We start from the raw sequence: 57090 nt of genomic DNA, 5'->3' as shown, positions 1-57090 counted from the left end.
CGCTGGGCTTGACGGTGAGCCGGTCGATCACCACCTCGATGGTGTGCTTCTCCTGCTTCTTGAGCTTCGGCGGCTCGGTCAGCGGGTGCACCACGCCGTCGATCCGGGCCCGGGCGTACCCCTTGCCCTGGAGCTCGGCGAACAGGTCGACGTACTCGCCCTTGCGGCCCCGCACGACCGGGGCGAGCACCATGAACTTGGTGCCCTCGGCCATCGCCAGGACCCGGTCGACGATCTGCTGCGGGCTCTGCCTGGAGATCCGCTCCCCGCAGACCGGGCAGTGCGGCTCGCCGACCCGGGCGTAGAGCAGCCGCAGGTAGTCGTAGACCTCGGTGATGGTGCCGACGGTCGAGCGCGGGTTGCGCGAGGTGGACTTCTGGTCGATGGACACTGCGGGGCTGAGGCCCTCGATGAAGTCGACGTCCGGCTTGTCCATCTGGCCGAGGAACTGCCGGGCGTACGAGGAGAGCGACTCCACGTACCGGCGCTGCCCCTCGGCGAAGATCGTGTCGAAGGCCAGGCTCGACTTGCCGGAGCCGGAGAGCCCGGTGAAGACGATCAGGGCGTCCCGGGGCAGGTCGAGACTGACGTCACGCAGGTTGTGCTCGCGCGCGCCACGGATGATCAGTCGGTCGGCCACGGTCCGTGTACTCCCGGGAGAAGAAGGCGAGGAGGATCTGTCCGCTCCGGGGCGGTCCGGGCGGTTCCGGGACGGCCCTGAGCGGTTGTGCGAGCGCAGAAGAAGCGCCTCGGCAACTCTAGCCCCGGGGTACGACAACTTTCCGCGCCCACACATTCCCCCAGCTCACACCGGTCGCGCTGGACGCCTCTCGGGCCGCCGGTGGGCCGCCAGCGACCGGGTGCCCGCCGGTGGGCCCCCGCTGAGGCGACCGGTGGCGCGCCCCGCCCACCCGCGCCGGTGGGCGACACCACGACAACTGTGCGTCACGGCAACCCGCCGCCGCTCGCATGATCGACTTTTTGTCGGTGACAGGGCGGTGTTCAGGCCACGGGAGGCCCCGATGTCACGGATCCGAAGTCGATCATGCGAGCGGGCAACGACCGATCCTCGACGCGCCAGGGCGTAGCCCTCGACGCGGCCAGGGCGTTTCGGGGCAGGAACGGCCGTCCGCCGGCGCCAGCCGCGCCAGCCGCCCCGGCGCTAGTTCAGGGACGGCCCGTCCGGCGGCGCCCGCCACGCCAGCCGCCCCGGCGCTCGGCGGCCAGCCGGGTCTCCCGGCGCCGGCTCTCGACGGCGATCTCCCGCTGCAGCTTGCGCCAGCTGTCGTACCGGCGGCCGGTCAGCTCCCCGGCGGCGAGGGCGTCGCGGACCGCGCAGCCCGGCTCGGCGTCGTGCGCGCAGTCGGCGTACCGGCAGCCGGTGGCCAGCTCGGCGATGTCGGCGAAGGCCCGGTCCAGCCCGACCGCGCCGTCGAGCAGGCCGACCGCCCGCACCCCCGGGGTGTCCAGCACCGCTCCCCCGCCGGGGACCGGGACCAGCGCCCGCCAGGTGGTGGTGTGCCGGCCCTTGCCGTCGACCCGGCGGATCGCCTGGGTGGGCATCACCACCGCCCCGGCCAGGGCGTTGACGATGCTCGACTTGCCGGCCCCGGACGGCCCGAGCAGGGCCAGGGTGCGGCCCGGGACGACGTGGGCGCGCAGCGGGTCGAGGCCGGTGCCCCGCTCGGCGCTGACCGCCAGCACCGGCACCCCGGGCGCGACCCCGGCGAGCTGCCGGGCGATCGCCGCCGGGTCGGCGGCGAGGTCGGCCTTGGTGAGCACCACCAGCGGGGTGGCGCCCGACTCGTGGGCCAGGGCGAGCAGCCGCTCGATGCGGGCGACATCCGGCTCCGGGTGCACCGGCTCGACGACGGCGGCGGCGTCCAGGTTGGCGGCGAGCACCTGACCGCTGGCGTCCTTGCCGGCGGTGCGGCGCACCAGCGCGGTGCGCCGGGGCAGCACGGCCTCGACGGTGACCGGCCCGTCCGGCCAGGTGTGCAGGAGCACCCAGTCCCCCGCGCAGGGCAGCCGGGTCAGGTCGCGGGCGGCGGCGGCCAGCACCGCCGCGCCCAGGGTGGCGCGGACCGGGCCGTCCGCGCCGAGCACGGTGCACACGCCGCGGTCGACCCGGGCCACCCGGCCCGGCCGCTGGTGGGTGCGGTTACGTACGTGGGCCGCCCGCTCGGCGTCCCAGCCGAGGGCGGTCAGATCGATGGTCATCGGAACCTCTCCGGTGTCGGGGTGAACCATGGCGCGACTGGCGTGCTAGGACCGGCATGGGCACCACCTCCTCCGACGTCCCGGGTGCCGCGTACGACGCCGACGGTAGGGGGCGGGCCGACGCGCCGAAAGCGAATTCCACGGCGACGCCGGGGGCCACCGACCGCTAGGGTCGGAGCGTGACCGCGGATCCGCTGCTGCTGACCGGTGACCTCGACGACGCCACGGCCCGCCTGCTGCACACCGCGGCCGACCTCGGCAGTGCGGACGTCGCCGCGCCGTCCCTGCTGCCCGGCTGGACCCGGGGGCACGTGCTGACCCACCTGGCCCGCAACGCCGACGGCTTCGTCAACCTGCTCACCGCCGCCCGCACCGGCGAGCACATCCCGATGTACGCCAGCGGCGCGGCCCGCGCCGCCGACATCTCCGCCGGCGCGTTCCGGCCGCCCGCCGCCCACCTGGACGACCTGCGCCGCTCGGCGGAGCGGTTCGCCGAGGCGGTCGCCGCCATGCCGGTGCAGGCGTGGGCGGCCACGGTGCAGGCCCGGCGCGGCCCGTGGCCGGCCGCCATGCTGGTCTGGGGGCGGCTGCGCGAGATCGAGGTGCACCACGTGGACCTCGCCGCCGGTTACCGGCCGGCCGACTGGCCGGAGGCGTTCGCCCAGCGGCTGCTGCACGAGGTCACGACCGGCCTGTCCGGCCGGCCCGACGCGCCGGCGATGGTGTTGCGCTTCGACGGCAGCCAGCACGAGCTGGTCGTCGGCGGCTCGGGGGCGGCGCCCACGATCACCGGCCCCGCCGCCGAGCTCGCCGCCTGGCTGACCGGCCGCGGCGTCGGCGGGACGCTCGCCGTCACCCCCGACGGTCCCCTGCCGAACCCACCGGAATGGATGTAGAACCATGACCTACAGCGGAGACGTCAGCCCCGGCGGCCCTCCGGCCGTCCGCGAACTCGACGGGCTCACCATCACGAAGGTGTCGGTGGGGCCGATGGACAACAACGCCTACCTGCTGCGGTGCACCGGCACCGGCGAGCAGTTGCTGATCGACGCCGCCAACGAGGCCCCCCGGCTGCTGGAGCTGGTCGGCGACGCCGGCCTGGCCACCGTGGTCACCACCCACCAGCACATGGACCACTGGGTGGCCCTGGAGGAGGTGGTCGCCAAGACCGGCGCCCGGCCGCTGGTGCACGCCGCCGACGCCGCCGGCCTGCCGATCGAGGCGGACACCCTCGCCGACGGCGACACCGTGACCGTGGGCGAACGCGAGCTGGAGGTGATCCACCTGCGGGGGCACACCCCGGGCTCGATCGCCCTGCTCTACCGCGACCCGGCCGGCACCCCGCACCTGTTCACCGGGGACTCGCTTTTCCCTGGGGGTCCTGGGAGGACAACAAGCCCGGAGGAGTTTTCGCAGCTCATGGGCGATTTGGAGGCACGGCTGTTCGACGTGCTACCGGACGAGACGTGGTTCTATCCGGGACACGGGAAGGACTCGACCATCGGCACGGAACGCCCGTCGCTGGGCCAGTGGCGGGCGCGCGGCTGGTAGCGAACGCGTTTCACGACGCCCGGGGTTGGCTTTCGCCAGTCCCGGGCGTCGCCCTTTCCGGCCCCGCTTTGATCGAGCCGGTTGGCACACGGCTGGCGTTGCTGTCGGACGATGACGCGAAGCGGCTACGCCGCAAGTACGAACGCGCCCGTGCTGTGCTGCTCGGCCCCGCCGTCTCCCGCGGCTGCCCCCTGACCACGGAGGAGACCAGCACCGTTCGAAGTTGTTCGGGTTCGTTCGAACAGCTTCCATCGTCGATGTTCGACGACGACAATTGTCGATGACGACCATTCCGGTCGTCATCGATGGAGGTGTGCGGATGATTCGGAAGAAGTCACGCTGGTTCGGGGGTGTGCTGATGGCGATGGTGCTCACGGTCACCGGCCTGGTGGCGTCCCCGGCCGCCGCCCAGGCGGCGTCAGGCTGGTATGCCGAGTCGCTCGACGATTACAGCAACGGCTACGGGTTTGCGACGTGGAGCAACACCGGGCAGTACTCGTCGTTCCAGGTCTGCGATGCCGGGGCTGGTGACGCCCGCCGCGCCGTCGGCTACATCTGGTGGCAGGACGGAGGGACCATCGAACGGCATGCCGCTGGCGGCAGCGGCACCTGCTCCACACCGGTCAATGTCTACGTTCCAGCGGGCAAGTGGGTCTCGATGGAGGTGTGCGAACGAAAGGGGGCGGACGGCATCGACGAGAAGTGTGGCGCCCTGGTCCACGGCATCGCGGGTTCATAAGCCCGCCCGGCCGGCCGGAGGTGTTCACCTTCGGCCGGCCTGCCTGGCAACCGTCTGGTGCTTCCACCTCGCGAAGTTGTCGGCGACAGCCTTCCCGCCCTGCTCAGCGGTGCGCTTGTCCTCGCTGCCCCCGTCGATGATGTGACGGAACCAGAACGGCCCCCCACACCTGGTGCTCCTGCGTGACGCCGCTGCCAGCCCGGGCCGGGGGTCGTTCCTTGTCGTCGCGGATGGTGCCGCGAATCCAGTCGTACGTTCGACCTCCCGCGGCCCGGTCAGCTTCACCACCAACAGCCCCGGGTCCGGCGGCCACTTCATGTCGACCGTCACTTCCAGCGCGGGTCGCATCTCCCGATGCCGGCGACGTGCCTCGGCTTCGGCGGGCCCGCGGCTGGTGACTTCCGGTTCCGGCGCGCCGCCCCGTGCCGGCACGCCGGAACCCCACCCCCGGCCGGCCCGGCCCGGGCGGCGGCTCAGGCCGCCGGGGCCGCTGCGGTGGCGGCGCGCAGCCCGCGCCGGGTCACGAGCAGCACCACGGCCGCCAGGAGCAGCCCGACCGCCATGGTGACCAGCATCGGCGAGGCGCTGCCGGGCAGCAGCCCGGCCAGCGACCGGGAGACCGTGCCGACGGCCACGTAGAGGCCGGCCCAGAGCGCGGCGCCGGCCGCCGCGCAGGCCAGGAACCGCCGGTACGACATCCGCAGCCCGCCCGCGGCCAGCGGCAACAGCGCGTTGAGCACCGGCAGGAAGGGTGCGACCAGCACCATCCGGCCGCCGCCGCGGCGCAGGACCGCCTCGGCCACCGCCCACCGGTCCTCGCCGATCCAGCCGCCGACGCGGCTGTGCCGCAGCCGGTCGCCGTACCGCCGGCCGGCGAGGAAGCTCAGCGACCAGCCGGCCAGGCAGCCGGCCACCACGGCGGCGACGGTGGCCGCCCCGGTCGCCGGCCGCCCGACGCCGACCGCGGCGAGGACCGCGACGTCGCCGGGGACCAGCACCCCCAGCAGCGGTACGGCGTCGAGGAGCATCACCACCCCGAGCGCCCCCAGCAGACCGATGGTGGGAAGCTCCCCGACCTGTGCCGTCCAGTCCACCATGCCCGTACGCTACGACCCCCGGTCCGGTGGGGCATCGGGTCCGATCCCCCACCGACCCCTGATCCCCTTCTCGGGGTACGCCCCGAGAAGGCGGCGTCAGCGGGGGCGGAGCACCTCGACGCGGCGCACCGGGGTGTCGACGGCGGGTTCGGTGGTGGGCACCCGGTAGCTGGCCACCAGGTCCAGCCGGTCGCGGGGCAGGTGGCCGCGGCCGGGGTCGCCGACCAGCACCTGGCTGCCCCGGGCGGCGGCGCGGCGCAGGAACGGCAGCACCCGCCCGGCCAGTTCCCCGTCGTAGAAGACGTCCCCGGCGAGCAGCAGGTCCGCGTCGCCGGCATCGGAGTCGAGCAGGTCCTCGCCGGTGGCGGCGACGCTGACCCGGTTGGCCCGGGCGTTGAGCGTGACGGCGGCGACGGCGTACGGGTCGATGTCGTTGGCCACGACCCGGGACGCGCCGGCCAGCGCGGCGGCGATCGCCACCACGCCCGAGCCGGCGGCCAGGTCCAGCACGCGGCGGCCGGCCGCGAGTTCCGGGTGGTCGAGCAGGTGCCGGGCGAGGGCCTGCCCGCCGGCCCAGACCGACGCCCAGTACGGCGGCGGCAGGGCGTGCCCGGAAGCGGCCTCCATCCGGGCCCACCAGACGATGGCGTCCTCGGCGAGGTGCAGCCGAATTTCGGGGACGAAAGGGGCCGCGACCAGCCGGAGCCGGTCCAGTCCGTCCCCGGGCGCACCGACCTCGCGTTCCAGCTCGGACAGCGCGGCGGCTGCGGGTCCCCTCACCGGGCAAGCATGCCGGAGCGCCCCGCGCTCCGGGCGGGTTTCCCCCCGGCGTGGCCGGTGGAAGTTTTTTGCCGGCACGCCCTGCGGCACTTCGACCAGCAGATCGGGGTTTCGCCGGTTACTGTCGGGGAGGTACAGGGCGATCATCGGCCGGCGGTCGGTGGTCTCCCGCTTTGAACAGGGAGAGATGCATGGCTACCGGCACGGTCAAGTGGTTCAACTCGGAAAAGGGCTTCGGCTTCATCGAGCAGGACGGCGGAGGTCCGGACGTGTTCGTCCACTACTCGGCCATCGCGACGAGCGGCTACCGGGAACTCAACGAGGGCCAGAAGGTCGAGTTCGAGGTGACCCAGGGGCAGAAGGGCCCGCAGGCGGACAACGTCCGTCCGATCTAGCTCCGTGCCGGTGGCGGCGGCCGGGTGGACCCGGCCGCCGCCACAGCGCGCGCCGGCCCGGGATCGCCCGCCCCGGTGCCGCCGGTGTCTCCGGGCCCGTCCACCGCCGGTGGCCTCAGGCCGCCAACCGCCGGGCGATCTCGTCGGCCACCTGTCGCGCCAGGCTGGGCGGCAGGGCGGCGGCGATCTTCTCCGGGGTCAGTGACGCGAGCACGCCGGCCACGATCGCCGGCTCGTCGGTGAGGTCCCGGTTGGACAGGGCGACGATCTGCGAGAGCACCGTGTCGAGGCGGTACATGGTGTAGTCCAGTTTGGCCACGACGCTGTTGGACTCCGGGTCGGGGCCGGGTCCGTCCGGGTCGACCCGGCGGCCCATGCTGGACCCGCCGTTGAACACGGCGTTGAAGAGGCTGTTGATCTGGCTTTCGGCCTGGGCGCTCATGTTGTCCTCCTTCAGGAGACCGATGGTGGTCAGGTAACGGCGGAACAGCGGGGTCTGGTCCCGCCCCGCCTTGGTCGAGTCGCGGAAGAAGCTGAAGTGGGTGTGCCACAGGTGGCTCGCGTCGCCGGTGCTGCGCCGCCCGAGCCGGTCCCACCGTCGGACCGTGGTCCCCTCCGGGGAGTAGATGATCTCGCGGATGTCCCGGGTGTCGTCCGTTCCGGCGACGCACCGCGCGACGCACCAGACGGAGAAGGAACGCAGGTCGTGGACGGCTCCGCCCGAGGTGACGGAGAAACCGCCGACGTCCAGCGCGGACGCGTCGAGGGTGAGCCCCGTGGCGTCCCGGGGCGACTCGACCACCGAGTAGTCGCCGGCGACGACGCGGTCGGAGCCGCAGTGGTAGCCGCCGACGTGGTCGGCGTCGCCGACGATGCCGACCTCGGCCGGTTCCAGGTCCTGTGGTCGTGCGGCGTCGGGATCGAGATCGAGGTGGGCCAGCAGGAGACTTCGGACGGCCAGCAGGTTCGTCGGGGCCCGGGTCATGGTGCCCCCTTCCGGTAGCGGGGTGGCCGAGCCGCGGTGACCCGTGGTCCTGGGTCCGGGTGAGCCCGGCCGGGTGGTGCACGGCGTCGGGCAGGTGGCTCGAAGGTAGCCGGACATCCGGGCGTTTTACCAGGTCAATGGCCTGTTTTCCCGAATGGGGGACGATCCGCCCGGCCGGGCGGAGACGTCGCGTCACCCCGGTACCGGTCGGGCGCCGGAGGGAGTCGGGGCGGTCAGCCGGCCGGGCGCCGGGCGGTGTCGGGGCGGGCGGCGCGCACGGCGTCGCGGTGCTCCCGCATCGCGGTGACCATCGTCGCCATGAAGCGGTGCACGGTCTCCAACTCGTCGTCGCTGAAGTCGGCCATCGCCTGGTCGGTCCGCCGGCCCAGCGGCTGGAAGAACGACATGGCCAGTGCGGCGCCCCGGTCGGCGTAGCGCAGGAACACCTTGCGCCGGTCGGCGGTGTCCCGGTCCCGCCGGATGTGGCCGGCCCGCTCCAGGCGGTCGACCAGCGCGGTGACCGAGCCGGAGGAGAGTTGTAGCTGCTCACCCAGCCGCCCCGGGGTGATCGGCGTGCCGAGCAGCTCGGCGTCCATGACGGCGATCAGGGCGTGCAGGTCGGTGGGGTTGAGCCCGTGCAGCCCGGCGAAGGCGTGCCCGATGTGCTGGGCGTCGACGGAGTACCGGCGCAGGTCGTTGGCGATCTCGGCGACGAGCTGGTCGCGGCGGCTCTCGCGTCGCCGATACATGCCGTGCGCTGTCACGCCGTCGTTTCCCCCCCGCCGTCCCGGTTCCGCTTGCAGCATAGATGAGCGACGGATAATCTCGCCTGTCAAGATACTCGACAGGCACGCTATTCGTGACCGGCGCGTCGGCCCGTCGAGGCGCACTGCCGTACCGGGACCTCGTCCCGGCAACCCTGAGGAAGCCCGATGTCTGTGTTCACCCGCGTCGCCCGGGGCCGGCTCGCCGCCTGGCTCACCGTGGCCGTGGCGATCGTCCTCGGCGCGGCCGTCTTCGGGTTCCCGAAGCCGGACAACCCCGCCCCCGTCTCGGCCACCGGCCTGTCCGTGCAATGGCAGTCGACCCAGGTCGAACGGCTCCAGGACGAGCTGCCCGCCAGCGGGGTCCAGCCGGCGGTCGTCGTCGTCAGCCGCGCCGACGGTGGGCCGCTCACCGAGCCGGACCGCGCCGCGGTCACCGGCGCCTCGGGCGAGCTGGGCCGGTTCGCCGCCGGCGGGCGGGTCAGCCCGCCGCAGACCTCTCCGGACGGCACCGTGGCGCTCGTCGCCGTCCCGCTGTCCACCGCCGACGGCCAGGCCACCGTCGCGACGACGGTGGCCGACCTCCGCGCGGCCCTCGACGGCCTGCCCGACGGGCTCACCGCCGAGGTGACCGGCGCGCCGGCGTTCACCGCGGACCTGACGAAGGTCTTCGACGGCGCGGACATCACGTTGCTCGCCGTCACCGCCGGCGTCGTCGCCCTGCTCCTGCTGATCACCTACCGCAGCCCGTTCCTGTGGATCGTGCCGCTCGTCGTCGTCGCGGCCACCGAGCAGCTCACCCTGCGCGCCGTGGCCACCATCGTCCCGGCCGTCGGCATCAACCTCCAGGAGGGCCAGGTCACCGGCATCGCCAGCGTCCTGGTCTTCGGCGCCGCCACGGACTACGCCCTGCTGCTCATCGCCCGCTACCGGGAGGAGCTGCGCCGCGAGGAGGACCGTTTCGCCGCCATGCGCGCCGCCCTGCGCCGCACCGCCGAACCCATCCTGGCCAGCGGCGGCACCGTGGTCCTCGGCGTGCTCACCCTGCTGCTGTCGGAGCAGGAGACCAACCGGGCCCTGGCGGTGGCCTGCGCCACCGGCGTGGTGTTCGCCATGCTGTCGGCGCTGTTCGTCCTCCCCGCCGTGCTGGTGATCTTCGGCCGGGGGCTGTTCTGGCCGTTCGTGCCCCGGGTCGGCGGCCCCGTCCGCGAGGGCCGGCTCTGGGGCCGGCTCGGCGCCGCCGTCGTCCGCCGGCCCGTGCCGGTCGCGGCCCTCGCGACGCTGCTGCTCGCCGGGCTCGCCCTCGGTGGGCTCGGCATCCGCACCGGGCTGTCGGAGACCGAGCAGTTCCGGGTCAAACCCGAGGCGGTGGCCGGCGCGGAGACCCTCGCGAAGGCGTTCCCCGCCGGCACGACCCAACCGGTCGCCGTGCTCACCACCCCCGCCGCCGTGGCGGCCGTCACCGACGCCGCCGCGGGCGTCCCCGGCGTGGCCTCGGCCCGGCCGGGAAGCGCGGGCGCGACCGTCGCCCAGGTCGACGTGGTGCTGGCGGCAGAGCCGGGCACCGCCGCCGCGGACCGGGCGGTCGAGGCGCTGCGGGACGCCGTCGCGGCGGTCCCCGGCTCCGCGCCGCCGCCCGTCGAGGGCGCCGACCCGTTCACCGGTGCCGTGGTCGGCGGCACGGTCGCCGCCACCTACGACTCCGACCAGGCCGACGCCAAGGACCTGTGGCTGATCCTGCCGATCATCCTGCTGCTCGTCGGCGCGGTGCTCGTGCTGCTGCTGCGCGGTCTGGTCGCGCCGCTGCTGCTGGTGCTCACCGTGATCGCGTCGTTCTTCGCCAGCCTCGGCGCGGCGTGGCTGCTGTTCGACCACGTTCTCGGCCTCCCGGCGCTGGACAGCGGCGTCCTGCTGCTCGCCTTCGTGTTCCTGGTGGCCCTCGGCGTGGACTACAACATCTTCCTGGTCACCCGGGCCCGCGAGGACGCCCGGCGCACCGGCACCCGGGACGGCATGCTGTCGGCGCTGCGCGTCACCGGCGGCGTGATCACCAGCGCCGGCGTCCTGCTCGCCGCGGTCTTCGCCGTCCTCGGCGTCCTGCCGCTGATCACGCTGACCCAGATCGGGATCATTGTGTGCATCGGGGTGCTGCTCGACACCCTGCTGGTACGCACGGTGCTCGTGCCGGCGCTCGCGTTCGTGCTCGGCGACCGCTTCTGGTGGCCGGGTCGGATCGACCAGACGCCCGAGGACGCCCCGGCGGACCGGGACCGCGGGCCGGCCGAGCCAGCCGAGCCGGCCGAGAAGGCCGTCACCCGCGGCTGACCGCCCCACCCGCGCCGACGCGGGGGATCGCGGCGGGCCGCCGTGCCCCCGCTCCCGTCCCCCGGCCCCTGCCCGCGTCCCTACCCCGGGCCGACGCGGCGGCCCGGCCGAGCCCCGTCGTCGGCCGTCGGCGGGGTGAGCCCGTCGTCGGCCGCCGGTGGCGGCCCCGCCTCGGGCGTCGCCGCGCCCGGTCCGCCGCCGCCGCCCGCCGCCCGGTCCCGGGTCGCCCAGGCGACCATGAACAGCGCCGTCCAGGCCGAACCGAGCAGCACCGAGGTGACGGTGCCGCTGCTCAACCCGAGGTAGAGCCGGGCACCGCCGATCGCCGACACCCCGGCCGCGGCCACCGTCCAGGCGGCCACCGCCACCGGCCAACGCGCGCCCCGGGACAGCAGCCAGGCCAGCGTGCACAGGCTCGCCGCAACGACGGCGTTCTGCGTCGGAAACAGCGCGCTCTCCTGCTCCCCCGACGCCGCCCGTCCCGGCGCGGTCAGGTCGGTGACCACGGCGAGGACCACCAGCGGCAGGAACGCCCCGACCGAGCCCACCACGCTGAGCAGGTCGGCCCGCCACGGCCGCTGCCGCCAGGCCAGCACGGCGGCCAGCACGGCGACCAGCGCGATCAGCGTCGAGCCACGCAGCACCGAGACGAGGGTGAACGCGACGTCGACCGTGCCGGGGGTGCGCCGCTCGGTGAACCAGCCGGCGATCGCGTCGTCGACCGCGGCCAGCCCGCTCCACCGCATCGCCGCCCCGAGCAACCAGGCGACGGCGAGCCCGGCGGCGAAGAGCAGCGCGAGCCCCGCCGCGAGGTTGATCAACAACGTCCAGGCCGGGCCGACCCGCATGGCCAGCAGGAAGAACAGCACGCCGTACCGGGCGGCGAGCCAGCGCACCGGCGGCAGCGCGGCCACCCGGGCCAGCAGCGCCCGCGCCGGGTCGGGGTGACGGCCCAGCCAGCGGCCGACCAGCACCACGGCCAGCACCCCGCCGAGCAGCACCAGCACCGCCCCGGTGGCCCGCCCGAGCAGCCGGGACACCGTCTCGTACGACTCCCCGGCCACGTTGCCCAGCAGCACCGACCCGCCCACCCAGGTCACCACCCCGGCGAGGTTCCACGGCGCGAACCGGCGGTAGGACATGCCGGCGGCCCCGGCCAGCCGGGGCGCCAGGGTCCGGGCGAAGGCGACCCAGCGGGCGGCCAGGACCCCCCGCCCGCCGAGCCGCTCCAGCAGCTCGTCCGCCCGCCGCCAGCGGCCCGGCCCCACCCGGGCGCCCAGGCCCGAGGCCCGCAGCCGGGGCCCGTACCGGCGACCCGCGCGGAACGCCACCGCGTCGCCGGCCACCGCTGCGACAATCATCACCAACAGCGCCGGCCCCAACCGAAGGGCACCGGTGTACGTAAGGAAGCCGACCAGCAGCAGGGTCGCCTCCCCGGGCACCAGCAGCCCGACGATCACCGCGGTCTCGCCGGCTACGATGGCCGCGGCGACCAGGTAGACCAGCAGGGGCGGCAGGTCCCGCACCGAGTTCAGCAGATCGTGCACGACAGCCCCCGGATCACGGCGGCCAGCATGCCAGCCGGGGCAAGCAGGGCGACAGCGGTTCCGGCACAGATCCGGGTAGCGCCGGGGTGACCCCGACGCCGCCCCTGATCCGCACAGGCAGGAGGATGGAACCCATGCAGCTTCGCACCGACCTCCGCAACGTCGCCATCATCGCTCACGTCGACCACGGCAAGACCACCCTGGTCGACGCCATGTTGCGGCAGGCCGGAGCCTACGGCGCCCGCGGTGAGACGACCGAGCGGGTGATGGACTCGGGGGACCTGGAACGGGAAAAGGGCATCACCATCCTGGCCAAGAACACCGGCGTGCGGTACCTGCCGGCGGACGGCTCCGACCCGGTCACCATCAACATCATCGACACTCCCGGGCACGCCGACTTCGGCGGCGAGGTGGAGCGGGGCCTCACCATGGTCGACGGCGTGGTGCTGCTCGTCGACGCCAGCGAGGGCCCGCTGCCGCAGACCCGCTTCGTGCTGCGCAAGGCGCTGCGCGCCCGGATGCCGATCATCCTGGTGATCAACAAGGTGGACCGCCCCGACGCCCGGATCAAGGAGGTCGTGGACGACACCTACGAGCTCTTCCTCGACCTGGACGCCGACGAGGAGCAGATCGACTTCCCGATCGTCTACGCCTGCGCCCGCGACGGCATCGCCTCGCTCACCCAGCCCGCCGACGGCTCGGTCCCCCAGGACAGCCAGAGCCTGGAGCCGCTGTTCCGCACCCTGCTCGACACCATCCCGCCGCCCGCATACGACGAGGACGCGCCGCTCCAGGCGCACGTGACCAACCTCGACGCCTCGCCGTTCCTCGGCCGGCTGGCGCTGTGCCGGGTCCGACAGGGCACCATCGCCAAGGGCCAGACCGTCGCCTGGTGTCGCACCGACGGCACCAACCAGCGGGTCCGCATCTCCGAGATGCTGATGACCGAGGGCCTGGAGCGCAAGCCGGCCGAGTCGGCCGGACCGGGCGACATCATCGCGGTCGCCGGCATCCCGGAGATCATGATCGGCGAGACCCTGGCCGACGCCGAGAACCCGGTCGCGCTGCCGCTGATCACCGTCGACGAGCCGGCCATCTCGATGACCATCGGCACCAACACCTCACCGCTGGTCGGCCGGGTGAAGGGTGCCAAGGTCACCGCCCGGATGGTCAAGGACCGCCTCGACAAGGAGCTGGTCGGCAACGTCTCCCTGCGGGTGCTGCCCACCGAACGGCCCGACGCCTGGGAGGTGCAGGGCCGCGGCGAGCTGGCCCTGGCCATCCTGGTCGAGCAGATGCGCCGCGAGTCCTACGAGCTGACCGTCGGCAAGCCGCAGGTGGTCACCAGGGAGATCGACGGGAAGACCTGCGAGCCGGTGGAGCGGCTGACCATCGACGCCCCCGACGAGTACCTGGGCGCCATCACCCAGCTCCTGGCCACCCGCAAGGGTCGGATGGAACAGCTGGTCAACCACGGCACCGGCTGGATCCGGATGGAGTGGCTGGTGCCCGCGCGCGGGCTGATCGGCTTCCGCACCGAGTTCCTCACCGACACCCGGGGCACCGGCATCCTGCACCACGTCTTCGAGTCGTACGAGCCGTGGTTCGGCGAGCTGCGCACCCGCAACAACGGCTCGCTGGTCGCCGACCGGGCCGGCGCGGTCACCTCGTTTGCCATGATCAACCTTCAGGAGCGCGGCCAGCTCTTCGTCGAGCCGACCACCGAGGTGTACGAGGGCATGATCGTCGGCGAGAACTCCCGCTCCGACGACATGGACGTCAACATCACCAAGGAGAAGAAGCTCACCAACATGCGGGCCTCGACCTCCGACGAGACCGAGAAGCTGATCCCGCCGCGCAGGCTGTCCCTGGAGCAGGCCCTGGAGTTCTGCCGCGAGGACGAGTGCGTCGAGGTGACCCCGGCGGCCGTGCGCATCCGCAAGGTCGTCCTCGACCAGACGCAGCGCGCCCGCACGGTGGCCCGCCGCAAGCACGCCGGCTGACGGCCGAGCACCACGCGCCGCGCGGGCCGGGAGGGACCACCTCCCGGCCCGCGCCGCACCCGGCCCGCCGGGGACGTCCGGATCCGCTACGGTCACCGGCATGATCTGGGACGACCTCGACGCCCAACTGGACCCGCTGCCGGGCACCATCTCGGCGTACCTGGGCCGGCTCGACGCCGCCCCCACCTGGACCCGCCACCCCGACGCCACCCACTACGCGGCCAGCACCATGAAGGTCGCCGTGCTGCTGGCCCTGCACCGGGCGGCCGAGGCCGGCACCCTCGACCTGGCCACCCACGTCGACGTACGCAACGAGTTCGACTCCGCCCAGCCCGGCACGCCCCGGTTCTCCTGCGCCCGGCACTACGACAACGACGAGGCCGTCTGGCAGCGGGAAGGCCACGGCGCACCCCTGCGCTGGCTCGCCGAGCGGATGATCGTGCGCTCCAGCAACCTGGCCACCAACCTCTGCCTCGCCCACGTCGGGCTGCCCGCCGTGGCCGACGCCTGGGCCCTCGCCGGCGCCCGGCACAGCGTCACCGGGCGCGGCATCGAGGACTTCGCCGCCCGGGAGGCCGGGATCACCAACCTGGTCACCGCCGCCGACCTGGCGGCCCTGCTCGGCGGGCTGGCCGCCGGGGCGACCCGGCCCGGCCCGCTCGCCTCCCCCGCCGGCTGCGCCGCCATGCTCGACGTCCTGTTCGCCCAGGAGCTCCGCGAGGACCTCGCCGCCGGGCTACCCGAAGGGGTCCGCATCGCCCACAAGAACGGCTGGGTACGCGGCGTCCGGCACGGCGCCGGGGTGGTCTACCCGCCCGACGCCCCGCCGTACGTGCTGGTGGTCTGCACCACCACCGACCTCGCCGACGGCGGCGCCACCGGCGACGAGCCCACCGACGACGCCTGCCGGCTGCTCGCCGACATCTCCGCCCGGGCCTGGGCCGCCCGCCACGACCTGCGCCCCGCCGGCTAGCCCCGCCGCCCCCCGGGTGAGCCCGCTGGCGGGCCCACCCGGGGTCGACCCGGCGCACGCCGCCGGTGCCGGCCTCAGTCCAACAGGTTGTCCCGCAGCGCCGCCAGGTGCGCGTCGGTCAGCCCCAGCCCGTCGCGCAGGTACCGGTCGAACGAGCCGTGCACCCGCCGGACCTCGTCGTACGCGGCGTCCAGGTACGCGCCGCGCACCTCCATCAGCGGCCGGATCGCCGCCTCCGCCAGCTCCGGCTGCCGGGCCCGCATGGCCTGGAGGACAACCTCCCGGAGGCTCTCCGTCTGCGAGTTGGTCCGCAGGTAGTCGGCCCGAATCGCCGCCTCGTCCACCCCGACCGCCGTGAGCAGGACCACCGACAGCCAGCCCGTGCGGTCCTTGCCGGCCGAACAGTGGAACAGCAGCGGCAGGCTCCCCACGTCGGCGGCCAGCCGGGCCGCCGCGCCGAAGCCCGCCCGGGCCGCCTCCCCGGTGACGAACCACCGGTAGATCCCCGCCATCGCCGCCGGGCTGCCCTGCATGGCCAGCTTCGCCTCCGCGCCCAGGTCGTGCCCGAGCAGCACCTCCGACACCGCCGTGAACACCGGGTGGGCCGCGTCGTACACCGGCAGGCGCACCACCCGGGGCTCACCGACCAACCGGTTCGGCGGGGCCGCCACGATCTCCGAGTCGCCGCGCAGGTCCACCACGCAGGCCGGGGCGATCCGCGCCAGCGTCGACAGGTCCTCGTCGGTCAACCGGCCCAGCGCCGGGGTGCGGATCAACCGGCCCGTTCGCACCCGCCGCCCGCCCGCGCCCAGCATGCCGCCGAGGTCCCGCGCGTTCGGCGCGCCCACCAGCTCCCAGTCCTGCCCCGTCATCCGGCCTCCCCAGTCGTCGTGCAATGCCGTATAGGGTGCCGCACATGACGATCGCCGCGGTACACACCCACCGGCTTTCCGCACCCCTGCACACCCCGTTCGTGACGGCGCTGCGCCGTACCACCACCGTGGACACCCTGATCGTGGAGCTGGTCGACGACGACGGGCGGTCCGGGTTCGGCGAGGCGCCGCAGGTGTGGCAGGTGACCGGGGCGTCGCTGGCCGGCGCCGAGGCGTGCGTCCGGGAGATGCTCGCGCCCGGCCTGCTCGGGCGGGACGCCGACGACCTGGTGGCCCGCTGCACCGAGGTGCAGCGCCTGGTGGTCGGCAACGAGGCCGCCAAGGCGGCGGTGGACAGCGCGCTGCACGACCTGGCCGCGCGCCGGCTCGGCGTACCCCTGGTGCGGTTGCTCGGCGGCACGGCCCTGCGGGTGCCGACGGACGTCACCCTGGCCGCGGGCGACGCCACCGACCTGGCCACGGCCGCGCGGCAGCGGCGGGCCGAGGGGTTCACCGTGCTGAAGCTGAAGGTGGGCACCGACGCGGCGGGCGACCTGGAACGGGTCCGCGCGGTCCGCGCCGCCGTCGGCCCGCAGGTGCGGATCCGGCTGGACGCCAACCAGGGCTGGACGCCCCGCGAGGCCGTCCGGGTGATCCGCGGCATCGAGGACGCGGGGCTGGACGTGGAGCTGGTGGAGCAGCCGGTGGCCCGCGGGGACCTCGACGGGCTGGCCTGGGTCAGCGACCGGGTCGGCGTGCCGATCCTGGCCGACGAGTCGGTGTTCGGGGTCCGCGACCTGGTCGAGGTGATCCGGCGCCGGGCCGCCGACATGGTCAACGTCAAGCTGGCCAAGTGCGGGGGCCTGCACGCGGCGCGCACGCTGCTCGACCTGGCCACCGCGCACGGCGTCGGCACCGTGGTCGGCTCGATGATGGAGAGCCAGGTCGGGCTGGGGGCCGCGGCCAGCCTGGTGGCCGCGTACCGGACCACCGCCGTCTCCGACCTCGACGCCGCCTGGTGGCTGGCCCGGTCGCCGGTGCGCGGCGGCATCCGGTACGACGGGGCGACGGTGCTGCTGCCGGACGCACCCGGTCTCGGCATCACCTCCGTGTCTGTAGCAAACATGCAGCCACATGGTTGATGCTTGGCGCTTTTTTTCATAGGGTCACGGCAGGGGTCGCCGCGAGCTGGGGGTGGACGTGGAACTGCAACCGGGCCGCGAGGCCGTCGTCCGGGTCGCGGTCGCGACCCTGTGGTCCTGCCCCGAGGCGGTACGCCCCGTCGACCGCCCCGCCCTCGACCCGCACGCCGACGTCGCCGCCTGGATCTCCGGCATGGACCCCGACCAGCAGGTGGGTGACTGCGTCCTGAGCCAACTGCTGTTCGGGGAACGGGTGCTGGTCACCACGCTGCGCCCGGACGGCTGGGCGCACGTGGTGGCCGTCGAGCAGGCCGCCGCGACCTTGGACCCGCGCGGCTACCCGGGCTGGCTGCCGACCGCCCAGCTCGCTCCCCTGGCGGCCGACGACCCGCGGGGGGAGGCCGCCCCCTGGGTCGTCGACGCGACCGTCACCGCCCTGCGGGCCGCCCCGGCCGGCGAGCCGGTCGTCGCCGGCGTCGTCCTCGGCACCCGGCTGGCCCCGGCGGGCCCGCCGGCCGACGGCTGGCGCCCCGTGCACGCCCCCGGGCACGACCGGCCGCTCTGGCTGCCCGACAACCACCTCGTGCCCCTGCCCACCGAGCCCCCGCCCGCCCGGGACGTGCTGGCCGTCGCCACCCGGCTGCGCGACGTGATCTACGTCTGGGGCGGGGTGTCGGCGTACGGGATCGACTGCTCCGGCCTGGTGCACCTGGCCTGGCGGCGGTTCGGCGTGCTGCTGCCCCGCGACGCCGCCGACCAGGCCCTGGCGACCACCCCGCTGCCGCTGGGTGCCGAGCGGCCCGGCGACCTGTACTTCTTCGCCCGGCCCGGCCGGCGGATCCACCACATCGGCTTCGTCAGCGCCGAGCCGGACGCCGACGCGGACCGGCGCCTGCTGCACGCCTGCTACCAGCACCGACGGGTGCTGGAGGAGGTGATGCCGGCCGACCGGACCGCCACCCTGGTCGGCGTGCACCGGGTCTGACCCGTCGGCGTGCACCTGGCCTGACCCGCAATCGCCCGGCCCGGCGCCACGACTCCACCGGAGCCTCACCCGACCGGCCCGGTTCAGCCGCGAAGCGCGCTCCCGGTACCGGGAGCGCGCTTCGGTTGCCGTTCGAGCGGTTGAGCCTCGTCGGGGTTGGGCCGTCAGCCTCGGGCGCCGGCCAGCTCGCGCCGCCGGTCCCGGGCCGACTTGATCAGGCTGGCCACGGTCGCCACCAGCAGGGTGCCGAGGATTACCACCAGGGAGAGCCAGATCGGGATGTGCGGGGCCCAGCCCACCGGCTCCCCACCGTTGACGAACGGCAGGTTGTTGTCCGCCAGGGCCTCCAGCACCAGCTTCACGCCGATGAATCCGAGCACCACGGACAACCCGACAGTCAGGTAGACCAGCCGGTCCAGCAGCCCGCCCAGCAGGAAGTAGAGCTGGCGCAGCCCCATCAGCGCGAACACGTTCGCGGTGAAGACCAGGTACGGCTCCTGGGTGATACCGAAGATCGCCGGGATCGAGTCCAGCGCGAAGATCAGGTCGGTGGTGCCGATCGCGATCATGACGACCAGCATCGGGGTGAACAGTCGGCGAGCGCCCTCGTGCGTGGTCATCTTCGCGCCGTCGTAGTCCCGGGAGATCGGCAGCGCCCGCCGGCTCCACCGGATCAGCAGGTTCTCGGAGAAGTCGTCCTCGCTCGGCTCACCCTGGCGGAAGAAGTTGATCGCCGTGTAGATGAGGAACGCGCCGAACAGGTAGAAGACCCAGGAGAACTGCGAGATCAGCGCCGCGCCGGCGGCGATGAACCCGCCGCGCATGACCAGTGCCAGCACGATGCCGACGAGCAGCACCTTCTGCTGGTACTGCCGGGGCACCCCGAAGCGGGCCATGATGATCACGAAGACGAAGAGGTTGTCCACCGAGAGGCTGTACTCGGTGAGCCAACCGGTGTAGAACTCACCGGCCACGCCGGGGCCGGCGGTGAGCCAGAGCCCCACGCCGAAGATCAGGGCCAGCCCGACGTAGAAGCCGACCCAGAGGCTCGACTCGCGGATGCTCGGCTCGTGTGGCCGACGACCGATGATCAACAGGTCGACGACCAGGACCGCTGTCAGTGCGACGAGGGTCCCCGCCCACACCAATCCGGACACGTTCAATCCAATCCTCCGGCAGACACGCGGCGTCGGGCACACCGTACGCCCCGTGCGGGCGGGCGGGGTGCGGCAACGCGGACACTGGTGACTGTCGGAGGTCTCTTCCGCCACCGGCCCACGAGTGGACCGGTGACCGACGGAGCCGGGTCGCGCCACCGGGGCCGGTGGTCGACCGTGCTGACGAATCCGTCGCGGGGGAATACTCCCCTCCTTCGTCGCCATTCTTCACCATCGAGGCCTCCGACCGCACCTTCGGGTCCGCACATCGACGATCCCACCACGCCCGTCGTGACGGAAGTCTCTACCGACAGACCTTCCTAGGAGACCACCCCACCCACGCCCGACCCGCTGCCGCCCCGCCTCCGGCGACCAAGATCCTCCTGCAAATTCACGGAACGAGTGGCCATGCGGCGGTCCGAGGCCACTCGTTCCGTGAATTTGCACGTCTTGGCGGGCGGGGCGGGCGGGGGTGCGTCCGGTTGGCGGGACGGTCAGCCCGCGTCGTCCGGGCCGGCCGGGGACGTGGCAGGCTCGGGGGCATGGTGCTTGAGGTCGCGCTCATCGACGTGACGCCCGGACATGAGGACGCGTTCGCCGCCGCATACGCGCGGGGTCACGAGATCCTCGCCACGACGCCGGGCTGCCGCTCGGTGCGGATGACCCGCGGCGTCGAGTCGCCGTCGCGGTTCGTGCTGCTGGTCGAGTGGGACTCCGTCGAGGCGCACGAGGCGAACTTCCGGGGCACCGAGCGGTTCACCCGGTGGCGGGAGCTGATCGGCCCGCACTTCGCCGGTCCGCCGCTGGTCGAGCACTTCGTCGACGTCCCGGCCTGAGCGGCACCGGCAGCACCGGGTACGCCCGCCCGCAGCGGTCGGTCGCAGCGCCCGCCCACACCGGTCGATCGTCGATGTCGTACCCCTCGCCTATTGTGCGCCTGACGCGTCGGCCACCGGTCCCGGCGGGCTCGGGGCCGCCGGGCCCGGTGGGCGCGCGGCGATAGTCGCTGGTCGACCAGGTGATCGACTCCGCGAGCGGTTTCAACCGGCACCAGTGAGCCGCGCGCCCACCACCGGTGGGCGCCCGCGCCGGGCCCAGCCCTGTGGCGGCCGGGGTCGGGGCGGGTTCAGTCCTGCGGCGGACGGGGCCGGGGCAGCACCGGCACCGCCTCCGGCCGCACCCCGGAGGCCAGCGGGTGGCCGCCCGGACCGGTCGACGACGGCAGCGCCGGGTCGTCGGCCAGCCGGGTCAGCAGCGCCGTCGTCTCGGCCGCCGAGAGGGCGGCGTCGAGCAGCCGGTCGACCACCGCGTCGTACCAGGCGAGGTCGGCGGCGGTGACCAGCCGGACGTCGGTGGTCAACGCCTCGATCATCACCGTGCGGGGGTCTGCCGGGTCGGGGAAGGAGTACCGGGAGAACGGGGTCAGCGGGTGGGCGCCGCCGGTCGTGACGCCGGGCGGCATCACCCTGATCGTCACGTTCGGCTTGCGGGACAGGACGACCAGGTGGCGGAGCTGCTCGCGCCAGACTCCGGCCGGCACCCCGACCGGGTCGCAGGCGGTGAGTTCCAACAGGGCCGTGTAGCGCGGCGGCTCGGCGCGGTGCAGCACCTCCTGCCGGACCAGTCGGGCCCGCACGTCGGCCTCCACGTCGACGTCGGGGTGCAGCCGCCGGGCGCCCCCGAGACACAGTTGGGCGTACGCCGGGGTCTGCAACAGGCCCGGCACGACGGCTGGCTGGTACTCCACCACGGTCGCCGCCCCGGCCTCCAGCTCGGCGTACGCGCGCTGGCGCTCGCCCATCCCGCCGAGCGTCTTCCACCAGCCGCGACCGGTGGCCGCGTCCCGGGCGATGACGATCAGTGCGTCGCGTTCCTCGGCGGCGACCCGGTAGACGTCCAGCAGGTCGAGCACGTCGGCGAGATCCGGTCGGCTCTGGCCCAGCTCGATGCGGGACAGTTTGGAGGTCGACGCCCAGCCCAGCCGCTCGCACACCTGCTCAAGGGTGAGTTCCTCCCGCCTGCGTAGCTGGCGCAACTCGGCACCGAGTCGCGCACGTCGAATCACCGGACTCGTTGGCAACGGCATCCCCGCCTCCCAGGACGGAGAGTACGCAGATCGATCACACTCTGCAATACCTTGCTCGCCGTCCGCAACGGGCACGGGTGTCTCGCCCGTGGCCGCCGCCCGCATCCGCCGATGTCAGGGGCGGTAGGTGCCGAACGACGAGACGTTGCCCGCCGGGCCGGGCGGCGCAGTCCCGGGCGTGGTCGGTGTCGAACGGCGCGCGGGCGCAGGGGGCTCCGGTCACTTCACGCCAGCCGCGTCCATCCCCCGTAGCTCCTTCTTGAGGTCGGCGACCTCGTCGCGGATGCGGGCGGCCAGCTCGAACTGCAACTCCCGGGCGGCGGCCAGCATCTGGTCGTTGAGTTCCTGGATGAGCTGGGCCAGGTCGGCCCGGGCCATCCCCTCGCGGGACGGGCCCGCCGCGCCGATCCGGCTGCGGCTGCGGGTCTCCTTGACCGGCGCCTTGCCCCGGGAGAGCTGCCGCGCCGCCCCGCCGACCCGGGAGGTCTCGGTGTCCTCCGCCTCCCGGTAGATGTCGTCGAGGATGTCGTGGATCTTCTTGCGCAGCGGCTCGGGGCTGATGCCGTGTGCCTCGTTGTGGGCGATCTGCTTGTCCCGGCGCCGGTTGGTCTCCTCGATCGCCTCCGCCATCGACGGAGTGATCTTGTCTGCGTACATGTGCACCTGGCCGGAGACGTTCCGGGCGGCCCGGCCGATGGTCTGGATCAACGACCGGCCGCTGCGCAGGAAGCCCTCCTTGTCGGCGTCGAGGATCGCCACGAGGGACACCTCGGGCAGGTCGAGGCCCTCTCGGAGCAGGTTGATGCCGACCAGCACGTCGTAGTCGCCCTTGCGCAGCTCGCGCAGCAGCTCCACCCGGCGCAGGGTGTCCACCTCGGAGTGCAGGTAGCGCACCCGGATGCCGTTCTCCAACAGGTAGTCGGAAAGGTCCTCGGCCATCTTCTTGGTCAGCGTGGTGACCAGCACCCGCTCGTCGCGCTCGGTGCGCAGCTTGATCTCGTGCATGAGGTCGTCGATCTGGCCCCTGGTGGGCTTCACCACCACCTCGGGGTCGATCAGGCCGGTCGGGCGGATCACCTGCTCGACGAACTCGCCCTGGGCGCGCTCCAGCTCCCACGGCCCGGGGGTGGCGGAGAGGAAGACCAGCTGGCCGACCCGCTCCAGGAACTCGTCGAAGCGTAGCGGCCGGTTGTCGGCGGCGCTGGGCAGCCGGAAGCCGTGGTCGATGAGCATCCGCTTGCGGGAGGCGTCGCCCTCGTACATGCCGCCGATCTGGGGGATCGTCACGTGCGACTCGTCGATGACCGTGAGGAAGTCGTCCGGGAAGTAGTCGAGCAGGCAGTGCGGCGGGCTGCCGGGCAGCCGCCCGTCGATGTGCATGGAGTAGTTCTCGATGCCGGAGCAGAAGCCGACCTGACGCATCATCTCCAGGTCGTAGGTGGTGCGCATCCGCAGCCGCTGCGCCTCCAGCAGCCTGCCCTGCCGCTCCAGCTCGGCGAGCCGCTCGGCCAGCTCGGTCTCGATGTCGCGGGTGGCCCGCTCCATCCGCTCCGGGCCGGCGGCGTAGTGCGTGGCCGGGAAGATCATCAAGCTGTCGACCTCACGCACCACGTCACCGGTGAGCGGGTTGAGGTAGTAGAGCTTCTCCACCTCGTCGCCGAACAGCTCGACCCGGACGGCCAACTCCTCGTACGCCGGGATGATCTCCAGCGTGTCGCCGCGCACCCGGAACGTGCCCCGCTGGAAGGACATGTCGTTGCGGGTGTACTGGATGTCGACGAGGCGACGCAGCAGTTGGTCGCGGTCGAGCTCCTGCCCGACGGCGACCCGGACGGCCCGGTCGAGGTACTCCTCCGGGGTGCCCAGGCCGTAGATCGCCGAGACCGTGGCCACCACGACCACGTCGCGGCGGGTGAGCAGCGACATGGTCGCCGAGTGCCGCAGCCGCTCGACCTCCTCGTTGATCGAGGAGTCCTTCTCGATGTAGGTGTCGGTCTGCGGAATGTACGCCTCAGGCTGGTAGTAGTCGTAGTAGGAGACGAAGTACTCCACCGCGTTGTGCGGCAGCAGCTCGCCGAACTCCTTCGCCAACTGGGCGCAGAGCGTCTTGTTGGGGGCGAGCACCAGGGTCGGGCGCTGCAACCGCTCGATGAGCCAGGCCGTGGTGGCGCTCTTTCCCGTGCCGGTCGCGCCGAGCAGGACGGTGTTGCGGTCGCCACGCCGCACCCGGCGCTCCAGGTCGTCGATGGCTGCCGGCTGGTCGCCGGCCGGCTGGAACTCGCTGACCACCTGGAAGCGGCCGTCGAGTCGGGGAATGTCGAGCGCCATGACCCCAACGGTACGCCGGGGGTCCGACACGCTGCGGCGACTACCGTGAGTCAGTGATCGGCTTCAATATTCGCATTGTGTGGCACATCTCACCACGCTAGGGTATGGGCCGTAGGCCGCTCGCGGCGGCCGTCCGGGCCGGCGGCCTGGCCACAACGGCCGACACGCCCCCGGCACAGGGGGTCGCAGCACCCGGACATCACCGGCGTGCGCACCCGAGGTGGTCGCGCGATGCGCAGACCGGCCGCCGCGAGCGCCCCCGACAGGGGGCGATTCGGGCGTCACCTGTCACGCGCGCCGGACGTTCATCCTGCCGTGGACAACTCCCCCGCGCCGACGCCCCGACCCGACCGGGACCGTCGCCCACCGGGTGCCGGCGCCGGACCCGACCGGATGCCGCGCAGGCCGGGCGCCACCGCCGTACCCGGCCTGGACCGTCGTCCTCCGGCAACCGGTGCCGGACCCGACCGGAACCCGACCGGACCGGGCGCCGGCGCCGGACCCGGCCGGCGCGACGACGGGCGTCGGCGTACCACCGTGGTCGTCCTCGGGGTGATCGCCGTCGCCTCCGCCGTGGGCCTGGCCGCCGGTCTGCTGACCTGGGCGCCGACGGCCGCGGAGCCGGCCCGGCCACTGACCCCCGCCGAGGCGGAGCGGCTCGCCGCCGTGCGGGTCACCAACCACCGGGACGTCCGCTCCGGCCTGCGGATCACGATCGGCACCGCCGCCGCCCGCACCGACGTGGTGGGCTGGGTGGACTGGTCCCGGCCGCTGGCCTACCTGGACGTCGGCGGCCCGGGTGCCGGGCCGGGCCGGGGCCTGCTCCAGGCCACCCCCGGGCTGCTGATGGCCCGGCCCGACCCCACGGCGGTGCCGGCCCCGGCACCCCCGCCGCTGGTGCCCCCGGTCGACGGATGGCGGATCGCCGACCGGCCCGTCGACCAGCCCCTGCGCCCCGCCCTCGACCTGATCTTCGCGCTCGCCGCGTCGCGAACCGAGCCCGCCGGGGCGTTCCCTGCCGGTACCGCCCGGTGGCTGGCCCGGGCCGAGGCGGGCGGGCAGCCGGTGGACGTGCTCCAGGCCCCGCTGCCCGACGACGCCGGCCGGCGAGGACGCCAGGACGCCCCGGGAGGCGGTCGACCTGCCACGTCGGCCACGCCCACCGGCCCAGCCGCCCGCACCGCCTCCCCCGGCGCGCCCCGGACAACCGGCGCGCCCCGAACGATCCGGACAACCGGCACCGCCCGGACAACCGGCGCGCCCCGAGCGCCCCAGGCAACCGCTGCGCCCGGGGCGACCCGGGCAAGCGGTGCGACCGGTGGGACGGAACGCCGCTCCCCCCGGGGGGCGACCGCCACGTCGGCCCCACGCACCGTCTCCCACCCGCCCGGCACGGCGGGCTGGCCCGGCCCGGCGGTGAGCCTGCCGGCCGCAGCCGCGCGGCCCGCCGGCACCGCGCTCCTCGACGGGGCCGCGCGCTGGTGGATCGACCGGGACGCCCGGCTGCACCGGTTGGAGGGACGGCTGCCCGGCGGCGTGCCGGTGACGCTGGAACTGCAACGGGCCAACCGGCCGATGCTGTGGCCGGTGGCGGCGCTGGGCGGCCGGGCGGGGCTGCCCCGAGCGCTCACCGGCCCCGAGGAGGACCGGTTCGCGCGAACGGCGGCCCGGACACGCGCCGAGGGTGGCGCCACGGCGACCCTCACCGCGCCCGTCGCCCCAGGCGTCACCCTGCACGGCACCGGCTGGATCAGCTGGACCGAGCGGGCGGCGTACCTGTCGGTCGGCGCACGCGACGCGCCCGTCGGGCAGACCCTGCGCCGCTACGACGCCACCGGGGTCTGGTCGGCGCCGTACGCCGAGGACAGCCTCGTCGCACCGCCGCTACCGCCCCCACGCACCGGGTACACCTGGCAACGCGACGGGACCGGGGGCGACGACGTCGACGCGCTGCTGGCCGTCGCGCTGCGGGCCGGCTCGACGGCCGGTACGCCCCGGCCAGCCACCCGGATCCGCGGGGACCGCCTCGCCGACCGGACCGTCGACGTCATCGAGGTGGACGCCCGGGCCGGCCGGCTGCGCTACTGGATCGACCGGGCCGGCCTGCTGCGCCGGCTGGAGCTGCGCACCCGGCTCGGCACGTACGCCCAGCTCGACCTCGTGCCGGGGCGGGTGCCGGCGCTGCCGTCGCCCGTCCCGTCCGCCCGCGAGCCGCGGCGCTGACGGTCCGTCGCCGCACTGCTCCCCCATCGCCCAGGCGGACCCCATCGGGCGGCCCGGAACGACGGGTCAGGGCCGCCAGCCGGTCTGCGCGGCCCACTCCTCGGCGCGGTGGTGCTCCTCGTCGAACCACGGGTCCTTGGCGGTGGTGTACGTGACGGTGTCCGGCGCGCTGGCCGCCAACTCCCGCTTGACCGCCAGGTACGCCGCCCGCTGGTCCGGGTCCGCGCGCAGGTGGTCCCGCATCAGCAGGGCGTAGCGCCAGCCGGGCGAACCCTCCGGCCGCAGGTGCAGGTTCACCGGCCGGCCCGGGTCGGCGCTGCCGTGCAGACGCTTCTCCCACCGGTCGCTGCCCGCCGGCCGGGGACTGTCCCACCACTGGCCGGGCACCCGGGGGAACCCCGCGGTTGCGAGGCGGTCCGCCAGCGAACCGTCCGCCTCGGCCAGGTTCGACACCGTGAGCTGGATGTCGATGACGTCCTTGGCCGCCAGGCCGGACACGGCGGTCGACCCGATGTGGTCGATCCGCAGGTCGGCGGGGGCGATCGCGTGCCGGATCCGGGCGGCCAGCCGGGCGTACTGCTGGGGCCAGGTGGGGTCGGGGTCGGTCAGCCGCACCCGCTCGGGCCGGACCGCGCGCCCGTCGCGCACGTTCGCCTCGTACGGCAGCAGCCGGTCCCGCCACAACCGGTCCACCGCGGCGTGCAGCTCGTCGAGGGTGCCGTCGTTGGACAGCACCACGTCGGCCGCCGCCCGGCGGCGGGCGTCGTCGGCCTGCGCGGCGATCCGCCGCTCGGCCTCCGCCCGGTCCATGCCCCGGCCGCGCGCCAGCCGGGCCAGCCGGATCGAGACCTCCGTCTGCACCACGACCACGAGGTGGTACGTCGGCGCCAGCCCGACCTCGACCAGCAGCGGCACGTCGTTGACGACGACCGCGTCCGGGGCCGCCGCCGCGACGAGCGCGGCGCTCCGCGCCCGGATCCGGGGATGGGTGATCGCCTCCAGCCGGCGGCGGGCCGCCTCGTCGGCGAACACCACCGCACCGAGGGCGGCCCGGTCCAGTGCGCCGTCGGGGCCGAGCACCCGGTCGGAGAAGGCGGCGACGATCTCCGCCAGTCCCCCGCTGCCCGGGGCGACCACCTCCCGGGAGAGCCGGTCCGAGTCGATCACCACTGCGCCGAGCGCGGCCAGCCGCGCCGAGACAGCGCTCTTGCCGGACGCGATTCCGCCGGTCAGTCCCACCATCAACACCGGACCAGTCAACCGGATCCCGCGCGCCGAGCCAAACCCGGCTCGGCGACCGGTGCCGACGCCGGGTACCGACACCGGCGATGGCCCGTGATTCTGCTCGACCCAGGGATCCGGTGGCCTCGCCGCGGACCGGATGCCACCGGATCCTGGACCGGGGCCGGCCCCGGTCGGCCGGACCGAGCGACGCGGGCAGGCACGGGCACGGGCAGGCACGGACAAGGGACATGGACCGGGCACGCCGCACGGGCCGGTGCACGGTTCACCGCCGGTGCACGGCGAGGGCCCCGCCCCCGATCGACCCGGTGGAACCGGATCGGCGGGGACGGGGCCCGTCGTCGTCAGCGGGTCACTTGCCGCCGGCGAGCTTCTCCCGCAGAGCGGCGAGCGCCTCGTCGGTGGCCAGGGTGCCGGCCGGCTCCTCGGCCTGCCGGCTCGGGGCCGAGCTGGTCGAGGTGGTGGTGCCGCCGCCGGACACGGCCGGAGCCGGGTTGGCAGCAGCCTCGGCGTCGGCGGCGCGGGACGTCTGCACCTGCTTGGTGTGGGCCTCCCAGCGCTGACGGGCCTCGGCGTACTGGTTCTCCCAGGTCTCGCGCTGCTTGTCGTACCCCTCGAGCCACTCGCCCGTCTCCGGGTCGAAGCCCTCCGGGTAGATGTAGTTGCCCTCGGTGTCGTAGGTCGCGGCCATGCCGTAGAGGGTCGGGTCGAAGTGCTCCTCGCCCTCGACGAAGCCCTCGTTGGCCTGCTTGAGCGACAGCGAGATCCGGCGGCGCTCCAGGTCGATGTCGATGACCTTGACCATGACCTCGGAGCCGACCTGGACGACCTGCTCCGGGATCTCCACGTGGCGCTCGGCCAGCTCGGAGATGTGGACCAGGCCCTCGATGCCGTCGTCCACCCGGACGAAGGCGCCGAACGGCACCAGCTTGGTGACCTTACCCGGCACGATCTGCTGGATCGCGTGGGTGCGGGCGAACTGCCGCCACGGGTCCTCCTGGGTCGCCTTCAGCGACAGCGAGACCCGCTCGCGGTCCAGGTCGACGTCCAGGACCTCGACCTCGACCTCCTGGCCGACCTCGACGACCTCGGACGGGTGGTCGATGTGCTTCCAGGACAGCTCCGAGACGTGCACCAGGCCGTCCACGCCACCCAGGTCGACGAACGCGCCGAAGTTGACGATCGAGGACACGACGCCCTTGCGGACCTGGCCCTTCTGCAGCTTGTTGAGGAACTCGGTGCGCACCTCGGACTGCGTCTGCTCCAGCCAGGCCCGGCGGGACAGGACCACGTTGTTGCGGTTCTTGTCCAGCTCGATGATCTTGGCTTCGAGCTCGCGGCCGACGTACGGCTGCAGGTCGCGCACCCGCCGCATCTCGACCAGGGACGCGGGCAGGAAGCCGCGGAGCCCGATGTCGAGGATGAGACCACCCTTGACGACCTCGATGACCGAGCCGCGGACGACGCCGTCCTCGTCCTTGATCTTCTCGATCGTGCCCCAGGCCCGCTCGTACTGCGCCCGCTTCTTGGAGAGGATCAGACGACCCTCCTTGTCCTCCTTCTGGAGGACCAGGGCCTCGATGTGGTCACCGACCGAAACGACCTCGGCCGGGTCCACGTCGTGCTTGATCGACAACTCACGAGAGGGGATGACACCCTCGGTCTTGTAGCCGATGTCGAGCAGGACCTCGTCCCGATCGACCTTGACGACGGTGCCTTCGACAATGTCGCCGTCGTTGAAGTACTTGATGGTCTCGTCGATCGCGGCGAGGAAAGCCTCCTCGGAACCGAGATCGTCGTGGGTGACCCGGGTGGCGCTCGAGGGGGCCTCGATGCTGCTCGTCATGTGGGCGGTTGCTCCGGTCGGATGGGTTGTCACAGCAGGCTGGTGTCGCGGTGACCTGTTCGCGCCAGCGGATCCGTCGCCGGGCACACCGCATGATCGCTGAATGAGATCCTGATGTGACTCCGTCTGTGACTCCGTCGACCGCACGCCTTCTCCCTGCCGAGGCACGCGACCCGCGAGCGCATCGTCTAGCCTACCGTGTGCATTACCACAGCGTGCAAGCCCCGGGGTAAGTGATCCAGCCCGCTTTCGCGGTGCACCGTCACTTACGTCCCGACAAGCGGCGCTTTGCGCGGCCGGCCGGCTCCGCGCCACCCGCGGACCACCGCGACGGGCCGCGACCTGGCACGCGAACCCGACCGCGACCTGGCACCGCCTGGGGCCGGGCCGGTCGTCCGGGAGGCGGCTGCCGCTCCGGGCGCCGGGCCGGCCACGGCGCGGAACCGGGGAGCGGCCGGGGTGGCCACTAGACTGCCGCGATGACCGACGACCGGGCGGGTAGCGCCACCTACGCCGACCACGCCGACCCGCCCGGCGTGCTGCGGCGCCCGGTCACCGACGCGGAGAGCCGCCGGGCCAACCGCGGCTGGTGGGACGCCGACGCCGACGACTACCAGGCCGAGCACGGCGCGTTCCTCGGCGACGTGGAGTTCGTCTGGTGCCCCGAGGGGCTGCGGGAGGCCGATGTCCGGCTGCTCGGCGACGTCGCCGGACGGCGGGTGCTGGAGGTGGGCGCCGGGGCGGCGGCGGCCGCCCGCTGGCTGGCCACGGCGGGGGCGAGGCCGGTCGCGCTGGACCTCTCCGCCGGCATGCTGCGGCACGCGACGGCCGCCGCCGACCGCTCGGGTGTCCGGGTACCGCTGGTGCAGGCCGACGCGCTCGCACTGCCCTTCGCGGACGCGGCGTTCGACACCGCGTGCACGGCGTTCGGGGCGATCCCGTTCGTGGCCGACTCGGCGGCGGTGATGCGCGAGGTGTACCGGGTGCTGCGGCCCGGCGGCGGTTGGGTGTTCTCGGTGACCCACCCGATGCGCTGGGTCTTCCTCGACGACCCGGGCCAGGGCGGCCTGACGGCCGTGCACTCGTACTTCGACCGCTCCCCGTACGTGGAGCAGGACGCGTCCGGGGCGGCGACGTACGTCGAGCAGCACCGCACCCTCGGCGACCGGATCCGCGAGCTGGTCGGTGCCGGGTTCCGGCTGGTCGACCTGGTGGAGCCGGAGTGGCCGGAGGGACACGAGGGGATCTGGGGACAGTGGAGCCCGCTGCGCGGCCGGCTCTTCCCCGGCACCGCCATCTTCGTGGCCGAGAAGCCGGCGGACTGAGCCGGCCGCCGGCCGCGCCGCAGCGCGGCGCGCGGTGGCGCAGCGGGGCGCGCGGTGGCGCAGCCGTACCCCCGGGCCGGGCGCCGCCCCGAACGGGCGGCGTCGTTTCCGGCCGCGCCGAGGGGGTACCCGCACGGCATGGCCGAGAAGAAGTTTCGCAGGGGTGACCACGTCTCCTGGGCCAGCCACAGCGGTCGGGCCCACGGGGTGGTACAGGAGGAACTGACCGAGCGGACGCACGTGCGCGGGCACACCGTGAACGCGTCGCAGGACGAGCCGCAGTACCGCATCCGCAACGACGACTCGGGGCGGGACGTCGCCCACCGGCCGGAGGTGCTGCGCCGTGAGCAGGGCTGAGCGGGGACGCGACACCTACCGGGAGTTCACCGAGGCCGTGAACATGAGGCCGGGCGAGCTGTCGACGTGGCTGGAGACCGACGAGTCGAAGCAGGTCGGCTGGCGCCGGGGCGGCCGGGCGGGCGGCGGCGAATCGGTCGGGCACGAGTCCGGCCGGAAGATTATCAACCTGCTGCGACGCAGACGGGCCGAGCTCTCCGAGGCCGACTACCAGCACATGCGCAAGGTCGTCGGGTACGTCCGCCGGCACATGGCGCAACGCCCGTCCGGGGCCGTGCGCGACACGAAGTGGCGGTGGTCGCTGATGAACTGGGGCCACGACCCGCTCAAGTGAACGGGCCGCCGCCCCGGTGCGCGGCGGCCGGTCGCTGCGCCGGCCGGCGCAGCGTCAGTGGTCGGCGCTGTTCCAGTCGCGGCCCTCGCCGACGGAGACCTCCAGCGGCACCGACAGCGGGTACGCCCCGCCCATCTCCTTGCGCACCAGCGCCTCCAGGACCTCCCGCTCGCCCGGGGCCACCTCGAAGACCAGCTCGTCGTGCACCTGGAGCAGCATCCGCGACCGCAGGCCGGCGGCGCGCAGCGCCGCGTCGACGTGCAGCATGGCGACCTTGATGATGTCGGCGGCCGAGCCCTGGATCGGGGCGTTCAGCGCCATCCGCTCGGCCATCTCCCGGCGCTGCCGGTTGTCGCTGACCAGGTCGGGAAGGTACCGCCGGCGGCCCAGGACGGTGGAGGTGTAGCCGTCGTGCCGGGCCCGGGCGACGACCTCGTTGAGGTAGTCGCGGACCCCGCCGAAGCCGGCGAAGTAGTTCTCCATCAGCCCGCGCGCCTCCTCGGCGGTGATCCCGAGCTGCTGGGACAGGCCGAACGCGCTCAGCCCGTACGCCAGGCCGTAGTTCATCGCCTTGATCTTGCGCCGCTGGTCGGCGGTGACCTCCGCCACCGGCACCCCGAACACGGAGGAGGCGGTGGCGGCGTGGAAGTCGTGACCGGAGTTGAACGCCTCGATCAGCGCGTCGTCCGACGACAGGTGCGCCATGATCCGCATCTCGATCTGGCTGTAGTCGGCGGTGAGCAGGCAGTCGTACCCCTGCCCCACCACGAAGGCCCGGCGGATCCGCCGGCCCTCGGCCGTGCGGATCGGGATGTTCTGCAGGTTGGGCTCGGTGGAGGAGAGCCGGCCGGTGGCCGCCACGGTCTGGTTGAACGTGGTGTGGATGCGGTCGTCGTCGGAGACCGACTTGAGCAGGCCGTCGACGGTCGACTTCAGCTTGGCCACGTCGCGGTGGCGCAGCAGGTGCGCCAGCACCGGGTGCGGGTTCTGCGCGTAGAGCCACTGGAGGGCGTCGGCGTCCGTCGTGTAGCCGGTCTTGATCTTCTTGGTCTTGGGCAGGTTCAGCTCGCCGAAGAGGATCTCCTGGAGCTGCTTGGGCGAGCCGAGGTTGAACTCGCGCCCGATCTCGGCGTACGCGCCCTGCGCGGCGGCCTTCACCTCGCCGGCGAAGTGCGCCTCCAGCTCGTGCAGGTAGTCGGTGTCGGCGGCGATGCCGACCCGCTCCATGCCGGCGAGGACCCGCATCAGCGGCAGCTCCACCCCGGCCATCAGCCGGGCCGACTGCTCGCCGTCGCGGGACAGCTCCGCGTCGATCGCGTCGGCCAGGTCGAGGGTTGCCCGGGCCTGGAGCATCAGGTTCTGCTCGGCCTCGCCGTCGCCGCCCAGCCCCTCGAAGGTGAGCTGGCCGGTGTCGGGGACGTCGACCCGCAGCTCCCGGTGCAGGTAGCGCAGCGCCAGGTCGGTCAGGTCGTAGGACCGCTGGTCGGGGCGGGCCAGGTAGGCCGCGATCTGGGTGTCGCGGGCGATCCCCTCCAGCGCCCAGCCGTGCGCGGCGAACGCGAGCACCGCCGGCTTGCTGTCGTGCAGCACCTTGGGCCGCGCCGGGTCGGCGAGCCAGCCGGCCAGCGCCGCCTCGTCGGCCGCCTCCAGGCGGGCCGGGTCGACCCAGGCCGCCGCGCCGCCGGCGGTGGCCAGCGCCAGGCCGAGCACCGCGGCGGTGTGCCGCCGGTTGACGCCGGTGTCGAGCTTGACCGCCAGCCCGACCGGGGCGCCGGCCGCGTGCGCGGCGAGCCAGCCGGCCAGCGCCCCGGGCTCGGTGAGCACCTCGCCGGCCAGGTCGAACCCGGACTCGGCCTCCGGCTCGACGGCCTCCAGGTACTGGTAGAGCCGGTCGCGCAGGATACGGAACTCGAGGGTGTCGAAGACCTGGTGCACGGCCTCCCGGTCCCAGCCCTCCCAGCGCGCGCCCTCGGGGCGGAGCGGCAGCTCCAGGTCGGAGACCAGGCAGTTGATCTCGTAGTTGCGGATCACGTCGGCCAGCCGCTCGCGCAGGCTCTCGCCGGCCTTGCCCTTGATCTCGTCGGCCCGGGCCACGACCCCCTCGACCCCGCCGTACAGGTTGATCCACTTCGCGGCCGTCTTCGGTCCCACGCCCGGCACGCCGGGGAGGTTGTCGCTGGTCTCGCCGACCAGGGCGGCCAGGTCGCGGTAGCGCTGCGGGCCGACGCCGTACTTCGCCTCGACGGCCGCGGGGTCCATCCGGGCCAGGTCGGAGACGCCCTTACGCGGGTAGAGCACCGTGATGTTGTCGTCGACGAGCTGGAAGGCGTCCCGGTCGCCGGAGGTGATCAGCACCGACATGCCCTGGTCGCGGGCCTGGCAGGCGAGGGTGGCGATGACGTCGTCGGCCTCGTAGCCCTCCCTCTCCACCACCGGGATCTGCAGCGCGGCCAGCACCTCCTTGACCAGGCTGACCTGGCCCTTGAAGTCGGCCGGGGTCTCGCTGCGGCCCGCCTTGTACTCGGCGTACCGGTCGGTGCGGAACGAGTGGCGGGAGACGTCGAAGGCGACGACGATGTGGGTCGGCCGCTCGTCGCGCAGCACGTTGATCAGCATGGAGGTGAAGCCGTAGACGGCGTTTGTCGGCTGGCCCGTCGTGGTGGAGAAGTTCTCGACCGGCAGGGCGAAGAACGCCCGGTATGCCAGGGAGTGTCCGTCGACGAGGAGCAGGCGCGGCGTCGTAGCTGTCACGCAGGCGACTCTAGTCCGCGGCTGTGACAACCCGGGACACCGGCACGTCCCCGGCGCGGGCGTCCGCCCGCGCCGGGGCGCCGATCAGAGCACCTTCGCCAGGAAGGACTTGGTCCGCTCGTGGCGGGGGTTCGCGATCACCTCGCGGGGGTTGCCGGACTCCACCACCACGCCGCCGTCCATGAAGATCAGCGAGTCGCCGACCTCCCGGGCGAAGCCGATCTCGTGGGTCACCACGATCATCGTCATGCCGTCGCGGGCCAGGTCCTTCATCACGTCCAGCACCTCGCCCACCAGCTCCGGGTCCAGCGCGCTGGTCGGCTCGTCGAAGAGCATCAGCTTCGGCTGCATCGCCAGGGCCCGGGCGATCGCCACCCGCTGCTGCTGGCCGCCGGAGAGCTGGGCGGGGTACGCGCCCAGCTTGTCGCCCAGCCCGACCCGGTCCAGCAGCGCCGCCGCCCGCTCCCGGGCCGCGGCCTTCTTCTCCCGCCCCAGCAGCACCGGCGCCTCGACGACGTTCTGGAGCACCGTCATGTGCGGGAACAGGTTGAACCGCTGGAACACCATGCCGATGGCGCGGCGCTGCGCGGCCACCTCCCGCTCCCGCAGCTCGTGCAGCTTCCCGCCGCGCTCCCGGTAGCCGATCAGCTCGCCGTCGACCCAGATCCGACCGGCGTCGATCTTCTCCAGGTGGTTGATGCAGCGCAGGAACGTCGACTTGCCGGACCCGGACGGGCCCAGCAGGCAGCACACCTCCCCGGCGCGGACCTCCAGGTCGATGCCCTGGAGCACCTCCAGCGGCCCGAACGACTTGTGCACCTGCTCGGCCCGGACCATCACGTCCGACTCGGCGGCCGGCGCGTCGGCCTGGGCGGGGACGACCAGCTCGGTCACGGCTCCACCTTCCCCGGGTTCCCGCCGGTCTCCGCGGCCATCCCGCGCAGCCGCAGCCGGGCCCGCCCGGCGCTGCCGTACCCCCTGCCGAAGTGCCGCTCCAGGAAGTACTGGCCGACCAGCAGGATGCTGGTCAGGAACAGATACCACAGGCACGCCGCGACGTACATCGGGAAGATCTGGAACGTCCGCTTGCCGACCGCGTCGAGCTGGAAGAACAGCTCGACGCTCACCGGCACGTACAGCAGCAGCGAGGTGTCCTTGAGCATGGCGATCGTCTCGTTGCCGGTCGGCGGGATGATCATCCGCATCGCCTGCGGCAGCACCACCCGGCGCAGCAACTGGCCCCGGCCCATGCCCAACGCCTGGGCCGCCTCGGTCTGCCCGGGGTCCACCGACTGGATGCCGGCCCGGACGATCTCGGCCATGTACGCCGCTTCGGACAGCGCGAGCCCCAGCAGGCCGGCCATGAACCCGGTGAGGATGTCCCGGGAGGAGAAGCCGAACAGCCGGAGCTGCAGGTTGTCGATGCCGAAGAGCTGGCCCAGTTGGGTGTCGAACGGCACCCCGAACTCGATCCGGCTCCACAGGATGCCGATGTTGCCGAAGACCGCCAGCAGCACCAGCCGGGGAACCGCGCGGAAGAACCAGGTGTAGAGCCATCCGACCCCGCGCAGGATCGGGTTGTCGGACAGCCGCATCACGGCGATGACCACGCCGAGCACGACGCCGATCAGCATCGCGCACACCGTCATCAGCACGGTGCCACGCAGCAGGCCCTCGATGATCGGCGGGCGGAACATCTTGTCCACCATGAACGACCAGTTGAAGGCCTCGTTGGTGGCCAGCAGGTGGACGAACATCGCGGTGAGCACGGCCAGCACGGCCACCGCGACCCAGCGCCCCGGGTGCCGTACGGGCACGGCGCGGATCGGCTCCGCCCGTGCCCGTACGGTTGTCGCTTTGTCGGTCGTCATGTCGTGTTACGGGTTGACCGCGGGGTCCGTGAGGGCGCCGTCGGCCACTTTCCACTTGTCCAGCACCGTCTTGTACGAGCCGTCGGCGATCAGCGCCTTCGTGGCGTCCCGGACGGCCTCGGCGAACGCCGCCTGGTCCTTGCTCACCACGTAGCCGTACGGCGCGGCCTCGTACTGCTTGTCGAGCAGGTCGAGGGCCCCGTTGGACTGGGTGACCGCGTACACCCCGACCGGGTAGTCGGCGAGCATGGCGTCGTCCTTGCCGGAGGCCACCGCGGCGGTCGCGGCGTCCTGGCCCGGGAACTGCTCCACGGTGATCGCCGGCTTGCCGGCGTCGGTGCACGCCTTGGACCGCTTCTGGATGTCCTCGACCTGGACGGTGTCCTTCTGCACGGCGATCTTCTTGCCGCAGGCGTTCTCGATGGTGACGCCGGCCGGGTTGCCCTTCTTGGTCACCCACTGGGTGCCCACCTGGAAGTAGCTGACCATGTTGGCCTGCTGCTTGCGCTCGGGGTTGATGGTGAACGAGGAGACGCCGACCTCGTACTTGCCGGTGTTGACGCCGGAGATGATGTCGCCGAACGGCGCCGAGACGAACTCCGCCTTCAGGCCGAGCTTCTGGGCCACCGCCGAGAACAGCTCCACGTCGAAGCCGATCACCGTCTTGCCGTCGGAGTCGAGGAACTCCGCCGGGGCGTACGTCGAGTCGGTGCCCACGACGATCTTGCCGTCGGACTTGATCGCGGCCGGCACCTTGTCGGCCAGCGACGAGTCCGCGGAGGCGCTGACCGAGGGGCCGGCACCGGGCTGTTCGGTGCTCTCCTCCTCGCCGCACGCGGCGAGGGAGAGCAGGAGCACGGCCGCGCCGGCGGCGCCGAACGCCGCCCGCCGACCACCGTTGAGCTGGAACATGAGGGGAAACTCCTTACTGAGGGGTCGGCCGGTCAGGCCACGCCGAGGTACGCCTCTTTGACCGACGGGTCGTGCAGCAGTTCGGCGCCCGTGCCGGACTTGACGATCCGGCCGGTCTCCAGCACGTACGCCCGGTGGGCGCGGGCCAGCGCCTGCTGGGCGTTCTGCTCCACCAGCAGGATCGTGGTGCCCTGCTGGTTGATCTCGGTGATGATGGTGAAGATCTGCTGGATCAGCATCGGCGCCAGCCCCATCGAGGGCTCGTCGAGCAGCAGCAGCTTCGGCCGGCTCATCAGCGCCCGGCCGACCGCGAGCATCTGCTGCTCGCCGCCGGAGAGGGTGCCGCCGGGCTGCTTGCGCCGCTCGGCCAACCGGGGGAACAGCCCCAGCACCCGGTCGAGGTCCTGGGCGATGCCGGCCCGGTCCCGCCGGGTGTACGCCCCCATGTCGAGGTTGTCCAGCACCGTCATGCCGGGGAAGATGCCCCGGCCCTCGGGCGCCTGGCACAGCCCGCGCCGGACCCGCAGGTCCGCGCGGAGCTTGGAGATGTCCTCGCCGTCGAACCGGATGGCGCCGGAGGCGATCGGCCGGATGCCGGAGACCGCCCGCATGGTGGTCGACTTGCCGGCGCCGTTCGCGCCGATCAGGGCGACGATCTCGCCCTCGTCCACGGTCAGGCTGATGCCGTGCAGCGCCTGGATTCGCCCGTAGAGCAGGCTCACGTCCTCGATCTCAAGCAGCATCGTCCGGCACCCCCAGGTACGCCGCGATCACCCTCGGGTTGTCCCGCACCTCGGCGGGCAGCCCTTCGGCGATCTTCTTCCCGAACTCCAGCACCACGATCCGGTCGGTCACGCCCATCACCAGCCGCATGTCGTGCTCGATCAGCAGCACGGTGATGCCGGTGTCGCGGATCTGCCGGATGAGCTGGAGCAGTTCCTCCTTCTCCGCCGGGTTGAAGCCGGCGGCGGGCTCGTCCAGGCACAGCAGCACCGGATCGGTGGCCAGTGCGCGGGCGATCTCCAGGCGGCGCTGCTCGCCGTACGAGAGGTTGCGGGCGAACTCGTGCATCCGGTTCCGGATGCCGACGAACTCCAGCAGGCGCTCGGCCTTCTCCCGGCCCTCGCGCTCCTCCCTCCAGTACCGCGGCAGCCGGAACAGCGCGGCGATCACGCTGGTCTTGTGGTGCGCGTCCGCGCCGACCTGGACGTTCTCCAGCGCGGTCATCTCCGGGAAGAGGCGGATGTTCTGGAACGTCCGCGCCATGCCCATCTTGGTGATCTGGTGCCGCTTCTTGCCGCTGATCTTCTGGCCGCGGAACCGGATCTGCCCCTCGGTGGGCTGGTAGATCCCGGTCATCGCGTTGAAGCAGGTGGTCTTGCCGGCGCCGTTCGGCCCGATCAGGCCGAGGATCTCCCCCTTGTAGAGGGTGAAGTCCACGTCGTTCAGCGCCACGACGCCGCCGAAGCGCAGCGTCACGTGGTCGACCTCCAGCAGCGGCTCGCGCCGCGACACCGTCTCGACGGCGGGCGCACCCGCCTGGGCCGGAACGGCCGGGGTCTGCTCGGTGTCACTCACCGACGATCACCTCCTTGCGACGGTCCTTGAACTCCGCCGCCCGTCGTCGGTTCGGGATGAGGCCCTGCGGCCGGAAGATCATCATCACCACGAGGACCAGGCCGAAGAAGAGGAACCGGTACTCGTACAGCTCGACGCCGAACAGCTCGATGCCGCGAAACCGCTCGATCATGTACGCCACCAGGCCGCCGCCGACGATCGCGCCGACGATGTTGCCCGACCCGCCGAAGATCACCGCGGCGAGAATGATGATCGAGTTGAGCAGCTCGAAGTTCTGCGAGTTCACGAAGTTCTGCTTGCCCGCGAAGAGCGCGCCGGCCAGGCCGGCGATCGCCGCGCCCGAGGCGAACGCCCACAGCTTGAACTTGAACGTCGGCACGCCCATGAGCTGGGCCGCGTCCTCGTCCTCCCGGATCGAGATCCAGGCCCGGCCCACCCGGCTGTGGGTCAGGTTCCGCACCCCGATCACCACCAGGATGATCAGCGTGAGCACCAGCCAGTAGTACGGCCGGGCGTCGAGCACGCCGAAGAACGGCTTGCCGTCGGCGTACTTGCCGGGCGGGTGCGGGATCTGGTTGAAGCCCCGCTGCCCCTTGAGGAACGCCGAGCTGGTCGCCGAGATGCGGATCATCTCGGCGAAGCCGAGGGTCACCAGCGCCAGGTAGTCGCCGCGCAGCCGCAGGGTCGGCGTGCCGAGCATGACACCGGAGACCATGGTCAGGGCGATCGCGAGCGGCACCACCAGCAGCCACGGCCACAGCGTCTTGATGTTGCTGCTCGGCGAGGTCAGCACCGCCACGGTGTACGCGCCGACGGCGAAGAAGCCGAAGTAGCCCAGGTCGAGCAGGCCGGCGAAGCCGACCACGATGTTCAGCCCGACCGCCAGCAGCACGTAGATCGAGACGGTGAACAGCACCTGGGTGAAGTTCGCGCCCGGGGTCGGGATCGGCCCCAGGTACTGGTAGAACTCTCTGTTCGGCAGCGCGTAGAAGAACACGATCATCGCGGCCAGCAGCACCCAGCGCACCCAGCGCGGGGCGTGGTGCCAGCGCTCGCCGACCGCCTCGCGGCCGGAACGCACCTTCTCCAGGACGGTCGTCATGCCCGTGCCCTCCCCAGCGATTCACCCAGCAGACCGGTCGGCCGGAACATCAGCAGCACCACCAGGACGGCGAAGGCGGCGAAGTCCTTCCACTGGCTGCCGAACAGGCCCGAGGCGTAGTTCTCCACCACGCCCAGCAGCAGGCCGCCCACCAGCGCGCCACGCAGGTTGCCGATGCCGCCGAGCACCGCGGCGGTGAACGCCTTGAGCCCCAGCAGGAAGCCCACGCTGTAGGTCAGGGTCTGGATCCGCACGTCGTAGAGCAGGCCCGCCACGCCGGCCATGCTGCCGCCGGCGATGAAGACCATGAGGATGATCCGGTCCTTGTTCACGCCCATCAGCGCGGCGGTGTTGGGGTCCTGGGCCACCGCCCGGATGCCCCGCCCGGTCCGGCTGCGGTTGATGAACAGGTCGAGGCCGATCATCATCGCCAGCGCGGCGCCGATGGTGAGTAGCTGCACTCCGTCGATCGGCACCCCGAACAGGTGGAACAGCGGCTTGGGGCTGACCAGTTGGGGGGCGCCCTGCGGCAGGCGGCGGGTGTAGACGCCGAACGCCTCGGAGATCGCGATGGAGGCGCCGATCGCGGTGATCAGGAAGGCCAGCGGCGGCGCGTTGCGCTTGCGCAGCGGCCGGTACGCCACCCGCTCGATCACCGTCGCGGTGCCCGCCGATGCGATCGCCGCGACGATCATGGCCACCAGCAGGTAGAACAGGATCGACCCGAGCCCGGTCACCGACGAGTCCTGGTCCAGGCCGAACCCGTTCCAGGTCCAGATCGCGGCGAACGCGCCGGCGATGAAGACCTCGGAGTGGGCGAAGTTGATGAGTCTGAGCACGCCGTAGACCAGCGTGTAGCCGAGCGCTACCAGGGCGTAGATCGCGCCCTGCGTCAGTCCGGTCGTGGTCAGGGTGCCGATGTTCGAAAAGAGTCCGTCGAAGTCCAAGGGAGGGACGCTCCGTCAGGTGTGGAGAAAAAGAGGGTGCGGCCGGGAGCGAGCTCCCGGCCGCACCCGCGATCACTACTCAATCGCTTGTCGCAGCGACCGGCTTCAGGACTTGGGGATCTCCTGGTCCGGGACGACCTTGCCGCCCGTCACCTTGAACGCCCAGACCTTGACCTGCGCCGGGTCCAGCTCCCCGCCCTCGACGAACTTGTAGCTGGCGGCGACGCCCTCGCCGCTGTAGCCCTTCACGAACTCCAGCAGCCCCTCGCGGGTGGTCTTGCCGGCCTTGATCCCGGCGAGCAGGATGTTCGCCGCGTCGTAGGCGGTGTCGCTGTAGGTGCCCGGGTCCGTGCCGTTGAGGGCCTTGTAGTCCGCGGCGAAGCTGCCCCGGGCCTCGGTGGACGGCTGGCACGGGCAGGTCAGGATGGTGCCCTCGGCGGCGGCCTGGCCGGCGGAGGTGATGTACGCACCGTCGTTGACGCCGTCGCCGGCGATCAGCGGCGCGGTGACCCCGGCAGCGGTGAGCTGCTTACGGATCAGACCGGCCTCCTGGTAGTAGCCGCCGTAGAAGATGGCCTTCACGTTGGCGGCCTTGACCTTGGTGACCACGGCGGAGAAGTCGGTCTGCTTGCCCTCGCCCTGGACCTTGTCCGAGCCGGCGACCGCCGAGCCGAGGACCTTCTTGACCTCGTCGGCCAGGCCCGCGCCGTACGCCGACTGGTCGTCGATGACGTAGGCCTTGTCGGCCTTGAGGACGTTCTTGATGTAGCTACCGGCCGCCGGGCCCTGGCTCAGGTCGTTGCCGACCGCCCGGAAGAAGGTCTTCCACTTCTGCTGGGCCAGCTTCGGGTTGGTCGCGGAGGCGGTGATGGTGACCAGACCGGCCTCGTTGAACAGCGGGCCGGCGGCCTCGGACTCACCCGAGTAGGCCGGGCCGACGACGCCGAGGATCTTGGTGTCGTCGATCGCCTTCTGGGCCAGCCCCGGGGCCTGGTCCGGGCTGCCCTGCGAGTCCAGCTCGGCGAGCTCGACCTTGCAGTCCGCGTTCTCCTTGTTGTACTTGTCGACCGCGAGCTTGACGCCGTTCTTCTCGTTGATGCCCAGCGCGGCCGAGCTGCCGGTCAGGGCGCCGAAGAACGCGATCTTGCTGCCGCAGGCGCTGCCTCCGGCCTCCTCCTCGTCGCTGCCGCTGGAGCAAGCGGTGCCACCGGCGACGAGCGCCAGCATGGCGACGCCACCGATCACGCGTGCGAGCTTCTGCCTCAAGGCCCGAACCCTCCTCCGTCCCATGGCCCGAACCACCCGCTGCCTATTGGCTCTTGCGGGGGCGGACGAACCAGACCGTCGTCGCCGGTCTGGGGCGGGACGTTATCCCACCGGGAAGCTGCGACGTAAGCCCTGGGCAGCGGGGTTGACCGAACCGTTACACGCCGTGGCGGATCGGAGACGATCACTGTAAGAAAGTTGTATTCTGAAATGTCTTCACCTGTGCTTCATCGGTAACGGGCACCGTCCGGGACCACCCGCTACCGATCGGTCAGCGGCGGCGGCGCCCACCAGGCATGGGACGCCCCACCGTCGTCCGCCAGCAACAACAGTCGATCTTCCCCACCGGCCACCGCCAGCGCCGTGTCCCCGCTGTCCGGCACCGCCGCCGGCCCCGGCAGCGTCACCGCCCGCCACGACGCGCCACCGTCCGCCGAGGCCCACAACCGCCGGCCGGCCCCGTCGCCGGTCACCGCCACCAGCCGCCGCCCCACCGCCGCCAGGCCGACCACCGACAGCACTCCCGGACCGGCCGCCCCGAACCCGCCGACCCGCCGCCACTGCGCCGCCCGGCCCGATCCGGCGGGCGGTCCCGACGGGCTCGACTCCCCCACCGGCCCGGCCGCCGCCGGCCGCCAGGCCGCGAAGCCGTCCCGCACCGGACCCACCGCCACCGGCTCGCCGTCGAGCAGGACCACCCGCTGCGCCCGGCCCCGCCCGTCCGGGGTGGGCAACTCGGCCCGCCGCCAGGCCCGCCCGTCCGCCGACGTCCACGCCAACGGGGCCAACGCCGCGCCACCGGCCGGCAGCAGCGAGCCCACCACCAGCCACCCGGACGGCCCCGCCACCGCGTCGTACGCCGCCGTGCGGCCCCGGCCGTCGCCCGCCAACTCCGGCACGCCCTCCAGGATCACGAACCCGGACGCGTCCGGCGACGTCCACACCGCCGCCCCGTCCACCCGCGCCCCGGCGATCAACCAGCCGCCCGGCCCCGCCGCCAGCCGGCTCGCCGCCACCGCCCGCTGCCCGCCGAACAGCTCGAACCCCGCCGGCACCTCGCGCACCGACCCGTCCGGCCGCTGCACCCAGGTGCCGGTACGCGGGTTGCCGTGCACCCCGCCGTTCTTCGCCCCCAGCGCCGCGATCCGGCCGTCCCGGCAGGCGACCGCGTACAGCACGTGCTGGCGGCCGTAGAACGACTCGCCCCGCACCGGCAGCGCCGACCAGGAGACCCCGTCCGCGCTGGACCACGCCGCCGGCCGGGTCCCACCCGCCGCGTCGGCCACCGCGCCCACCACGAACCACCGCCCGCCGCAGGCCGCCGCGTCCCGCAGCACCAGCCGGCCGGCGGCGCCCGGCGGCACCGGCAGGGTCACCTCCCGCCAGTCGGGGCGCACCGGCCCGGGGGCGGGCGCGGGGCGCTCAGGCGACCGGCAGCCGGCCAGCAGCACCGCGAGCCCGGCGACCACACCGAGCACCGCGCACGGGCGCCGAGAAAGCATGCATCCGATCGTATCGATCGATCGGGGGCGGCAGGGCCCCGCGACGCGCCGGGCCCGGTCGCCGCCGTCAGGAGGCCGGCTGGGCCACCTCGCCGCCGGCGGTCTCGGCGAGGATCCGCTCGGCGACCTCCTTCATGGTCATCCGGTGGTCCATCGCCGTGCGCTGGATCCACTTGAACGCCTGCGGCTCCGTCATCCCGTACGTGGTCATCAGCGCGCCCTTGGCCCGCTCCACCGTCTTGCGGATCTCCAGCCGGTCGGTCAGGCCGGCGACCTCGGCCTCCAGCGCGGCGACCTCCGAGTACCGGGACAGCGCGATCTCCACGGCCGGCACCAGGTCGCTCTTCTGGAACGGCTTCACCAGGTACGCCATCGCGCCGGCCGCCCGGGCCCGCTCCACCAGGTCCCGCTGGCTGAACGCGGTCAGGATGATCACCGGGGCGATCCGGGCGCCGGCGATCCGCTCGGCGGCGGCCAGCCCGTCCATGATCGGCATCTTGATGTCGAGAATGACCAGGTCGGGCTTCAGCTCCTCGGCGAGCCGGACGGCCGTCTCGCCGTCGCCGGCCTCGCCGACCACCTCGTAGCCCTCCTCGACCAGCATCTCCGCCAGGTCCAGCCGGATGAGCGCCTCGTCCTCGGCGATCAACACCCGCCTGCGCTCGGCATCCGTCTGCGTCTCGGCCACGAGCCACTCCCGCCAGTCTGTGCCCGACACCCGCCGTGCCGGGTGTCGCCGTCCTAAGCCTAGTAGGTAGTCTGTCAGCGGCGAATCACGGAACGCCCCTGTAGTCCAACGGCAGAGACAATGCACTCAAACTGCATACAGTGTGGGTTCGAATCCCACCGGGGGCACCGAAGGTGTCATACAGGCGTTCGAAGATGGGCGGGTGCGGCCACCCGACATGCGGGCACGGGCCCGCGAACTGCGGGCGAGAGGCCAGCACGAGCGGCCGATCGGCCTGGCGGCCTGGCAGCGGGAGATCGTCACCGCCCGTCCCGGTGACCTCGTGCGCGACCTGTTCCACTCCGCCGGCTGCCGGCTGGCCAATCGGATGACCGTGCCCGGCACGTCGGCCCGAAGTCCTGACCCGCGCCGTCAGTCGATCGCGGCGAGCGCCTGTTCCAGGTCCGCGCGCAGGTCCTCCGGGTCCTCCAGGCCGACGGAGATACGCAGCAGCCCGCCGACCGGCTTGGCGTCGGCGGCGACCGGCCGGTGGGTGAGCGAGGCGGGGTGCTGGATCAGCGTGTCCACCCCGCCGAGGGAGACGGCGTGGGTGATCAGCCGGCACGCCCCGGCGACGGCTGCGGCGGCGGGCGCGCCGCCGCGTACCTCGAAGGCGAGCAGGCTGCCGGTGCCGGCCATCTGCCGGCCGACGAGCCCGGCGGGGTCGTCGATGCCGGGGTGGTGCACGCGGGCGACGGCGGGGTGGCGGGCGAGCCAGCCGGCGAGCTTCTCGGCGCCGGCGGACTGGGCGCGGACCCGCACGGGCAGGGTCTGCAGGCCACGGTGCAGCAGGTACGCGCCGAGGGGGTGCAGGATCGCGCCGGTGAGGGCGCGGACCTGGCGCAGCCGGGCGGCCCACTGGTCGTCGCAGGCGACGACGCCGGCGAGGACGTCGCCGTGGCCGCCGATGCTCTTGGTGGCGCTGTGCAGGACGAGCGCGGCGCCGTGCCGGGCGGGTTGCTGGAGCACGGGGGTGGCGACGGTGTTGTCGACGACCAGGGGCACGTCGCCGGCGGCGGTGGCGAGGGCGGCGATGTCGACGAGGTCGAGGGTGGGGTTGGCGGGGGTCTCGACGATGACCAGGGCGGTGTCGGGGCGGACGGCGGCGGCGACGCCGTCGGGGTGGGCCCAGGTGACCTCGGTGCCGAGCAGGCCGGTGGCGAGGACGTGGTCGGTGCCGCCGTAGAGGGGGCGGACGGCGACGACGTGGCGCTTCCCGTCCCGGGTGGCGGCGAGGAGGGCGGCGGTGAGGGCGGCCATGCCGCTGGCGAAGGCGACGGCGGCGGCGGTGCCCTCCAGCTCGGCGAGGGCGGCCTCGAACCGGGCCACGGTGGGGTTCCAGAGGCGCTGGTAGACGGCGTTGCCGCCGGGCGGGAGGGTGCCGCCGGTGGCGAGCAGCTCGTACGCGTCGCCGCCGTCGGTGACCGACGGCAGAGGGTTGGTGGTGGACAGGTCGATGGGTGGGACGTGGACGCCGAGGGCGGCGAGGTCGGCGCGGCCGGCGTGCACTGCTCTGGTGTCCACGGTCGTCATGACCGGAAGCGTCGAACATCAGGGCAACCATCGGCAAGAGCGCCGCAGAAGATTCTGTCCGATGGTCTTTGACAACGCGATGATTCGGAGCAGGATGGTCGAATGCCCCTCGCACCGAATGATGTGCGGCCCTTCGCCGCCCTGGACGACGTCGACCGCGCGATCCTGACCGAGCTGGCCGCGGACGGCCGGCTGCCGAACAACGCCCTGGCGGATCGGGTGGGGGTGGCGGCGTCGACGTGCCTCACCCGGACCCGGGCGCTGCGGGAGTGCGGGGCGATCCGGGGGTTCCACGCGGAGGTGGACCCGGCGGCGGTGGGGTTGCCGTTGCAGGCGCTGGTGTCGGTGCGGTTGACGGCGCACGAGCGGGCGGCGGTGGACGCGTTCCGGGCCCGGTCGGTGCGGCTGCCCGGGGTGGTGTCGGTGTTCCACGTGGCGGGCGCGGAGGACTACGTGCTGCACGTGCGGGCGGCGTCGGGAGACGCGTTGCGGGACTTCGTACTGGACCATCTCGCGGTGGACCCGGCGGTGCAGCACACCCAGACCAGCCTGATCTTCGAGCAGGCGCGCGGGATGGGTTGAGCCACACGTACCCGGCGAGGGGAACAATTCCGGCGCGGGGCGGGTTGCGTGCTCGCGTGATCGACGTACCGATGTCTGTTCTTGATCTTGCCCCGGTCGCGGCCGGCACCACCGCCGGCGCGGCCCTGCGGCACACCACCGAGCTGGCCCGGCGCACGGAGGAGCTGGGCTTCCGCCGGTTCTGGGTGGCCGAGCACCACAACATGCCGGCGATCGCCAGCTCCGCGCCGGCGGTGCTGCTCGCGCACCTGGCGGCGAACACCTCGACGATCCGGCTGGGCTCGGGCGGGGTGATGCTGCCCAACCACGCCCCGCTGGTGGTGGCCGAGCAGTTCGGCACCCTCGAAGCGCTGCACCCGGGCCGGATCGACCTGGGCATCGGCCGGGCGCCGGGGACCGACCAGGTGACCGCGCTGGCGCTGCGCCGGACGATGGAGGGGCTGTCGGCCGAGGGGTTCCCCCGGGAGCTGGCGGACCTGATGAACTACTTCAGCGGGGAACGCCCGGGGCCGATCACGGCCACGCCGGGGCGGGGCGAGCAGCCGGCGGTCTGGCTGCTGGGGTCCAGCGGGTTCAGCGCGCAGCTCGCCGGGCTGCTGGGGCTGCCGTTCTCGTTCGCGCACCACTTCAGCGCGCGGCACACGCTGCCGGCGCTGGCGCTGTACCGGCAGCACTTCCGGCCGTCGCGGTTCCTGGAGAAGCCGTACGCGATGGTGGCGGTGAACGCGGTGTGCGCGGACACCGACGAGCGGGCGGAGTGGCTGGCGGGGCCGAGCGCGCTGTCGTTCCTGAGGCTGCGCTCGGGGCGGCCGGAGCCCCTCGCCACGCCGGACGAGGCGGCGGCGTACCCGTACACGGAGGCGGAGCGGGAGTTCGCGCTCGCCCGGCGGGAGGGGCAGGCGCTGGGGTCGCCGGAGACGGTGCGCCGGCAGCTCACCGACCTGCTGGCCCGCACCGGCGCGGACGAGCTGATGCTGACCACGTTGGTGTACGACGTGGCCGACCGGGTGCGCTCGTACGAGCTGATCGCGGACCGGGTGGCGGGCGGGCTGCGCCGGGACGGGTGAACCCGTTGGAAACGCCCGAAACACGATCTTCATAACGGCGTCACCCCCGCGTTGCGGACGCCGCGTAGCTTTGGTTCCGGTGGTGGTACGGCACTCCCCGGTCGGGACGGGTCGGGGGTGCTGCGGTGTGGTGCACCGGGCCGGAGCTGTGCGGATTCCGCGGCTGCGGCCCGGTGCCTGCCACCCTGCCGATGGCGCTCGGCGCAGGTGCTCTCCCAGAGGCAACCGCCGCGGGGCGCGGCCCGGTGGAGGGTCTTGCCTGCGGCGATGCGTTTTGATCGACTCGGCGGATGGCTGAGCACATGGACCCCGAGGAGTTCCGCCGAGCCGGGCACGCGGCGGTGGACTGGATCGCGGACTACTGGGCGACACTCGGGCAGCGCCCGGTCACCTCGCACGATCCGCCGGGGGCGCTGGCCGACGCGCTGCCGACCGGCCCGACCGCGCACGGCGAGCCGGTCGAGGCCCTGCTCGCCGACCTGGAAGCGCTGGTCACCCCGCGACTGACCCACTGGCAGCACCCCGGCTTCTTCGGCTACTTCCCGGCGAACACCTCCGGCCCGAGCGTGCTGGGCGACCTGATCAGCTCCGGGCTCGGCGTGCAGGGCATGCTGTGGGCGACCGGCCCGGCCTGCACCGAGCTGGAGACGGTGGTGCTGGACTGGCTGGCCGGACTGCTCGACCTGCCGGAGCGGTTCCGTTCCACCGGCAGCGGCGGCGGGGTGATCCAGGACTCGGCCTCCTCGGCGACCCTGGTGGCCACCCTCGCCGCGCTGCACCGCGCCAGCGGGGGCCGCTGGCGCGACGTCGGGGTGGACCGCCGCTACCGCGTCTACACCTCCACCCAGGGCCACTCGTCGATCGAGAAGGCCGCCCGGATCGCCGGCCTCGGCCTCGACGGGGTACGGCCGGTCGAGGTCGACCCGGAGACCCTGGCCATGCAACCCGACGCGCTGCGCGAGGCGATCCGGACGGACCTCGCCGCCGGCGACGTGCCCGCGATCGTGGTGGCCACCATCGGCACCACCTCCACCACCGCCGTCGACCCGCTGCACGAGATCGGCGCGATCTGTGCGGAGCACGGCGTCTGGCTGCACGTCGACGCCGCGTACGCCGGGGCGGCGGCAGTCTGCCCGGAGCTGCGCTGGTCGCACGCCGGCCTGCAGTACGCCGACTCGTACTGCTTCGACCCGCACAAGTGGCTGCTCACCGGCTTCGACTGCGACGCCTTCTGGGTGGCCGACCGGGGCGAGCTGATCGAGGCGCTGACGGTGCTGCCGGAATACCTGCGCAACGCGGCGACCGAGACCGGCGCGGTGATCGACTACCGGGACTGGCAGGTGCCGCTGGGTCGCCGGTTCCGCGCCCTGAAGCTGTGGTTCGTACTGCGCTGGTACGGGGTGGAGGGACTGCGCGCGCACATCCGCTCCGGGGTGGCCCTCGCCGACCGGTTCGCCGCCCGAGTCCGGGCCGACGACCGCTTCGCGCTCGCCGCGCCGTACCCCTTCTCGCTGGTCTGCTTCCGGCTCACCGCCGGCGACGAGGCCAGCGCCGAACTGCTGTCCAGGGTCAACGCCACGGGCCGGGTGTTCCTCACCCACACCCGGATCGCCGGCCGGTACACGCTGCGCCTGGCGGTCGGCTCGCCGCTGACCACGCAGGCACACGTGGACGAGGCCTGGGAGTTGCTGAGCGAGGCGGCCGGGAAGCTGTCGACCTCCCGCGAGTGACCCCGGCCGGCCCGCGTGCGTCCCGCGCCCGGGACCAGCCGGGCCCGACATCGACCCCTGGGCCGGGCGACGTCAGGCCCCTGGGCCGGCGACGTCATGCCCAGCGCGACATCGGGCCCAGCGCGACATCGGGCCCAGCGCGACGTCAGGCCCCTGGGCGGAGGGCTGTTCGGGAGGCTTTGGAGCTGCCTCGTTGACGACATCAGCGGGACGACTGGCCCTGAGTCGTTCGCGCCATCAGCTCCAAAGCGCGCCGGCCGGCACCGGCCGCTCCCCCGGCCTCGAACCAGGCCGGACCGGTGAGGGAGGCCAGGACGGGCCAGGAAGGGGCAGGAAGGGGCAGGACGGGGCAGGCAGGGCAGGCACCGTGGATCGGAGCAGGGTAGGTACGGCGGCAGGCACGACAGGCACGGTAGGGCCGGCGGGCGCGGCAGGGCGGGACCCGGGCAGGCGAGCCTTGCGGGTCTGTCAGCGCTCGACGGTGGCCAGCGGGAGGGACTCCTCCGGGGTGGCGTACCCCGGGGTCGCCGGCACCTGCGACCCGGTGGTGGCCTGGGCCGTGGCGCGGGCGCGGCGGACGCGGCGCAGTGCGCGGACGGCCAGGACGATCGCGGCGAGCCAACCGGCGGCGAGGAGCCCGTAGACCAGCCACTGGGCCCCGCCGGGGAGGCCGCCGGCGCGGACCAGGGTGCGGGCGTTGGTCAGCACGATCACGCCGCCGATGGTGGCGCCGAGGAGTTGGGCGGGGACGATCCGGACCAGCCAGGCGGCGATCGGGGCGGCGATCAGGCCGCCGATCAGCAGGGCCGCGACGGTCGGCAGCAGGAAACCCTCGGTGCCGAGGCCGATAAGGAAGCCGGCGCTGGCCGCGCCCGCCACCACGAACTCGGCGGTGTCGACCGAGCCGATGACCTTGCGGGGCTCCATCCGGCCGGAGACCAGCAGCGCCGGCGTGGCGACGGGGCCCCAGCCCCCGCCGCCGGTCGCGTCGACGAACCCGGCGACCAGGCCGAGCGGTCCGAGGAACCGGACACGCAGCCCGCCCGCGGCGCCGTTTGCGCGCAGCGGCCGGGAGAAGCGCACCAGCAGGTACGCGCCGAGGGTGAACAGGATCGCGGCCATCCACGGCGCGGCGGCCTTGGTGGAGATGGCGCTGAGGAAGGTGGCGCCGGCGAACGCGCCGAGCGCGCCCGGGACGGCGATGCGGGCCACCACCCGCCAGTCGACGTTGCCGAACCGCCAGTGGGCCACCCCGGCGGCGAGCGTGGTGCCGATCTCGGCCAGGTGCACCGAGGCCGACGCGGCGGCCGGGGCGACCCCGGCGACGAGCAACAGGGTGGACGAGGTCAGCCCGTAGGCCATGCCGAGCGAGCCGTCGACCAGTTGCGCGACGAGCCCGACCAGGGCGAGGACCAGCAGCTTGCGCACGAGCGCCCCCTGACTTTTCGGTATCTCCTATCGACTTAGTCGACAATGCGGCACGGGCCGGCCCGGGTCAAGTCCCCGATCGGCTGGTGGGACGCATCGGACGGCCGCAACCCGTGACGCGACCGCCGAGTCGTGGCGAGGGGCCACGGGCCGGCCTGGCGAGGGGCCGAGTTGCGGTGGGGCGGAGTGGCGGTGGGCGACGGGCCGGTCAGCTCCAGGCGCGCGGGTCGGCGGCCAGCTCACTGACCCGCGCGGGCAGGGTGCTGTTGGCCACGTCGGCGACGGTGACCAGTTCGAGGATCTCCCGCTCACTGGCCCGCAGGGCGATCCACACGTCCTGCAACGCCCGGGCGGCGCCCTGGTAGCCGAGCTGCTCCGGGCGCTGCCCCCGGACGTGCGCCAGCGGCCCGTCGATCACCCGGATCACCTCGGCGAGGGAAATCTCGCCGGCCGGCCGGGCAAGCCAGTAGCCGCCCTCGGGGCCGCGCTGGGCGTGCACGATGCCGCCCCGGCGCAGTTGGAGCAGGATGCTCTCCAGGAACTTCGGCGGGATCTCCTGCGCCTTGGCGATCTGCTCGGCGGTCACCGGGCGGGTGCGCCCGGCGCTGGCACCGTCGGCGACGGCCGCGAGTTCGGCGGTCGCGCGGAGGGCGTAGTCGACCCGGGCGGAGAGGCGCATGCCGGCCAGGTTAGTCGGCTTGCCGACCGGCCGGGCTGCCGCCCCTCGGCCGAACGGTCGAACCGGTGTCGTCCCGCCGCCCGGCCGGGCGGCTCTCGTCGGTGGCGCGATCGTGGCACCATACCGGTGTCGTCGCGCGATGGGGACCCGACGACGAACCAGCGCGCAGAGCGGAAGACAGCCAGGCCGATAGGGGCAGCGACAGCGATGCCGGAGATGACGCCGCTGGGTCCGTGGGATCCTGACCGGACGGGCCCCTACGAGCTGCTCAGCCGACTCGGCGCGGGCGGCCAGGGCGTGGTCTACCTGGGCCGCGACCAGGAGGGCACGCTGGTCGCCGTCAAGATGATCAACCTCGACCTGCACCTCAACCCGCGGGCCAAGAACCAGTTCGCCAAGGAGATCGCCGCCGCCCGGCGGGTGGCGCCGTTCTGCACCGCGCAGATCCTCTTCGCCGACGTGGACAGCGACCCGCCGTACGTGGTGAGCGAGTACATCGAGGGCCCGACCCTGCAACGGCACGTCCGCGAGCACGGCCCGATCACCGGCAACGCCCTGCACCGGCTGGCCGTGGGCACCGCCACGGCGCTCACCGCGATCCACCAGTCCGACGTGGTGCACTGCGACCTCAAGCCCGACAACGTCGTCCTCGGCGCGGACGGGCCCCGGGTCATCGACTTCGGCATCGCCCGGGCCCTCGACGTCACCGAGACGATGACCAGCAGGATCATGGGCACCGCGCCGTACATGGCGCCGGAACGGTTCCGCGACGACGAGGTGGGCCCGGCCAGCGACGTGTTCGCCTGGGCGGCGACCATCGCGTTCGCCGCGGCGGGCCAGCCGCCGTTCGGCACCGGGACGGTCGTGGCGGTGATGAACCGGGTACTGCACGACCCGCCCGAGCTGGCCGGGCTCTCCGGCCCGCTCGCCGAGCTCGTCGCGCAGTGCCTGGACAAGGACCACCGGGCCCGGCCACCGGCCGAACAGGTCCTGCTGCGGCTGCTGGGGCACACCTCACGCGCCGGGGCCCCGGTGCCGATCCAGACGGCGCTGCGGGCGGGCACCGACGCGGCGGCCACCCAGCTGGTCCCACGCCAGCCGGCGACGCACGAGTCGGTCCCGTACCCGCCGACGGCGCACCAGCCGGCGGTACAGCCGCCGACGGCGCACCAGCCGGCTACGTACCAGTCGACGGGACACCCGCCGGCCACGTACCAGCCGGCTACGTACCAGCCGGCCGCGCATGGGCCGATCGCGCACCCGCCGGCAACGCACGAGCCGCTGGCACCCCCGCCGGCCGCGTACCCTCCGGTGGCAACCGGGCCGGCGCGGGACACGTGGTCGCGGCGGGTGCGCCGGCAGTACGCCGATCCCTGGGGAATCTCGGCCGCCATCTTCCTGGGCGCGGCCGGCGGGGCCGCTGGGTACGTGGCGACCACCATCGCGGGCACCGCCGCCGCGGTGGGGGCGGTGACCTTCGTCGTGGTCTACGGTGTCCGTCTACTCGTCGCCACCGCGCTGCCCGGAGCCGCCGCACCGGACGAGCCGGGGGCGGCGCCCGCGCCCGACTGCGGCGGGCCCGCGGCCCGCCCCGGCACCTGAACCCGCGAACCCGCGAACCCCTGGAGGATCCGATGGCCACCGGTCAGCCTTCCGCCCGACCGTGGTTGCCGTACACGGTGGCCGTCGTCGCCGGGCTCGCGGTCATCGCCGCGGCGTACCTGCTCGTCCGGCCGACGCCCGGCGCGGACCGCTCCTCGTGCGTGGCACTGGAAGTGAACTCCTCGACGGAGAAGGACCTGCTGCTCGGCCAGCTCGCCGCGCGGTACAACGACAGCGACCGGCGCTTCGGCGGGCGCTGCGCCCAGGTGAGTGTGCACGGCCTCAACTCGGGCAAGGCGATGGAGGCGCTGGCCGGCGGCTGGGCCGGACGGCAGCCGGCGATCCCGGCGCCGCAGGTGTGGCTGCCGACGTCGTCGCTGTGGACCGGCCGGCTGCGCGTGCTGGACGAGAAGGCCGGCCGTCCGGCGCGGATCACCGAGCCCCGGTACCCGTCGATCGCGAACAGCCCGCTGGTCATCGCCATGCCCAGGGAGAAGGGCGAGCTGGTGCAGCAGCGCGGCCCGCTGGGCTGGGAGGACATCCTCGGGCTGTCCGGCGACGCCGGCTGGGCGACGTTCGGCCGGCCCGAGTGGGGCCGGTTCACCTTCGGCAAGGACAACCCCAACCTGTCCACCTCGGGGCTGGCGGCCACCATCGCGACCTACTACGCGGCGGTGCAGCGGTCCAGCGACCTGATCGAGGAGGACCTGGCGAAGCCCAATGTGACCCAGTTCGTCCGCCGGATCGAGGCGAACGTCTCGCACTACAGCGACGACTCGGTGGACCTGCTGCGCGATCTCGCCGAGGCGGACCTGGGCGGGGCCGGCGACGCACGGACGCGGGACATGAGCGCGGTCGTGGTGCAGGAGGAGCTGGTCTACCAGTACAACCAGGGGCAGCTCAGCCCGACCCCGGGCACGAAGCCCCGGGTCCCGCTGGTGGCGGTGCACCCGAAGGAGGGCACCTTCAACCTCGACCACCCGTACGTGGTGCTGCCCTCGGCCGACGAGGCGCAGCGCGCGGCGGCGCAGGACTTCCTGACCTTCCTCCAGGACGCCCCGCAACAGCGCAGCTTCGCCGACCTCGGCTTCCGTGACCACGAGCGCCGGCCCTCGGACGAGCTGGTCGCCGCCGTGCGGGGCGGGTCCGCCGGGGAGCTCACCTACTTCGACCCGCCGGAGCCCGAGGTGGTCGACGCGATCCTGCGCGGATGGAGCACGCTGCGCAAGAAGGCGAACATCCTGTTCGCCGTGGACGTCTCCGGCTCGATGACCAAGAAGGTCGGCGGCCGGTCCCGGCTCCAGGTCGCCACCGGCGCCGCGGGCAAGGCGGTGGGCCTGCTCAACTCGGCCGACCAGGTCGCGCTCTGGTCGTTCTCCTCCGAGACGGAGCAACGGCCGAAGACGCCGTACGGCGAGGAGATCCGGCTCGCACCGTTCAACCAGGCCGGGTTCACCCGCAAGCTCGCCGGCCTGCGGGCCGCCGGCAACACGGCGCTCTACGCGACGGTCCGCGCCGCGCACCGTCAACTGCTCGAGGACTACGACCCGGACCGGATCAACGCGGTCGTGGTCCTCACCGACGGCAAGAACGAGTACCCGAAGGACAACGACCTCGCCCGGCTGCTCAAGGACATCGCGCTGGACCCGGAACGGCCGGTGAAGGTCTTCTGCGTCGCCTTCGACCAGGAGTCCGACCTCGCCTCCCTCGACAAGATCGCCAAGGCCAGCGCCGGCAAGGCGTTCGACGCCACCGACCCAGCGACGATCGACGAGGCGTTCGTGAAGCTGGTCAGCAGCTTCTGATCAGGTGCCGACCCGGCGCAGCAGGCCCTCCTGCACGGCGCTGGCGACGTGCCGGCCGCCGGTGGTGAACATCCGACCGGTGGCCAGCCCTCGGGCCCCGGAGGCGGACGGGCTCCAGCAGTCGTACAGGAACCACTCGTCGGCCCGGAACGGCCGGTGGAACCACAGGGCGTGGTCGAGGCTGGCGCCGACCACCCCGCCGGGCCCCCACACCTCGCCGTGCACCGACAGCACCGAGTCCAGCAGGGTGAGGTCGGAGGCGTACGTCAGGGCGCAGGCGTGCAGCAGCGGGTCGTCGGGCAGCTTGCCGTCGAAGCGCATCCAGACCCGCTGGTGCGGGTCGGCGGGGCGGTCGCCGGGGCGGACCCAGCCGGGCTCGCCGACGTAGCGCACGTCGATCGGGCGCGGGATCTGCCCCCAGACGCCCAGCCGCTCCGGGTAGCGGGACAGCCGGTCGGCCATCGTGGGCACGTCGTCCGGAGCGGGTACGTCCGGCGGGGTGGGAGCCTGGTGGTCCAGGCCCTCCTCGGTCCGGTGGAACGACGCCGACATGAAGAAGATCGGCTTGTCGTGCTGGAGCGCCACCGAGCGACGTACGGAGAACGACCGGCCGTCGCGGACGTTCTCCACCTGGTACTCGATCGGCTCGGACGGGTCACCGGGCCGGACGAAGTAGCCGTGCAGCGAGTGCACGAACCGCTCCGGGTCGACGGTGCGGCCGGCGGCGACCAGGGCCTGGCCGGCGACCTGGCCGCCGTACACCCGCTGCGGGCCGACCGGGGGGCTCATCCCCCGGAAGGCCGTCTCGCCGGTCTGCTCCAGGTCGAGAACCTGGAGCAGCTCGTCGACGGCAGCCTGGCCGACGGCGGCCGGGTCGGTCACTGCAACGCCCTCGCGGACGCCGCGTCGACCAGCGAGCCGAGCTGGTGCACCCGCAGGGTGTTGGTGGAGCCGGGGGTGCCGGGCGGGCTGCCGGCGACGATCACCACGTAGTCGCCGGGGTTGGCCCGGTTGAGCCCGAGCAGCGCCTGGTCGACCTGGCGGAACATGTCGTCGGTGTGCTCGACGAACGGCATCAGGAACGTCTGCACGCCCCAGGAAAGGGCGAGCTGGCTGCGCACCTCCGGCACGGGGGTGAAGGCCAGCAGCGGCAGGTCGCAGTGCAGCCGGCTGAGCCGCCGCACGGTGTCGCCGGTCTGCGAGAACGCGACCAGGGCCTTCGCGCCGATGGCCCGGGCGATCGAGGACGCGGCGACGGTGAGCGCCCCGCCGTGGGTGCGCGGGTCGTGCTGGAGCCGGGGCACCCCGATCGAGCCGGCCTCGGTGGTGGTGACGATCTTGGCCATGGTGCTGACGGTGAGCACCGGGTACTTGCCGACGCTGGTCTCGCCGGAGAGCATCACCGCGTCGGCGCCGTCGAGCACCGCGTTGGCCACGTCCGAGGCCTCGGCGCGGGTCGGCCGCGAGTTCTCGATCATCGAGTCGAGCATCTGGGTGGCCACGATGACCGGCTTGGCGTTCTCCCGGCAGAGCTGCACGGCGCGCTTCTGCACCAGGGGGACCTGGTCCAGCGGCATCTCGACGCCGAGGTCGCCGCGGGCGACCATGACGCCGTCGAAGGCCAGCACGATCGCCTCCAGGTGGTCGACCGCCTCCGGCTTCTCGACCTTGGCCAGCACCGGCCGGTACACGCCCTCCTCGGCCATGATGTTGTGCACCAGCTTGATGTCCTCCGCCGAGCGGACGAAGGAGAGCGCGACCAGGTCGACGCCGAGGCCGAGGGCGAAGCGCAGGTCCTCGGCGTCCTTGTCGGACAGGGCCGGGACGCTGACGGCCACGTTGGGCAGCGAGACGCCCTTGTTGTTGGAGACCGGGCCGCCCTCGGTGACCAGGCAGCGGATGTCGTTGCCGACCACGTCGCTGACCTCGACGGCCACCCGACCGTCGTCGATCAGCAACCGGTCGCCGGCCTTCACCTCCTGCGGGAGCTTGCGGTAGGTGCAGGAGACCCGGTCCTTCGTGCCGAGGACGTCGTCCCCGGCGATCACCACGGAGTCGCCGGTGCGCCACTCGTGCGGGCCGTCGGCGAACCGGCCGAGCCGGATCTTCGGGCCCTGGAGGTCGGCGAGCACGGCCACCGGCCGGCCGGTGGCGTCGGAGGCCTCGCGGACGAGTCGGTAGACCGCCTCGTGGTCCGCGTGGCTGCCGTGGCTGAAGTTGAGTCTCGCCACGTTCATGCCCGCCTCGACGAGCCCCCGGATACGCTCCGGGGAAGAGGTGGCGGGACCAAGAGTGCAGACGATCTTCGCGCGGCGTGTCACGCCCATCAGGCTAGTCTCTCCTCCGGGTCGGTCTACGGGCCGACCCCTTTCGGATTGCGGATCAGTTCTGCTACGACGCGCCACGCCCACGCACCTGGCGGGCGGAATCGCACCCGGAGCTGTCGTCCGGAATCGTCGTGTCGGCGGGCATCGGCGACCGCGCGCCGGGAATCGTACCGCCCGGCGTCACCTCCCGTTGGGTGCGCTCCCCAGCCGCCCGGCGACGGTACCAGCGGGCAGCCGCCGGCCGCCGTCACGATGCCGACACCCCGCCGGTCGCGCGGCGGTCAGCTCTCCGTCTTGGCCAGGGGGAACTCCACCGCGCCGGCCGGACAGAGGAACGTCATCACGTCCACCCGGTAGAGCCCGGCCTGCACCGCGGGGTCGGCCTCCATGACGCTGCGCACGTCG

Annotated in this window: 48 protein-coding genes, 1 tRNA gene and 1 pseudogene (2 of these 50 cut by a window edge); 20 read left to right on the top strand and 30 right to left on the bottom strand. The window is 73.2% G+C overall.

What is annotated here, in order from left to right; translation table 11 throughout:
• Together uvrA and rsgA are read right to left on the bottom strand one after the other, a co-directional pair.
• On the bottom strand, positions 1–640 hold the 5' end (the start) of the coding sequence (gene uvrA / locus OOK41_RS12505) for an excinuclease ABC subunit UvrA (RefSeq protein WP_266264742.1). It extends 2306 nt beyond the left edge of the window; 640 of the gene's 2946 nt are visible here — the first part of the coding sequence; it begins with the start codon at positions 638–640; its stop codon lies beyond the left edge, outside the window.
• Between the two features lie 527 nt (positions 641–1167).
• Positions 1168–2220: a ribosome small subunit-dependent GTPase A gene (gene rsgA / locus OOK41_RS12500; RefSeq protein ID WP_117669753.1), complete on the bottom strand. Its 1053-nt coding sequence runs from the start codon at positions 2218–2220 to the stop codon at positions 1168–1170.
• 179 nt (positions 2221–2399) lie between these two features.
• On the opposite strand from rsgA, the gene OOK41_RS12495 reads away from it, so the two are divergent.
• From OOK41_RS12495 to OOK41_RS12485, 3 genes are all read left to right on the top strand, one after another.
• Positions 2400–3116, top strand: coding sequence for a maleylpyruvate isomerase family mycothiol-dependent enzyme (locus tag OOK41_RS12495; RefSeq protein ID WP_266264738.1), 717 nt, complete (start codon positions 2400–2402; stop codon positions 3114–3116).
• Positions 3117–3120: 4 nt separating this feature from the next.
• Positions 3121–3771 carry an MBL fold metallo-hydrolase gene (locus OOK41_RS12490; RefSeq protein ID WP_117669755.1) on the top strand — a complete coding sequence of 217 codons (651 nt, stop codon included), beginning with the start codon at positions 3121–3123 and terminating at the stop codon, positions 3769–3771.
• A gap of 223 nt (positions 3772–3994) precedes the next feature.
• Positions 3995–4510, top strand: coding sequence for a hypothetical protein (locus OOK41_RS12485; RefSeq protein WP_128763614.1), 516 nt, complete (start codon positions 3995–3997; stop codon positions 4508–4510).
• Positions 4511–4983: 473 nt separating this feature from the next.
• On the opposite strand, the gene OOK41_RS12480 is transcribed toward OOK41_RS12485, so the two are convergent.
• Both OOK41_RS12480 and OOK41_RS12475 read right to left on the bottom strand, forming a co-directional pair.
• Positions 4984–5607: a DedA family protein gene (locus OOK41_RS12480; protein WP_266264732.1), complete on the bottom strand. Its 624-nt coding sequence runs from the start codon at positions 5605–5607 to the stop codon at positions 4984–4986.
• A gap of 96 nt (positions 5608–5703) precedes the next feature.
• Positions 5704–6387 (bottom strand): methyltransferase, encoded by a 684-nt coding sequence (locus tag OOK41_RS12475; protein ID WP_243639853.1) that lies wholly within the window; start codon positions 6385–6387, stop codon positions 5704–5706.
• Positions 6388–6578: 191 nt separating this feature from the next.
• Between OOK41_RS12475 and OOK41_RS12470 the strand changes: the two genes are divergently transcribed.
• Complete coding sequence (locus OOK41_RS12470; protein ID WP_117669760.1) at positions 6579–6782, top strand: cold-shock protein; 204 nt, start codon at positions 6579–6581, stop codon at positions 6780–6782.
• A 115-nt stretch (positions 6783–6897) separates the two neighbouring features.
• Here the strand turns inward: OOK41_RS12470 and OOK41_RS12465 are convergent, their stop codons facing one another.
• Both OOK41_RS12465 and OOK41_RS12460 read right to left on the bottom strand, forming a co-directional pair.
• Positions 6898–7767, bottom strand: coding sequence for a hypothetical protein (locus OOK41_RS12465; protein WP_266264728.1), 870 nt, complete (start codon positions 7765–7767; stop codon positions 6898–6900).
• A 233-nt stretch (positions 7768–8000) separates the two neighbouring features.
• Positions 8001–8516, bottom strand: coding sequence for a MarR family winged helix-turn-helix transcriptional regulator (locus OOK41_RS12460; RefSeq protein ID WP_117669762.1), 516 nt, complete (start codon positions 8514–8516; stop codon positions 8001–8003).
• 183 nt (positions 8517–8699) lie between these two features.
• Between OOK41_RS12460 and OOK41_RS12455 the strand changes: the two genes are divergently transcribed.
• Entirely contained in the window at positions 8700–10856 is a 2157-nt protein-coding gene (locus OOK41_RS12455) for an efflux RND transporter permease subunit (protein ID WP_266264725.1), read from the top strand.
• 80 nt (positions 10857–10936) lie between these two features.
• Here OOK41_RS12455 and OOK41_RS12450 read toward each other — a convergent pair whose 3' ends face one another.
• On the bottom strand, positions 10937–12403 hold the full coding sequence (locus OOK41_RS12450; RefSeq protein ID WP_266264723.1) for a DedA family protein: 1467 nt from the start codon (positions 12401–12403) through the stop codon (positions 10937–10939).
• 134 nt (positions 12404–12537) lie between these two features.
• Here OOK41_RS12450 and typA point away from each other — a divergent pair, with 134 nt between their 5' ends.
• Both typA and OOK41_RS12440 read left to right on the top strand, forming a co-directional pair.
• Complete coding sequence (gene typA / locus OOK41_RS12445) at positions 12538–14406, top strand: translational GTPase TypA (RefSeq protein WP_117669765.1); 1869 nt, start codon at positions 12538–12540, stop codon at positions 14404–14406.
• Between the two features lie 100 nt (positions 14407–14506).
• On the top strand, positions 14507–15379 hold the full coding sequence (locus OOK41_RS12440; protein ID WP_266264722.1) for a serine hydrolase: 873 nt from the start codon (positions 14507–14509) through the stop codon (positions 15377–15379).
• Positions 15380–15453: 74 nt separating this feature from the next.
• Here OOK41_RS12440 and OOK41_RS12435 read toward each other — a convergent pair whose 3' ends face one another.
• A complete protein-coding gene (locus tag OOK41_RS12435) occupies positions 15454–16251 on the bottom strand; it encodes a tyrosine-protein phosphatase (RefSeq protein ID WP_266264721.1) in 798 nt (265 codons plus the stop codon).
• Positions 16252–16295: 44 nt separating this feature from the next.
• Here OOK41_RS12435 and OOK41_RS12430 point away from each other — a divergent pair, with 44 nt between their 5' ends.
• Both OOK41_RS12430 and OOK41_RS12425 read left to right on the top strand, forming a co-directional pair.
• On the top strand, positions 16296–17393 hold the full coding sequence (locus OOK41_RS12430) for a mandelate racemase/muconate lactonizing enzyme family protein (RefSeq protein ID WP_266264719.1): 1098 nt from the start codon (positions 16296–16298) through the stop codon (positions 17391–17393).
• A gap of 58 nt (positions 17394–17451) precedes the next feature.
• Positions 17452–18378: an NlpC/P60 family protein gene (locus OOK41_RS12425; protein ID WP_266264717.1), complete on the top strand. Its 927-nt coding sequence runs from the start codon at positions 17452–17454 to the stop codon at positions 18376–18378.
• A gap of 164 nt (positions 18379–18542) precedes the next feature.
• Here the strand turns inward: OOK41_RS12425 and OOK41_RS12420 are convergent, their stop codons facing one another.
• A complete protein-coding gene (locus OOK41_RS12420; protein ID WP_117669770.1) occupies positions 18543–19541 on the bottom strand; it encodes a TerC family protein in 999 nt (332 codons plus the stop codon).
• A gap of 536 nt (positions 19542–20077) precedes the next feature.
• On the opposite strand from OOK41_RS12420, the gene OOK41_RS12415 reads away from it, so the two are divergent.
• Positions 20078–20371: an antibiotic biosynthesis monooxygenase gene (locus OOK41_RS12415; protein WP_266264716.1), complete on the top strand. Its 294-nt coding sequence runs from the start codon at positions 20078–20080 to the stop codon at positions 20369–20371.
• 290 nt (positions 20372–20661) lie between these two features.
• Here OOK41_RS12415 and OOK41_RS12410 read toward each other — a convergent pair whose 3' ends face one another.
• Positions 20662–21621, bottom strand: coding sequence for a helix-turn-helix transcriptional regulator (locus OOK41_RS12410; protein ID WP_117669772.1), 960 nt, complete (start codon positions 21619–21621; stop codon positions 20662–20664).
• Positions 21622–21840: 219 nt separating this feature from the next.
• The gene (uvrB, locus tag OOK41_RS12405; protein ID WP_117669773.1) at positions 21841–23949 is read right to left on the bottom strand and encodes an excinuclease ABC subunit UvrB; all 2109 of its coding nucleotides are present in this window, start codon (positions 23947–23949) and stop codon (positions 21841–21843) included.
• 537 nt (positions 23950–24486) lie between these two features.
• Between uvrB and OOK41_RS12400 the strand changes: the two genes are divergently transcribed.
• On the top strand, positions 24487–26172 hold the full coding sequence (locus OOK41_RS12400) for a hypothetical protein (protein WP_266264710.1): 1686 nt from the start codon (positions 24487–24489) through the stop codon (positions 26170–26172).
• 66 nt (positions 26173–26238) lie between these two features.
• Here OOK41_RS12400 and coaE read toward each other — a convergent pair whose 3' ends face one another.
• Complete coding sequence (gene coaE / locus OOK41_RS12395) at positions 26239–27420, bottom strand: dephospho-CoA kinase (RefSeq protein ID WP_266264707.1); 1182 nt, start codon at positions 27418–27420, stop codon at positions 26239–26241.
• Between the two features lie 346 nt (positions 27421–27766).
• Positions 27767–29260, bottom strand: a complete 1494-nt coding sequence (gene rpsA, locus OOK41_RS12390) for a 30S ribosomal protein S1 (protein ID WP_117669776.1) — start codon at positions 29258–29260, stop codon at positions 27767–27769.
• Positions 29261–29739: 479 nt separating this feature from the next.
• On the opposite strand from rpsA, the gene OOK41_RS12385 reads away from it, so the two are divergent.
• The 3 genes and pseudogenes from OOK41_RS12385 to OOK41_RS12375 all read left to right on the top strand — a co-directional run.
• The gene (locus OOK41_RS12385) at positions 29740–30585 is read left to right on the top strand and encodes a class I SAM-dependent methyltransferase (RefSeq protein WP_266264703.1); all 846 of its coding nucleotides are present in this window, start codon (positions 29740–29742) and stop codon (positions 30583–30585) included.
• 138 nt (positions 30586–30723) lie between these two features.
• Complete coding sequence (locus OOK41_RS12380; protein ID WP_117669804.1) at positions 30724–30942, top strand: DUF2945 domain-containing protein; 219 nt, start codon at positions 30724–30726, stop codon at positions 30940–30942.
• Positions 30929–31273, top strand: a pseudogene (locus OOK41_RS12375) (DUF3140 domain-containing protein); the annotation flags it as partial. The gene OOK41_RS12380 and the pseudogene OOK41_RS12375, both read left to right, overlap by 14 nt.
• A gap of 57 nt (positions 31274–31330) precedes the next feature.
• On the opposite strand, the gene polA reads toward OOK41_RS12375, so the two are convergent.
• The 11 genes from polA to OOK41_RS12320 all read right to left on the bottom strand — a co-directional run bounded on the left by polA (position 31331) and on the right by OOK41_RS12320 (position 43893).
• Positions 31331–34027, bottom strand: coding sequence for a DNA polymerase I (gene polA / locus OOK41_RS12370; protein ID WP_266264700.1), 2697 nt, complete (start codon positions 34025–34027; stop codon positions 31331–31333).
• Positions 34028–34111: 84 nt separating this feature from the next.
• Positions 34112–34864 carry an amino acid ABC transporter ATP-binding protein gene (locus OOK41_RS12365; RefSeq protein WP_266267797.1) on the bottom strand — a complete coding sequence of 251 codons (753 nt, stop codon included), beginning with the start codon at positions 34862–34864 and terminating at the stop codon, positions 34112–34114.
• A gap of 53 nt (positions 34865–34917) precedes the next feature.
• Positions 34918–35898, bottom strand: coding sequence for an amino acid ABC transporter permease (locus OOK41_RS12360; RefSeq protein WP_266264698.1), 981 nt, complete (start codon positions 35896–35898; stop codon positions 34918–34920).
• Between the two features lie 6 nt (positions 35899–35904).
• A complete protein-coding gene (locus OOK41_RS12355; protein ID WP_266264697.1) occupies positions 35905–36810 on the bottom strand; it encodes an ABC transporter substrate-binding protein in 906 nt (301 codons plus the stop codon).
• 32 nt (positions 36811–36842) lie between these two features.
• Entirely contained in the window at positions 36843–37553 is a 711-nt protein-coding gene (locus tag OOK41_RS12350) for an ABC transporter ATP-binding protein (protein WP_266264695.1), read from the bottom strand.
• Positions 37543–38325 carry an ABC transporter ATP-binding protein gene (locus OOK41_RS12345; RefSeq protein WP_266267796.1) on the bottom strand — a complete coding sequence of 261 codons (783 nt, stop codon included), beginning with the start codon at positions 38323–38325 and terminating at the stop codon, positions 37543–37545. Before OOK41_RS12345 ends, OOK41_RS12350 begins: the two co-directional genes overlap by 11 nt.
• 55 nt (positions 38326–38380) lie before the next feature.
• A complete protein-coding gene (locus OOK41_RS12340) occupies positions 38381–39490 on the bottom strand; it encodes a branched-chain amino acid ABC transporter permease (RefSeq protein WP_117669785.1) in 1110 nt (369 codons plus the stop codon).
• Positions 39487–40437, bottom strand: coding sequence for a branched-chain amino acid ABC transporter permease (locus tag OOK41_RS12335; protein WP_117669786.1), 951 nt, complete (start codon positions 40435–40437; stop codon positions 39487–39489). The genes OOK41_RS12340 and OOK41_RS12335 overlap by 4 nt, the downstream gene beginning before the upstream one ends.
• Positions 40438–40542: 105 nt before the next feature.
• Complete coding sequence (locus OOK41_RS12330) at positions 40543–41703, bottom strand: branched-chain amino acid ABC transporter substrate-binding protein (RefSeq protein WP_117669787.1); 1161 nt, start codon at positions 41701–41703, stop codon at positions 40543–40545.
• Between the two features lie 260 nt (positions 41704–41963).
• On the bottom strand, positions 41964–43205 hold the full coding sequence (locus OOK41_RS12325; protein ID WP_266264692.1) for a hypothetical protein: 1242 nt from the start codon (positions 43203–43205) through the stop codon (positions 41964–41966).
• Between the two features lie 67 nt (positions 43206–43272).
• The gene (locus OOK41_RS12320; protein ID WP_117669789.1) at positions 43273–43893 is read right to left on the bottom strand and encodes an ANTAR domain-containing response regulator; all 621 of its coding nucleotides are present in this window, start codon (positions 43891–43893) and stop codon (positions 43273–43275) included.
• Between the two features lie 94 nt (positions 43894–43987).
• Here OOK41_RS12320 and OOK41_RS12315 point away from each other — a divergent pair.
• A tRNA-Leu gene (locus OOK41_RS12315) sits at positions 43988–44060 on the top strand.
• Positions 44061–44304: 244 nt separating this feature from the next.
• Here the strand turns inward: OOK41_RS12315 and OOK41_RS12310 are convergent.
• Positions 44305–45465 (bottom strand): PLP-dependent aspartate aminotransferase family protein, encoded by a 1161-nt coding sequence (locus OOK41_RS12310; protein ID WP_266264689.1) that lies wholly within the window; start codon positions 45463–45465, stop codon positions 44305–44307.
• 102 nt (positions 45466–45567) lie between these two features.
• Between OOK41_RS12310 and OOK41_RS12305 the strand changes: the two genes are divergently transcribed.
• The 3 genes from OOK41_RS12305 to OOK41_RS12295 all read left to right on the top strand — a co-directional run bounded on the left by OOK41_RS12305 (position 45568) and on the right by OOK41_RS12295 (position 48844).
• Positions 45568–46047 carry an Lrp/AsnC family transcriptional regulator gene (locus tag OOK41_RS12305; protein ID WP_117669791.1) on the top strand — a complete coding sequence of 160 codons (480 nt, stop codon included), beginning with the start codon at positions 45568–45570 and terminating at the stop codon, positions 46045–46047.
• A 56-nt stretch (positions 46048–46103) separates the two neighbouring features.
• Positions 46104–47114 carry an LLM class flavin-dependent oxidoreductase gene (locus OOK41_RS12300; protein WP_305792073.1) on the top strand — a complete coding sequence of 337 codons (1011 nt, stop codon included), beginning with the start codon at positions 46104–46106 and terminating at the stop codon, positions 47112–47114.
• 290 nt (positions 47115–47404) lie between these two features.
• On the top strand, positions 47405–48844 hold the full coding sequence (locus tag OOK41_RS12295) for a pyridoxal-dependent decarboxylase (RefSeq protein WP_266264687.1): 1440 nt from the start codon (positions 47405–47407) through the stop codon (positions 48842–48844).
• A 468-nt stretch (positions 48845–49312) separates the two neighbouring features.
• On the opposite strand, the gene OOK41_RS12290 is transcribed toward OOK41_RS12295, so the two are convergent.
• Together OOK41_RS12290 and OOK41_RS12285 are read right to left on the bottom strand one after the other, a co-directional pair.
• Positions 49313–50272, bottom strand: coding sequence for a sulfite exporter TauE/SafE family protein (locus OOK41_RS12290; protein WP_323136160.1), 960 nt, complete (start codon positions 50270–50272; stop codon positions 49313–49315).
• 208 nt (positions 50273–50480) lie between these two features.
• The gene (locus OOK41_RS12285) at positions 50481–50951 is read right to left on the bottom strand and encodes an Rrf2 family transcriptional regulator (RefSeq protein ID WP_117669794.1); all 471 of its coding nucleotides are present in this window, start codon (positions 50949–50951) and stop codon (positions 50481–50483) included.
• Between the two features lie 207 nt (positions 50952–51158).
• Here OOK41_RS12285 and OOK41_RS12280 point away from each other — a divergent pair, with 207 nt between their 5' ends.
• Both OOK41_RS12280 and OOK41_RS12275 read left to right on the top strand, forming a co-directional pair.
• Positions 51159–52553: a serine/threonine-protein kinase gene (locus tag OOK41_RS12280; RefSeq protein WP_266264685.1), complete on the top strand. Its 1395-nt coding sequence runs from the start codon at positions 51159–51161 to the stop codon at positions 52551–52553.
• A 32-nt stretch (positions 52554–52585) separates the two neighbouring features.
• Entirely contained in the window at positions 52586–54358 is a 1773-nt protein-coding gene (locus OOK41_RS12275) for an extracellular solute-binding protein (RefSeq protein ID WP_117669796.1), read from the top strand.
• On the opposite strand, the gene OOK41_RS12270 is transcribed toward OOK41_RS12275, so the two are convergent.
• The 3 genes from OOK41_RS12270 to OOK41_RS12260 form a co-directional block, all read right to left on the bottom strand.
• Positions 54359–55240, bottom strand: coding sequence for an acyl-CoA thioesterase II (locus OOK41_RS12270; RefSeq protein WP_117669797.1), 882 nt, complete (start codon positions 55238–55240; stop codon positions 54359–54361).
• A complete protein-coding gene (gene pyk / locus OOK41_RS12265; RefSeq protein WP_266264680.1) occupies positions 55237–56685 on the bottom strand; it encodes a pyruvate kinase in 1449 nt (482 codons plus the stop codon). Before pyk ends, OOK41_RS12270 begins: the two co-directional genes overlap by 4 nt.
• A gap of 281 nt (positions 56686–56966) precedes the next feature.
• On the bottom strand, positions 56967–57090 hold the 3' end of the coding sequence (locus tag OOK41_RS12260; RefSeq protein WP_117669799.1) for a YciI family protein. The gene runs 242 nt beyond the window's last position; the window shows 124 of its 366 coding nt (coding positions 243–366); its start codon lies off the right edge, out of view — the gene reads right to left on this strand; it ends in the stop codon at positions 56967–56969.

It is taken from the genome of Micromonospora sp. NBC_01655, assembly GCF_026339755.1.
Lineage (GTDB): Bacteria > Actinomycetota > Actinomycetes > Mycobacteriales > Micromonosporaceae > Micromonospora.
The sequence above is the reverse complement of the archived record's forward strand: the minus strand, read 5'-3'. Positions and strand labels throughout refer to the sequence as shown.

Coding starts and splice junctions, on each gene's coding strand:
- OOK41_RS12460 (WP_117669762.1), bottom strand. CDS start 8,516: ATGTATCGGCGACGCGAGAGCCGCCGCGACCAGCTCGTCGCCGAGATC.
- OOK41_RS12440 (WP_266264722.1), top strand. CDS start 14,507: ATGATCTGGGACGACCTCGACGCCCAACTGGACCCGCTGCCGGGCACC.
- OOK41_RS12380 (WP_117669804.1), top strand. CDS start 30,724: ATGGCCGAGAAGAAGTTTCGCAGGGGTGACCACGTCTCCTGGGCCAGC.
- OOK41_RS12435 (WP_266264721.1), bottom strand. CDS start 16,251: ATGACGGGGCAGGACTGGGAGCTGGTGGGCGCGCCGAACGCGCGGGAC.
- OOK41_RS12430 (WP_266264719.1), top strand. CDS start 16,296: ATGACGATCGCCGCGGTACACACCCACCGGCTTTCCGCACCCCTGCAC.
- OOK41_RS12305 (WP_117669791.1), top strand. CDS start 45,568: ATGCCCCTCGCACCGAATGATGTGCGGCCCTTCGCCGCCCTGGACGAC.
- OOK41_RS12285 (WP_117669794.1), bottom strand. CDS start 50,951: ATGCGCCTCTCCGCCCGGGTCGACTACGCCCTCCGCGCGACCGCCGAA.
- OOK41_RS12385 (WP_266264703.1), top strand. CDS start 29,740: ATGACCGACGACCGGGCGGGTAGCGCCACCTACGCCGACCACGCCGAC.
- OOK41_RS12465 (WP_266264728.1), bottom strand. CDS start 7,767: ATGACCCGGGCCCCGACGAACCTGCTGGCCGTCCGAAGTCTCCTGCTG.
- uvrB (WP_117669773.1), bottom strand. CDS start 23,949: ATGGCGCTCGACATTCCCCGACTCGACGGCCGCTTCCAGGTGGTCAGC.
- OOK41_RS12410 (WP_117669772.1), bottom strand. CDS start 21,621: ATGCCGTTGCCAACGAGTCCGGTGATTCGACGTGCGCGACTCGGTGCC.
- OOK41_RS12280 (WP_266264685.1), top strand. CDS start 51,159: ATGCCGGAGATGACGCCGCTGGGTCCGTGGGATCCTGACCGGACGGGC.
- OOK41_RS12275 (WP_117669796.1), top strand. CDS start 52,586: ATGGCCACCGGTCAGCCTTCCGCCCGACCGTGGTTGCCGTACACGGTG.
- typA (WP_117669765.1), top strand. CDS start 12,538: ATGCAGCTTCGCACCGACCTCCGCAACGTCGCCATCATCGCTCACGTC.
- pyk (WP_266264680.1), bottom strand. CDS start 56,685: ATGGGCGTGACACGCCGCGCGAAGATCGTCTGCACTCTTGGTCCCGCC.
- rsgA (WP_117669753.1), bottom strand. CDS start 2,220: ATGACCATCGATCTGACCGCCCTCGGCTGGGACGCCGAGCGGGCGGCC.
- OOK41_RS12310 (WP_266264689.1), bottom strand. CDS start 45,465: ATGACGACCGTGGACACCAGAGCAGTGCACGCCGGCCGCGCCGACCTC.
- OOK41_RS12350 (WP_266264695.1), bottom strand. CDS start 37,553: ATGCTGCTTGAGATCGAGGACGTGAGCCTGCTCTACGGGCGAATCCAG.
- OOK41_RS12480 (WP_266264732.1), bottom strand. CDS start 5,607: ATGGTGGACTGGACGGCACAGGTCGGGGAGCTTCCCACCATCGGTCTG.
- OOK41_RS12325 (WP_266264692.1), bottom strand. CDS start 43,205: ATGCTTTCTCGGCGCCCGTGCGCGGTGCTCGGTGTGGTCGCCGGGCTC.
- OOK41_RS12360 (WP_266264698.1), bottom strand. CDS start 35,898: ATGACGACCGACAAAGCGACAACCGTACGGGCACGGGCGGAGCCGATC.
- OOK41_RS12470 (WP_117669760.1), top strand. CDS start 6,579: ATGGCTACCGGCACGGTCAAGTGGTTCAACTCGGAAAAGGGCTTCGGC.
- OOK41_RS12365 (WP_266267797.1), bottom strand. CDS start 34,864: ATGGTCCGGGCCGAGCAGGTGCACAAGTCGTTCGGGCCGCTGGAGGTG.
- OOK41_RS12355 (WP_266264697.1), bottom strand. CDS start 36,810: ATGTTCCAGCTCAACGGTGGTCGGCGGGCGGCGTTCGGCGCCGCCGGC.
- OOK41_RS12415 (WP_266264716.1), top strand. CDS start 20,078: ATGGTGCTTGAGGTCGCGCTCATCGACGTGACGCCCGGACATGAGGAC.
- OOK41_RS12340 (WP_117669785.1), bottom strand. CDS start 39,490: ATGACGACCGTCCTGGAGAAGGTGCGTTCCGGCCGCGAGGCGGTCGGC.
- OOK41_RS12295 (WP_266264687.1), top strand. CDS start 47,405: ATGGCTGAGCACATGGACCCCGAGGAGTTCCGCCGAGCCGGGCACGCG.
- rpsA (WP_117669776.1), bottom strand. CDS start 29,260: ATGACGAGCAGCATCGAGGCCCCCTCGAGCGCCACCCGGGTCACCCAC.
- OOK41_RS12455 (WP_266264725.1), top strand. CDS start 8,700: ATGTCTGTGTTCACCCGCGTCGCCCGGGGCCGGCTCGCCGCCTGGCTC.
- OOK41_RS12490 (WP_117669755.1), top strand. CDS start 3,121: ATGACCTACAGCGGAGACGTCAGCCCCGGCGGCCCTCCGGCCGTCCGC.